This window comes from uncultured Dechloromonas sp. (assembly GCF_945957265.1).
In the GTDB taxonomy this organism is placed as follows: domain Bacteria; phylum Pseudomonadota; class Gammaproteobacteria; order Burkholderiales; family Rhodocyclaceae; genus Azonexus.
The window spans coordinates 1-45,582 of sequence record NZ_CAMFKO010000035.1 but is presented as its reverse complement, the minus strand read 5'-3'; the positions used below and the strand labels follow the sequence as shown (position 1 = coordinate 45,582).

The 45,582-nt window shown below is 67.5% G+C and carries 42 protein-coding genes; 4 read left to right on the top strand and 38 right to left on the bottom strand.

Annotated elements, in window-relative coordinates:
* The 37 genes from Q0P59_RS15990 to Q0P59_RS15810 form a co-directional block, all read right to left on the bottom strand.
* Window positions 1–1,197: GGDEF domain-containing protein (locus Q0P59_RS15990; RefSeq protein ID WP_295008087.1), on the bottom strand; the 1,197-nt coding region annotated here is incomplete at its 3' end.
* 16 nt (window positions 1,198–1,213) lie between these two features.
* Window positions 1,214–2,440 (bottom strand): FTR1 family protein, encoded by a 1,227-nt coding sequence (locus Q0P59_RS15985; RefSeq protein ID WP_295008085.1) that lies wholly within the window; start codon window positions 2,438–2,440, stop codon window positions 1,214–1,216.
* Window positions 2,441–2,443: 3 nt separating this feature from the next.
* Window positions 2,444–4,540, bottom strand: coding sequence for a transglutaminaseTgpA domain-containing protein (locus tag Q0P59_RS15980; RefSeq protein ID WP_295008083.1), 2,097 nt, complete (start codon window positions 4,538–4,540; stop codon window positions 2,444–2,446).
* A 4-nt stretch (window positions 4,541–4,544) separates the two neighbouring features.
* Entirely contained in the window at window positions 4,545–4,952 is a 408-nt protein-coding gene (locus Q0P59_RS15975; protein ID WP_295008081.1) for a type II secretion system protein GspG, read from the bottom strand.
* Complete coding sequence (locus Q0P59_RS15970) at window positions 4,949–6,556, bottom strand: multiheme c-type cytochrome (RefSeq protein WP_295008079.1); 1,608 nt, start codon at window positions 6,554–6,556, stop codon at window positions 4,949–4,951. Before Q0P59_RS15970 ends, Q0P59_RS15975 begins: the two co-directional genes overlap by 4 nt.
* The gene (locus Q0P59_RS15965; protein WP_295008077.1) at window positions 6,553–7,083 is read right to left on the bottom strand and encodes a hypothetical protein; all 531 of its coding nucleotides are present in this window, start codon (window positions 7,081–7,083) and stop codon (window positions 6,553–6,555) included. The genes Q0P59_RS15970 and Q0P59_RS15965 overlap by 4 nt, the downstream gene beginning before the upstream one ends.
* Window positions 7,080–8,036, bottom strand: a complete 957-nt coding sequence (locus Q0P59_RS15960; protein ID WP_295008075.1) for a DUF58 domain-containing protein — start codon at window positions 8,034–8,036, stop codon at window positions 7,080–7,082. Before Q0P59_RS15960 ends, Q0P59_RS15965 begins: the two co-directional genes overlap by 4 nt.
* The gene (locus tag Q0P59_RS15955; RefSeq protein ID WP_295008073.1) at window positions 8,033–8,983 is read right to left on the bottom strand and encodes an AAA family ATPase; all 951 of its coding nucleotides are present in this window, start codon (window positions 8,981–8,983) and stop codon (window positions 8,033–8,035) included. Before Q0P59_RS15955 ends, Q0P59_RS15960 begins: the two co-directional genes overlap by 4 nt.
* Window positions 8,984–9,022: 39 nt before the next feature.
* Window positions 9,023–11,155, bottom strand: a complete 2,133-nt coding sequence (locus Q0P59_RS15950; protein WP_295008071.1) for a TonB-dependent receptor — start codon at window positions 11,153–11,155, stop codon at window positions 9,023–9,025.
* A 7-nt stretch (window positions 11,156–11,162) separates the two neighbouring features.
* On the bottom strand, window positions 11,163–12,263 hold the full coding sequence (locus Q0P59_RS15945) for a hypothetical protein (RefSeq protein ID WP_295008069.1): 1,101 nt from the start codon (window positions 12,261–12,263) through the stop codon (window positions 11,163–11,165).
* The gene (locus Q0P59_RS15940) at window positions 12,260–14,554 is read right to left on the bottom strand and encodes a DUF3438 family protein (protein ID WP_295008067.1); all 2,295 of its coding nucleotides are present in this window, start codon (window positions 14,552–14,554) and stop codon (window positions 12,260–12,262) included. The genes Q0P59_RS15945 and Q0P59_RS15940 overlap by 4 nt, the downstream gene beginning before the upstream one ends.
* Window positions 14,551–15,150, bottom strand: coding sequence for a hypothetical protein (locus tag Q0P59_RS15935; RefSeq protein WP_295008065.1), 600 nt, complete (start codon window positions 15,148–15,150; stop codon window positions 14,551–14,553). The genes Q0P59_RS15940 and Q0P59_RS15935 overlap by 4 nt, the downstream gene beginning before the upstream one ends.
* Window positions 15,151–15,158: 8 nt before the next feature.
* Complete coding sequence (locus Q0P59_RS15930) at window positions 15,159–16,391, bottom strand: type II secretion system F family protein (RefSeq protein WP_295008063.1); 1,233 nt, start codon at window positions 16,389–16,391, stop codon at window positions 15,159–15,161.
* A gap of 5 nt (window positions 16,392–16,396) precedes the next feature.
* On the bottom strand, window positions 16,397–18,004 hold the full coding sequence (locus Q0P59_RS15925) for a GspE/PulE family protein (protein WP_295008062.1): 1,608 nt from the start codon (window positions 18,002–18,004) through the stop codon (window positions 16,397–16,399).
* Complete coding sequence (locus Q0P59_RS15920) at window positions 18,001–19,086, bottom strand: PilT/PilU family type 4a pilus ATPase (protein ID WP_295008060.1); 1,086 nt, start codon at window positions 19,084–19,086, stop codon at window positions 18,001–18,003. The genes Q0P59_RS15925 and Q0P59_RS15920 overlap by 4 nt, the downstream gene beginning before the upstream one ends.
* Before the next feature lie 3 nt (window positions 19,087–19,089).
* Window positions 19,090–19,812 carry a hypothetical protein gene (locus Q0P59_RS15915; RefSeq protein ID WP_295008058.1) on the bottom strand — a complete coding sequence of 241 codons (723 nt, stop codon included), beginning with the start codon at window positions 19,810–19,812 and terminating at the stop codon, window positions 19,090–19,092.
* A complete protein-coding gene (locus Q0P59_RS15910; protein ID WP_295008056.1) occupies window positions 19,809–21,695 on the bottom strand; it encodes a hypothetical protein in 1,887 nt (628 codons plus the stop codon). The genes Q0P59_RS15915 and Q0P59_RS15910 overlap by 4 nt, the downstream gene beginning before the upstream one ends.
* On the bottom strand, window positions 21,692–22,738 hold the full coding sequence (locus Q0P59_RS15905; protein ID WP_295008054.1) for a type II secretion system protein: 1,047 nt from the start codon (window positions 22,736–22,738) through the stop codon (window positions 21,692–21,694). Before Q0P59_RS15905 ends, Q0P59_RS15910 begins: the two co-directional genes overlap by 4 nt.
* Before the next feature lie 3 nt (window positions 22,739–22,741).
* Window positions 22,742–23,254: a hypothetical protein gene (locus Q0P59_RS15900; RefSeq protein WP_295008052.1), complete on the bottom strand. Its 513-nt coding sequence runs from the start codon at window positions 23,252–23,254 to the stop codon at window positions 22,742–22,744.
* A gap of 16 nt (window positions 23,255–23,270) precedes the next feature.
* Window positions 23,271–24,197 carry a prepilin-type N-terminal cleavage/methylation domain-containing protein gene (locus Q0P59_RS15895; RefSeq protein WP_295008050.1) on the bottom strand — a complete coding sequence of 309 codons (927 nt, stop codon included), beginning with the start codon at window positions 24,195–24,197 and terminating at the stop codon, window positions 23,271–23,273.
* 123 nt (window positions 24,198–24,320) lie between these two features.
* Window positions 24,321–25,271, bottom strand: coding sequence for a type II secretion system protein (locus Q0P59_RS15890; RefSeq protein WP_295008048.1), 951 nt, complete (start codon window positions 25,269–25,271; stop codon window positions 24,321–24,323).
* Window positions 25,272–25,448: 177 nt separating this feature from the next.
* On the bottom strand, window positions 25,449–25,769 hold the full coding sequence (locus tag Q0P59_RS15885) for a hypothetical protein (RefSeq protein ID WP_295008046.1): 321 nt from the start codon (window positions 25,767–25,769) through the stop codon (window positions 25,449–25,451).
* A 92-nt stretch (window positions 25,770–25,861) separates the two neighbouring features.
* Window positions 25,862–26,104: a hemin uptake protein HemP gene (locus Q0P59_RS15880; protein WP_295008044.1), complete on the bottom strand. Its 243-nt coding sequence runs from the start codon at window positions 26,102–26,104 to the stop codon at window positions 25,862–25,864.
* Window positions 26,105–26,131: 27 nt separating this feature from the next.
* The gene (gene rpsD / locus Q0P59_RS15875) at window positions 26,132–26,749 is read right to left on the bottom strand and encodes a 30S ribosomal protein S4 (protein ID WP_295008042.1); all 618 of its coding nucleotides are present in this window, start codon (window positions 26,747–26,749) and stop codon (window positions 26,132–26,134) included.
* Between the two features lie 21 nt (window positions 26,750–26,770).
* Complete coding sequence (locus tag Q0P59_RS15870) at window positions 26,771–27,049, bottom strand: hypothetical protein (RefSeq protein ID WP_295008040.1); 279 nt, start codon at window positions 27,047–27,049, stop codon at window positions 26,771–26,773.
* A gap of 3 nt (window positions 27,050–27,052) precedes the next feature.
* The gene (locus Q0P59_RS15865) at window positions 27,053–27,376 is read right to left on the bottom strand and encodes a DUF2149 domain-containing protein (RefSeq protein ID WP_226448025.1); all 324 of its coding nucleotides are present in this window, start codon (window positions 27,374–27,376) and stop codon (window positions 27,053–27,055) included.
* The gene (locus Q0P59_RS15860; RefSeq protein WP_295008036.1) at window positions 27,373–27,858 is read right to left on the bottom strand and encodes a MotA/TolQ/ExbB proton channel family protein; all 486 of its coding nucleotides are present in this window, start codon (window positions 27,856–27,858) and stop codon (window positions 27,373–27,375) included. The genes Q0P59_RS15865 and Q0P59_RS15860 overlap by 4 nt, the downstream gene beginning before the upstream one ends.
* Window positions 27,859–27,884: 26 nt before the next feature.
* Window positions 27,885–28,742 (bottom strand): DUF4019 domain-containing protein, encoded by an 858-nt coding sequence (locus Q0P59_RS15855; RefSeq protein ID WP_295008034.1) that lies wholly within the window; start codon window positions 28,740–28,742, stop codon window positions 27,885–27,887.
* A gap of 26 nt (window positions 28,743–28,768) precedes the next feature.
* Window positions 28,769–30,898, bottom strand: coding sequence for a TonB-dependent receptor (locus Q0P59_RS15850; protein WP_295008032.1), 2,130 nt, complete (start codon window positions 30,896–30,898; stop codon window positions 28,769–28,771).
* A complete protein-coding gene (gene cobN / locus Q0P59_RS15845; RefSeq protein WP_295008030.1) occupies window positions 30,895–34,854 on the bottom strand; it encodes a cobaltochelatase subunit CobN in 3,960 nt (1,319 codons plus the stop codon). The genes Q0P59_RS15850 and cobN overlap by 4 nt, the downstream gene beginning before the upstream one ends.
* The gene (locus tag Q0P59_RS15840) at window positions 34,851–35,402 is read right to left on the bottom strand and encodes a GNAT family protein (protein ID WP_295008028.1); all 552 of its coding nucleotides are present in this window, start codon (window positions 35,400–35,402) and stop codon (window positions 34,851–34,853) included. Before Q0P59_RS15840 ends, cobN begins: the two co-directional genes overlap by 4 nt.
* Before the next feature lie 36 nt (window positions 35,403–35,438).
* Window positions 35,439–35,699 (bottom strand): hypothetical protein, encoded by a 261-nt coding sequence (locus Q0P59_RS15835; protein WP_295008026.1) that lies wholly within the window; start codon window positions 35,697–35,699, stop codon window positions 35,439–35,441.
* Window positions 35,700–35,759: 60 nt separating this feature from the next.
* A complete protein-coding gene (locus Q0P59_RS15830; protein ID WP_295008024.1) occupies window positions 35,760–38,027 on the bottom strand; it encodes a TonB-dependent hemoglobin/transferrin/lactoferrin family receptor in 2,268 nt (755 codons plus the stop codon).
* A gap of 246 nt (window positions 38,028–38,273) precedes the next feature.
* Window positions 38,274–40,064 (bottom strand): DEAD/DEAH box helicase, encoded by a 1,791-nt coding sequence (locus Q0P59_RS15825; protein ID WP_295008022.1) that lies wholly within the window; start codon window positions 40,062–40,064, stop codon window positions 38,274–38,276.
* Between the two features lie 200 nt (window positions 40,065–40,264).
* Window positions 40,265–41,056 carry a ferritin-like domain-containing protein gene (locus Q0P59_RS15820; protein WP_295008020.1) on the bottom strand — a complete coding sequence of 264 codons (792 nt, stop codon included), beginning with the start codon at window positions 41,054–41,056 and terminating at the stop codon, window positions 40,265–40,267.
* A complete protein-coding gene (locus Q0P59_RS15815) occupies window positions 41,056–42,102 on the bottom strand; it encodes an aldo/keto reductase (RefSeq protein WP_295008018.1) in 1,047 nt (348 codons plus the stop codon). The genes Q0P59_RS15820 and Q0P59_RS15815 overlap by 1 nt, the downstream gene beginning before the upstream one ends.
* Window positions 42,103–42,116: 14 nt before the next feature.
* Entirely contained in the window at window positions 42,117–42,449 is a 333-nt protein-coding gene (locus tag Q0P59_RS15810) for a hypothetical protein (protein ID WP_295008016.1), read from the bottom strand.
* 105 nt (window positions 42,450–42,554) lie between these two features.
* Here Q0P59_RS15810 and Q0P59_RS15805 point away from each other — a divergent pair, with 105 nt between their 5' ends.
* The gene (locus Q0P59_RS15805; protein ID WP_295008014.1) at window positions 42,555–43,193 is read left to right on the top strand and encodes a DUF47 domain-containing protein; all 639 of its coding nucleotides are present in this window, start codon (window positions 42,555–42,557) and stop codon (window positions 43,191–43,193) included.
* Between the two features lie 14 nt (window positions 43,194–43,207).
* The gene (locus tag Q0P59_RS15800) at window positions 43,208–44,215 is read left to right on the top strand and encodes an inorganic phosphate transporter (RefSeq protein WP_295008012.1); all 1,008 of its coding nucleotides are present in this window, start codon (window positions 43,208–43,210) and stop codon (window positions 44,213–44,215) included.
* Between the two features lie 145 nt (window positions 44,216–44,360).
* Here Q0P59_RS15800 and Q0P59_RS15795 read toward each other — a convergent pair whose 3' ends face one another.
* Window positions 44,361–44,582, bottom strand: coding sequence for a DUF465 domain-containing protein (locus tag Q0P59_RS15795; protein WP_295008010.1), 222 nt, complete (start codon window positions 44,580–44,582; stop codon window positions 44,361–44,363).
* 67 nt (window positions 44,583–44,649) lie between these two features.
* Between Q0P59_RS15795 and Q0P59_RS15790 the strand changes: the two genes are divergently transcribed.
* Both Q0P59_RS15790 and greB read left to right on the top strand, forming a co-directional pair.
* On the top strand, window positions 44,650–44,958 hold the full coding sequence (locus tag Q0P59_RS15790) for a hypothetical protein (protein ID WP_295008008.1): 309 nt from the start codon (window positions 44,650–44,652) through the stop codon (window positions 44,956–44,958).
* Window positions 44,958–45,515, top strand: coding sequence for a transcription elongation factor GreB (gene greB, locus Q0P59_RS15785; RefSeq protein ID WP_295008006.1), 558 nt, complete (start codon window positions 44,958–44,960; stop codon window positions 45,513–45,515). Before Q0P59_RS15790 ends, greB begins: the two co-directional genes overlap by 1 nt.
* Window positions 45,516–45,582 lie beyond the last annotated feature (67 nt).

The following is a 45,582-nucleotide window of genomic DNA, read 5'->3' as shown; positions in this document are numbered from 1 at the left end:
GTACATGGCGCTGTCGGCCTGCTTGATCAGGCTGTCGGGGTCGGATACGGAGTTGGGATGGATGGCGATGCCCACCGAGCAACCGGTTTGCAGGCGTTGCTCGAGAATGAGCATCGGCTCCGTCAAGCGCTCGATGATCTTGCGGGCGATGGCGGCGGCGTCGCTGACGCTGCCCAGTTCGCCGGCGACGACGATAAATTCGTCGCCGCCCTGGCGGGCGACGAAATCGGTATCGCGGATGCAGGCGAGCAGTCGTGTCGCCGCTTCCTTCAGCACCAGGTCGCCGATGGCATGGCCGAGCGAGTCGTTGATCGTCTTGAAGCGGTCGAGGTCGAGGTAGAAGACGGCCAGCGGGCTGTTGTTGCGGCGGCTTTCGGCCAGCATGTGGGTCAGGCCGATGCGCAGCGCGGCGCGGTTGATCAGGCCGGTCAGTGGGTCGTGGTAGGCCATGTACTGGATGTGCTGCAGCGCCTTGTTCAGCCAGATGCCGACCGTCAGCCAGATCAGCCCGGCCAGGATGCCCCACAGGAACAGCCCGGCCAGTGCGATCTCGCCCAGCGAGAAGGGCAGCGACAGGCGTTGCTGGACGACCAGCAGGGGGCTGTCCGGCTGGTCGTTCCAGCGCATCGGCACCTGGACGAACAGGCTGCCTTGCCGTTCGACGCGGCCGACGGCATCGATCTGCAGGGCGCTGGCTTCCCCGGCGCCGGCGTCGCCGAGCGACGAGGCGATGACGCGTCCGGCGGAGGCGAGGTAAAGGCGCAGCTCGGGGCGCCCCAGGGTGGCCAGCCAGGCGTCGTCGAGCGGGAAGCGAACAATCTCCGAGGGACCGTCGGGCCGGGGCAGGACGGCAAGCCGGGTCGCCTGCCGTCCCGGCTCGACCTGCCAGGACAGCGCCGGGTTCGATGCCGCGAGCGGCTTGCCGGATGTTGCCGAACGCCGCCAGCCCAGGTCGCTGGCCTGAATGATCTGGCCGGCGTGATGGGCCAGGCTGGCCAGTTGCTGGCCGGTCATGCGTTCCATCTCGAACAGGTAGAAGGCCGTGCAGGCCAGGAGACTGAACAGGCCGGCGCCGACCATCGCCAGGAAGAGCCGCCGGCCGGCCTGGATGTCGAGCATGCCCGGCGTGCTGGCCGGCAAGGCCGCCGCCGGCGCGGTCGGGAGGGGGGGGAGTACGGCGGCCGGAGTGGATGACATGGCGAGTGTTCCCGGCTCAGGCGGCCCGTTGCTTCAGCCGGACAAAGACGAAGCCGAGCGGCAGCAGCATCGCGCATTGCGCCCCGATGCCCTGCAGCGTGGGCGAAATGCCCAGCCAGGAAATATGCGGCGCCCACGGCAGGTGCGTGGTGCTCAGGTGGCCGCTCGCCTGCAGTTCGGTGATCCCCTGGCCCATGAACACGATGGCCAGGCCGTAGAGCAGCACGGCCGTGCCGGTGAAGAAGAGGTGAAACGGCAGGCGTAGCGACAGATGGCGCAGGGCGAGGTAGATGGCGAGCAGGAGCACGGCGGCCGCACCGATGCCGGCAGCGATGGCGCCGCCGTTGCTGCCTTCGCCGGCAAGCAGGGCCTGGTAGAAAAGTACCGTCTCGGCGCCCTCGCGGTAGACCGCCAGGCAGGCGGCCCCCCCCAGGGCAAGCGTCGAGCCTTGCGTCACGGCGCTCTCGATCTGGCCGGCGATCCATGCCTGCCAGCGTTCGGCCTCGCGTTTGGAGAACAGCCAGAAACTGACGTAGAACAGCATGGCGGCGGCAAGCAGCATGGTGATGCCTTCCAGAACGCCGCGCGACGCACCGGCGACCTGCAGCGCGCCGGTCAGCGCCCAGCCGGTGAGCAGGGAGAGCACGACGGCGAGGCCGACCCCGGCATGGAGCACCCAGCTGCGGTCGGCGCCGCCGGCCCGGCGCAGGTAGGCGGCCAGCGCGCCGACGATCAGCATCGCTTCGACGCCCTCGCGCAACAGGATGACGAGCGACTTGAGGAAGGCCGGCATGAAGCCGTCGGCCTCCGTCCTGTCGTACAGGCTGGCCGCCTCCTGCAACTTGCCGCGGAGCTGCTGCCACGAGGCGCCCAGGTCGTCGGCGGGCGCGCCGCGCATCGCCTTGCTGTTGACGACCCCGAACAGGACTTCGATTTCACTCTTCAGCCCGGGCGACTTGAGGCCCAGGTCGAGTTCCATGCCGGCGCCCTCGAATACTTCGAAATACAGGCTGGAGAACTCGCCGGCCGTCGCCAGGCGGTTGGCCGGATCGTAGTCCTGGAGGGCGGCATCGCCGCGCCGGCTGATCTCCGCCACGACGGCGGCGCCGTCGGTCGCGGCCAGGGCGGGGAAGGGCGCGCTCAGCATCCACAGGCAGGCGAGCGGGGCGAGCAACAGGCGCAGCAGGGAGAGGGCGCGGAAGGAAAGGAAGGGGTGTGACGAAAGGCGTGCAATGTGCGGCATGGCTTATCCAGCAAGGATGCGGTTGATCAGCAGGCGGGCGGCGACCGCTACGCGAGGTCCGGAGACTGCGGATGCGGGGCCGTAGCGCCAGTCGGTGTAGGTGTCGGCCAGCTGCGCCATGGCGCCCGCCCAGGCCGGGCGGGCGGCGGCGACGCGCCGGGCGTAGGTGCTCGGGCATTCGGCCGGCAACGGGGCGAGACCATGGCGCGCCAGCTGGCGGCAGGCCCGCTCCCAGGCGCGCTGCGCCGGCGGGCGGCGACGGCTTTCCCGCCAGCGTGCGAAGAGCAGGCTGCCGGCCAGGGTCAGCGCGCTGGCCGCGGCGGCGATGGCGAGCAGCCAGAGCCAGGCGAAGCCGTCGCCCTTGCCGCCGAGCAGGGTTTTCTGCCGTTCGGCATCGAGCCGGAAAACCCAGCGCCCCATCCAGTCGGCCAGGTCGGGCAGTTGCCAGGCGGGTTCCGTTGCCGGGCGCGGGGCGGCCTGGGTCGCGAAGTTGCCCCCCGCGGCGGGCGGCGGCGGGGTGGCCGAATCGGCCGACTGCTGCGGCTTGGCCGGGGCGGTCTGCGGCGCGGCCTTGGGCCTGGCCTGGGTGGCGGCGAATTTCTCCGGCGCCACGAGGTCGGTCGGGTCGATCCGCCGCCAGCCCTTGCGGTCGTCCCAGACCTCGGCCCAGGCGTGGGCGTGGCTGCGCTTGACCACGACGTAGTCGGTCAGCGCCATCAGCTTGCCGCCGCGATAGCCGGTGACCAGCCGGGCCGGGACGCCAGCCGAGCGCATGAGGACCACGAAGGCGGCGGCGTAGAACTCGCTGTTGCCCACGCGCGTGTCGAACCAGAATGCGTCGAGGGCGTGTTCGCCGGTCGGGGCTTCGAAACGGTCGCGCACCTTGAAGCCGCCGTTGGCTAGCTCGACCAGGGCTTCCCGCGGAATGTCGCCGCCCTTCGTCGCGGCGCGCTGGCGCAAGTTTTCGCCAAAAGCCCGCAGGCGCGGGTTGCTGGCCGCGGGGAGGGCGAGCGCCTGGTCGCGCAGCGCGGCGGGCAGCTCGCCTCCGGCCGTCCACTCCAGCCATGAGGAGAGCTCGTAGTGGATTTCGCGATCGACCGGCGTGTGGCTGAGCACCTGCCAGTCGGGGCCGACGAAGGATTCGGCGGTCAGCCTGGAGGGCAGGTCGAGGCCGTAGAGCCACAGGCCGTGGTGCGGCGTCAGGCGAAGCTTGTAGCGGATTTCCTTGGCGGTGCTTTGCAGGGTCTTGTTGAAATCGCTCCCGCGACGCCAGCCCGCCATCATGATCCGGCGGCCGTTGCCGGCGCCGTAGTCGGCATCCAGGTGCCATTCGCGGCCATCGAAATCGTAGAACACCGGGCCGCGCCAATAAAGCTGGCTGGTCGGCGGCACCCAGTTCTCGAATTCCGCGACGAACACCGGCTGGCCGTCGCTGGCGCCGGTCTGCATTTGGTCCGGTTTGAGGCGGGTGGCGATGCCCAGCCCCTGGTTGGATTTTTCGATGCCGGCCGGCAGCGGCAAGCCGAAGGTCAGGCCGATGTCCCACAGCGGGCCGGGAATGCGGGGGAAGAAGAGGAAAAGCACGCCGGCCAGCGGCAAGGCAAACAGCAGGTGCCGGCCGCCGGCGCGCAGGGCGCTGCCGGTCTTCTGGCCGGGGTGCCAGCCGGCGCCGCCCAACAGCAGCAGCATGCTGCCCAGCACCAGGGCGAGGCCGATACCCTCGCCCCATTGCAGCAGGCCGATGGCCACGCCGACCACGGCGGCCGCGGAGACCAGCGCGAATTCCCCGGGCGTCCGGCTTTCCGCCCACTTCAGGGCGAGCACCAGCAGCAGGTTGAGGCGAAGCGTCGTCGGGTCGAGCCAGCCGAAAGCCAGTGCCGCGACGAGGTAGCCCAGGCCCAGCACGCCCAGGCGCAGGGCCGGCACCCAGCGCCGGGCCGGGAGCCGGCGGCTGGCCAGGGCCAGTGCGAAGGCGATCCAGCCAGGGGCGGGCAGCGCCGGGGCGTGGGCGAACAGCGCCAGCAGGAGCAGGCCCAGCGCCCAGCGGGCGGGCGTCATGTGCGGCGCGGGCAGCGCGATTGACGGGCGGCGGCGTGCCATGCGCTCAGCGTCCACCATAGAGGTTCCAGCTCACGATGTCGTCGGCGCTTTCCTGAACGTCGGCACCGAAGGAGTACAGCTCCCAGGCCTGGACGCTTCCCGGGTTGCGATACTGGTAGGGGCGGCCCCAGGGGTCGTCGGGGATGCGAGGCAGGATGCCGTCGGTGACCAGGGCCTGCAGCCCTTGTTCGGTGCTTGGCATGCCCTTGCCGTCATCCCGCGGGGCAAGCAGGGCGGCGCCAATGGCGCGGATGTCGTCGCGGGCCCGGGCGTTCCGGCGAATGTCGTCGGTCGTGCCGTGCGCGTTGAGCCAGTAGCCGCTGGCCACGGCGACGCCGAGCGGAACGAGCCAGCCGAGTACGCCGATCAGGCTGGTTTGCAGACGGGGCTTGCCGGTTTGCCGGGCGTTCATGGTTTTTCCTTTCCGGCGCCGCGTTTCGCGGCACCCGGGGCGCTCCGGGCCGGCACGACGAAGTCGTGCCCGGCCTCGGCAATCGCGAGGGGCGGGATGATCACATCCACCTTGCCCGGCCCCTGGCTCTCGAAATTTTTCAGGATGTCCTGGAAGGCCAGCCGATACCACAGCCGGGTGCGTACGCTGTAGCGGCCGGCGGGCAGGGCGGGCAGCGCGTAGTCGATGCGCTGGCTGGCGCCGGCCGGGATCGGCTTGCGCGGGTAATGCAGGCGTTCGGTATCGAACAGCAGGTGGCGCAGGTCGCGCCGGCCTTCGGCGTCGTACATCTCCTTGACCCAACGCACGGCCTGGGGATCTTCCTCGCCCTTCCGGCCGTCGAAAGCGCCGCTGTGGAAGACCTTGCGCCCCCGCTCGTCGGTGATCTCCACCTCCAGCCACATGTAGCGGTGGTCGAGCGGCCCGGTCGGCAGGGCATGTCCGGCCCCGACGTTGGCGACGGTGACCGACAGCCGGGGGCGGTTGTCGCGGTCAAGCCCGTTGTCCAGGCGAAGTTCGGCGGCTTCCCGGAGCAGGGCGACGATCTGCTGATGGGTCCGGCGCTGCTCGTCGGCATATTCCTGCCGCGAGAACATCCGGTTGAGGCCGCCGGGCGGGCCGCCGCGCAGGGTGGTCATCAGGTTGCCGGGGAGGTCGGGGTTGGCCAGCAGGTAATTGTTGCCGGACAGCCGGTGCGATACGCCGCGCGGGCGTTGCTCGCCGCGTTTCAAGGCGGCGACGGCGGCTGCCGGGTCGCGCGCCATGTGGCAGTCCTGGCATTGCACCCCCTGCTCGGCCCACGGCGAGCGACGCCATTCGTCGTAGGTGTCCTGGAAGTTCATCGGCTCCTGGCCATTGACCGTCGTCGGGCGGATTTCGGTATGGCAGCTGCCGCACAGTGCGCTGGAACCCATCAGGGGGGCATCGCGCCTGGCCTGCATGTCCCTGGCGTGGCGCGACGGGGCGGCCATGATCAGGGCCGGGTGCAAGTGCCGGAAAATCTGGTTCAGCTTGCTGGTCAGGGCGCCGTTGCCGGCCAGCGGCTCGGCATGCACCGCGGTGTGGCAGACGACGCAGGTGACGCCCTCCTCCATGGTCTCGGTGCGCGGCACGCTGGGGAAGTCGGTGACCGCCCCGCTCAAGGTGCCCAGCGGGTTATGGCAGGATTCGCACCAGCGTCCCTTGGCCGCGCCATGGGCAGCAGCGGCCTTGGATGCCGCGGTGTTTTCGCGCACCGTCGTGGCGTAGATCATGTCCTCGTCGGAGACGGCGTGCACCGAGGTAACCCACTCCATGAACTCCTGCTTGTGGCATTCGCCGCAACTGCGGGCCGAGGGAACGCCGCGCCAGTCGATCATCGTGCGGTCGGTGGTCCGCAGTTCGCCCGGCGCGAAGGGATTGTCGCCGAAGGGCAGGTCGTAGAAAGGCAGCCCTTTCCTGGCATCGACGGCCAGGCTGTCGGGGGCCGGCAGAAGCAGGGCGGCGGCCAGCGCGGCCACCAGCGTCGCGCCGGCAATCAGCAGCAGGTGCTGCAATGGGGGGGACAGCTTGTTCGGGAATTTCATGACCGGTCCTTCTTCGGCAGGTGCCACAACAGGCCGAGCAGCAGCGGCAGCGTCAGCCAGCGATGGGCCTGGAGCAGCCCGACATGCCCGCCGTAAGGCAGCGTCACCGGGTAGCCGGCGAGGTAGGCGACGGCCGGCAGGGCGACGATGAGGCCGGCGAGCAGCACGACGATCAGCGACCACATGAACGCGTGGCCGATCAGGCGCTTGCCGGCATAGGCATCGCGGCGGATCTCGCGGATCAGCGGGAAGGGCCAGAGCAGGTGGCGCAAGGGTTCCCTGCCGTCCTGCCAATGCACGACGATGAAGGGAACGAAGAAGAGCAGGGTCAGGACGCCGGCGGCGAGATGGGCCAGCAGCAGCACCTGGACGAGATTGGCGTGGCCGACGCGCAGCCAGAGCAGCAGGCCGGTGACGGTGGAAATGGCAAAGGCGCCGATGAAACCCTGGACCAGGTGGCGCGAGGTTTCGCGGGTGCGCCACTGGAGGCCGGCATCGGCGCCGGGGGCGGGAGAGTGATGGTTCATGGCATCGAGTTGGCAGAAGCTGGGTCGAACAGGGCCAGGCGTTGCAGGCAGCGGTCGCGATGGCTGCGGCCGCGGGCCGGCGGCAGCGACTGGCCGGGCAGGCGCAGGCCGTATTCGCGGCCGGCATGGTCGGCGGCCAGCACCCAGGCGGCCAGCTGGCCGAGGCGGGCCTCGTCGTCGCCGGCGGTCTGTTCCCAGGTGAGCCACAGCGCCTCGCCGCCGGCATCGCCGTCGAAACGATTGACCGCCAGTTCGTCGCGGCGGCCGAACACGCGCCAGTTGATGCGGCGCGGCGAGTCGCCCGGCGCATAGCCGCGCAGGCCCTGGAAATCGTCGGTGGCGGCCTGCCGGTGGGCCGGTTGCGGGTTGCCCGCCGGCAACGGCAAGGCGCCGGCCGGACGGGGATAAACGATGGCCTGCATGGCCGGCAGCGGGCGCCGGGCGCGCCACAGGCCGAGCGGCCAGGCGGAGACCAGCATCAGGTCGGCAATCACCCGCTCGCCGCGCCGTCCGCCGGGCAGCAGCAAGCCGGGCTGCGCCTCGCCGGATGGATCGAACAGGCTGTCGGCGCCGGTCAGCTTGCCGGCCTGCAAGGCAACGGCAGCCGTTGCCCGGCCGCCGTTGAGCCGGCCGTCGAGGGCGAGCGCTTCGCCGGCGAACACGGCGCCCGGCACGTTCGGGCGCCAGTCGACCCGACGCGCCAGGTGCCGGCATTGCCAGGCGCTCTGCAGCCACACGGCGAGCAACAGGAAGGCGAGCGCGAAGATCAGGTTGTTGCCATAGTTGATCGCCGTGGCGATCAGGGCGACGACGGCCACCAGCCAGAACAGGCCGGCTGCCGTCGGGCGCAGCGAGGTGTGCAGCGTGCCATCCTTGCGCCGGCCGAGGCCCGGCAAAAGGCGCTGCAGAAGGGGCGATCGGCTGGCGTCGGGCGGGCTGATCAGCGGGCTCATGGCAGCGCTACGGCCTCCAGCAAGCGGGCCGCCCCGGCTTCGGCATGGCGGGCATCGCCGAGGCCGAGACGGTGCATGGCGACCGCCGGGAAAACGCACTGGATGTCGGCCGGCAGCACATGCCCGCGCCCTTCGAGCAGCGCCCAGGCGCGGCCGGCCGCGAGCAGGGCCAGCGCGCCGCGCGGCGACAGGCCATGGGCCAGGCCGGCGCCGTGGCGGGTGTATTCGGCCAACGCCCGGACGTAGGCGAGCAGCGCATCGCTGGCGTGCACGGCGCGGGCGGCCTGCTGCAGGCCGAGCAGCCCGGCGCTGTCGAGGCTGGGGCGCAGGTCTTCCAGCAGCTCGCGCCTGTCCTCGCCGCGCAGGACGGCCAACTCGGCTTCGGCGTCCGGGTAGCCGAGCGACACGCGCATCAGGAAGCGGTCGAGCTGCGCTTCCGGCAGCGCATTGGTGGACAACTGGTCGACCGGATTCTGCGTGGCGATGACGAAGAAAGGCGATGGCAGCGGCCGGGTTGCGCCGTCGCTCGACACCTGGCGCTCCTCCATGGCTTCCAGCAGGGCCGACTGGGTCTTGGGGGAAGCGCGGTTGATTTCGTCGGCGAGCAGCAGCTGGGTGAACAGCGGGCCGGGGTGGAAGACGAACTCCCCCCGGTCCTTGACGAAAATCGCCGCCCCGGTCAGATCGCCCGGCAGCAGGTCGTTGGTGAACTGCACGCGGGTGAACGACAGGCCCAGCGTTTTGGCCAGCGCATGCGCCAGCACGGTCTTGCCCATGCCGGGCAGGTCTTCGAGCAGCAGGTGGCCGCGGGCGATCAGGCAGGCCATGGCGAGGCGGACGGTGCGGTGCTTGCCGAGCAGCACGCTGTTGACGGCGGACAGCGCGTTGTCCAGCGCGTGCCGTGGATTTCCGGCGGCGAGATCGTTCGGGTGTTGCGGGGCGTTCATGAGGGGTTCTCCGGGTTTTCTCTCGTAAATGGTCATGGCTCAGATTTCGAAGCGGACGCCGCCATAGACGAAGCGTCCGCGGTTCGGCCCCCAGATGTGCGTGACGTCGACCTTGCCGCCGGCATCGACCCACAGGTAGCCGTCATGGTCGGATTGCCTGAAGTCGAACAGGTTGTCGGCCCCGGCGAAGACCGCCCAGCGCTTGTCGATGGCGTACTGGACGCGGGCATCGAAGGTCCAGAAAGCGCGGCTCTTGTCCGGCTTGGCGCTGCCGTCGAAGTTGTAATGCGGCGTGTCGCGGTAATAGAACTTCTGCAAGTCCTGCGGCCCGGTCCAGGTGCCGCGCACGAAGACATCCCACGGGCCGCTGTCGAGCGCCAGCGTCAGGTAGGCGCGGCGGTCCGGGCGGGCGAAGGCCAGCGTGCCGACCGGGAAGTCGTAGAAAACCCGCTCCAGGCCGACGCTGCCGGAAATCGCCTTGGTGAATTGATAACCCACCTGCAGGTCGGCTCCCTTGACGCGCACTGCCTCGCCGGCGCTGCGCAGCACCGATTCGGTACCGCCGACATCCAGGTAGGCCAGGTTGTTCAGGCGGGTGGCGTGGGCGTTGGCCAGCACCTTCCAGTCTTCGTCCTGGTAGTCGAAGGTGTACATCAGGTTGGTCGATTTCTCGACGCCGCTGGTCTGGTTCCGGATCACGATGCTTTCGAGAATGCCGTGGTCCTGCTCGAAATAGCTGGTCGGGGCGCGGTAGCCGATGCCGGAGGACAGCCGGCTGCTGGCATGCTCGTTGTGCCGCCAGAGCAGGTTGGCGCGGGGGGCGAACTGGGTGCCGTACACGTTGTGGTGTTCCCAGCGCAGGTTGAGGGCGGTTTCCATGCGGTCGTCGAAGAAGGCGTAGTTGCTGCCGACGCCGAGGCCGGGAACGCGGAAGGTGGTGTTGTCGAGGCCGTTGGCCGGGGTGCCGTCGGGCAGGTTGGCCCGGGACCGCAGGTCTTCGTAGCGCCAGTCGGCAAGGGCGGTCCACACGCCGCCGGCGAGCGGCGCCTTGAGGTTGGCCCCGAGGTAGCCCTGGTTCTGCCTGGCCTTGTAAACGTTGCCTTCGTAGAACGAGTCCTGGTCGTGGCGGGCGTAGCCGGCGGCCAGGCCCAGCGTGCTGGTGCCCAGACGCCGCTCGCCGGTGACGTAGGCCGACTGGCGCTGGGTGAAGATGATCTCGGACAACCCGGTCCTGCCGTCGGTGTAATTCACCTTGCTGCCGTCGGCGGGCTTGACCCAGCCGTCGGCCCAGGGCGACGCGTTGGGGCCTTTCGAGAAGTCGAAGGGATTGCCGCTGCGGCTGCCCTTGATGCCGTCGTAGTCGCTTCCCAGCGCGCCGCCGTTACGTTTTTCGTCGATGGCGTCGACCCGCCCCTTGAGTTTGAAGCCGCCGAAATCGTCGACGAAAAAGCCGATGCCGCCCAGCTTGCGGGTGTAGCCGGTGTATTCGGAGACGCCGTTGCCGTCGCCATCGACACCGTCGTGCCTGTTGCCGTGGATGTTGGCGCTCAGCGCGCCGCCGGAAAATACCTGCGCCGCCTGGGCATCGACCCGGCGGTGGCCGTAGCTGCCGACCGCCACTTCGACCAGCACCTCGTCCTTGGCCGGGCGGCGGGTGACCAGGTTGACCGTGCCGGCCAGCGCATCGGGGTGGAGCCCGGAGGCGCCGGCGCCGCGCATCAGGTCGATGCGCTCGAGGCCGCGCAGGCCGACCGAATCCAGGCCGTAGGCTTGCGACACGGCCGAGAACAGCGGCACGCCGTCGATCAGCAGGGTGGTGTAGCGGCCGGGCAGGTTGTTGAGCGAAATGAAACGGGCGTTGCAGATCGAGCATTCCACCTGCACGGCGACGCCCGGGCGCTTGTCGATGGCCTCGGTGAGGTTGGTGGCGCCCAGCCGGATCGCCTCGTCGACGGTGCAACTTTCGACCGGCGCCACTTCGTCGCGCAGGAAGGGACGCTTGACGCCGCTGTCGCGCTTGTTGCCGACGACGACTTCGCCGAGCTCCTTTTCCTTCTCGGCGGCACCGGCCGGCAAGGCGTGGAGCAGGAAGAGCGAGGCCATGGCCAGGGCCAGGGCCAGCTGCGTTGGCCGGAAAGCCTCGGGATTGTCCTTCATGGGTTTGCCTTTCATGAAATTGCTAGAAGTCGTAGCGATAGCCGAGCTGGATGGCGCGGCTGGCGAGTACGGCTTCGCCCAGTTCGATGGTGTTGTTGTAGCCGCTGGCGAAGAAGGTCGTGTCCTTGCCATGGCGGGTCTTGAAGTCGCGCTGGATGGCGCTCAGGGTCAGCCGGTGGCCGCCCCCCAGGGCCAGGCCGGCCTCGATCTCGGCCTCCCAGCCCTTGCCGTTGCCGGTGTGCCGGAAACTGACCGGGTGGGCAAAATCGCCGCGCAGGTTCCAGTCGGCTTCGGCCTTGTACTTGAACCAGTGATGCCGGGCGCCGGCGCGCAGCGAAAACCCTTTGCCGGCCTTGATTTCCAGCTCGAGGCCTTGCCAGATGCTGCTCCACACCGGGTTGTAGCGGCTGTGCAGGCCGGGGAAGGGGCCGAGCGGCATGTTCCAGGGGATGCCGAGCAGGGCGGCGTTGGCGGCATCGGAAACCACCTGGCGGCCGTTGCTGGCGCGATAGGTGCTGTCGTAGCGCGCCAGGCCGATCAGCGGCGTCAGGCTGAAGCGGTGCCCGACGGGCAACTGCCAGCCGAAGCCGAGCAGGGCATCGAACATCTCGCTGCCGGTGGTGTCCGCATACGAACGCGAGAACTCGGCCTGGCGGTCGTTGCGGGCATAGTCGGAATCTTGCGACAGCCCCTTGGCCTCGGTGCGGGCGTAGGCCAGGAAACCCCGGACCGTCGCCCCGGAGGCGTGTGTCCAGTTGCCGTCGGCCCGTATCTGCAGGGCGGGGGCGATCCACCGCAGTTCGGACAGCACGTTCGGCCCGCCCGGCACGCCGATGGCGAAGCGCATGTCGTCGCGCCGGTAACCGGCCGACAACGCCAGCCCGCCTTCGCGGGTCGAACGGCTCGGCCAGGCGGCGGCGCCGGCCACCTCGCGCTGCCCCTCGGGGGTGAACACGGTCATCCGGCTGTCGGGGCGCAGCCGGATCTCCAGTTCGCGCGGTGCGGCACCGTCGAACACGGTCATGCTGGCGGCCGGTTCGGGGGCGGCGGCATGGGCGAACGCCGTGCCGGCACCCAGGGTGCCGGCCATGACCAGGCGGGAAAAAGCGACCAGGTGTTTCACGGCAAATCCAGCGCATCCGCGAAGGGCTGACGGGAAATGGCGTACAGCCAGGTCGATGCCTCGGCGCTGCCATCCGGCCCCAGTTCGGCATGCTCGATGACGATGGCCGACCAGCGGCCCGGCAGGGCGGCCGCTTGCAGGGTCATGTTGCGAGCCTGGGGGTTGCTGACGCGCAGGGCGGTGACGATCAGGCCGTCGCGCTGCCAACTGCCTCGCACTTCGGCCGGCATGCCGTTGTCGAGCACGAGATCGCGGCGCTGTCCCGGCGGCATGGCTTTCAGCCCGTCCGGCGGCGACCGGCCCGGGTCGCGCAGGAGCACGGCGGCGGCTGCCGACCGGGCCAGCCCGGCGTAGGCGGCATCGCCCGGCTGGCCGCTGGTGCTGTCGATGCCGGTGGGCGGCGCGACCGGCCAGCTGTTGCCCAGCTTGGGGACGGTCTTGTTGTCGGGGATGGCGGCGGTCGTCGCGTTGAAGTCCTGTGTCTTGGCGGTGGCGATGCCGTCGCCTTCTTCCGGGTTTTCGATGATGGTCGGCGTGATCAGCAGCACGATCTGCGTGCGCACCTTGGCCCGCACGTCGCGCTTGAAGAAGAAGCCGAGCACCGGCACGTCGCCGAGCACCGGCACCTTCTCTTCGTCGCGGGTCACGGTTTCCCGGATCATGCCGCCGATGGCCACCGTCATGCCGTGCTTGGCGTGGGCCGTCACCTGCAGGTTGGCGGTATTGACCGTGTCGATCGGGAAGTAGATGACGTTCCCCGCGGCGGTGGTGATGGGAATCGTCGCGTCGCCGATCCGGACGGTCGAACTGTCCTGATCGACGGTCAGGCTGATCGAACGATCGCCGTTGATGCGCGGCAGGATGGCCAGGCTCTGGCCGACATCGCGCTTTTCGGTCTCGACGGTGATCGTCGTGTTGGTCGCACCGGTGGTCCCGGTCACGCTCTGCGACGAGGCGCCGACGGTCAGCACGCGTTCGTCGCCGATGAACAGGCGGGCGATCTGGTTGTTGGCGGCGACCAGCATCGGCGAAGACAGTATCTTCAGCTTGTTCTCGTTGGCCAGCAGTTGCAGGCGCAGGCTCAGGGAACTGCTCATGATCTGCCAGATCATGTTGGCGTTCTGCTCCACTGCGAACAGTCCCGAAGCCATGCTGTTGCGGGCGTTGATCTTGGTGGCGTTGGCCGCACCCCAGCCGCTCGGCCCGCTCGTCGTCCCGCTGCCGCCGCTGCCGATATCGAAGACGGAACGGTAACCGTCGTCCAGCTTCACCTCGAGGATCTTCATTTCCAGCAAGACCTGCTTGGGCGGCTGGTCCATGTCGGCAACCAGCTTGCCGATCTCCTTGAGCGCCTGCTCGTCGCCGGTGCGCACCATCAGCAGGTTGTTCAGCTTGTTGTAGGTAACCAGGATGGGCGGCCCCTGGCGGGCGGCCATGTCCTGGATGTCCGAGCTTGACAGCAGGGGCTGGCCGTTGGCGTCCAGCCTGATCTGGCCGGCCATCCGGTCCTGGCTCATGCGGTTGAGGTCGGTCGTCGGGTCGTAGTTGGCCGCGGCGCCCTGCTGGCCGCCGCCGATGCGCCCCTGGTTGGCCAGGCCTTGCGCGGAGTCGAACAGGCCGGTGCTGCCCATGGCGTTGCCGCCCGGCATGCCGGCATTGATGTTGCCAGCCTGGTTCCCGGTGTTGGTTCCGGTCCGGCTGCCGGCGCCGCCAGCTCCGCCCCGGCCGCCGGTAGCGGTCCGGTTGCCGCTGCCCAGCGAGATGGGTGGCATTTCCTCGATCGGGTTGCTCAGGGTGACGCGCATGCCGAACAGACCCTTGATGGCGTTGGCCGTCGACACCACGTTATGGTGGCGCAGGGTAAAGACCTTGGTTTTCTCGTCGCGGACGATGGCCAGGTCTTTCTGGTATTCCTCGCCGCTCATGATGACGTAGGTTTTCGAGCTGGAGTCGAAGCGGTACCAGACGCCCGCCGCCCGGCACAGGTTGCGCACCATGTCGTCGACGCTGGCGTCGCGCAGATAGAGCGACACGAGCAGGTCGGACACCTTGTTGGTGACGACGACGTTGGCGTTGCCGATTTGCGACAGCAGTCGAGCCACTTCGTCGAGGCGGACCTGGGACAGCTGGATGTTGCCGATGGCGCCGGGCGGGAGCGGTTTTTCCGCCGTCGGCCGGGCCGGGGCTTTGTTCGGGGCGGCCGGCGGCTTGAGGTTTTCGGCGGCAAGCGCCGGCAGGGCGATCAGGCTGGCGGCGACAACGATCAGGGGAAAGGGGATTCTTGTTTTCATCGCAGGGTGATCTTGTTGCCCTGGGGCAGCCCGGGGTTGCTCAGGGTGACGCCTTCCTCGGCGCCGACATGGATGGTGAAGGTGCCGAGGTCGCCGAAGTCGACCAGGTCGCCATCCTTGACGAGAATGCTCTGGTCGCCGCGCACCAGCAGTTGCGCGCCGCGTCCCCGGGCGGTGACCAGCAGCGCCTTGACCTGGATCTGGCGCTGCACGTCCAGCTTGCTGGCGACCGGCAGGCCGCCGAAGCGGGCCGGCGAGCGGCGGCCGTCGCGCAGTTGCGGCGACACTTCGAAAGGATCGACCATCGTGTCGAGCCGGCGCGTCGCCGGGAGCTCCCGCCGGCCCGGCGATTCGGGCTGGGGCATCGGGTCGGCGGCCGGCGACTCGCCGGAGAGCTTGCCGATCTGGCGGTTTACCGATTCGGCATAGCGGCCGATGGTGGCGAGGTTCTCGCGCATCGAAGGCTGCAGGTCGATGCTCTTGTCGCGCGACAGTTCCAGCGCCTTGTTCTGTGCCCAGGCGGGGCCGCAGAGGACGATGGCGAGGAGGGCGCAGGCGCGGCGCCGCGCAGGGAGGGAGGCAATGCAATGGAGCATGGATGGACTCAGCCGCCTCCGGTCGAAACCGCCAGCACGGCCTGAAAGAAAGCGTAGTAAACAAAACCGACGATGCCGCCGATGAGCAGGGTGAGGACCGGTTCGATCATCGACGACAGGAATTTGACGCGGGCATCGAGTTCTTTCTGGTAATGCTTGCCCAGCGCTTCCATGACGTCTTCCATCTCGCCGCTGCGTTCGCCGACGGCCGCCATGTGCCGGACCAGGGCCGGGATGGGCTGGCGGTCGAGGGCGACGGCCAGCGCCCGGCCTTCGAGCACCTGTTCGCAGGCGCCCTGCAGGGCGCTGGACAGCGCGGCGTTGCCGACGATCTGGGTGATCGAGCGCAGGGCTTCGAGCACCGTCAGGCGGCTTTTCAGGAGCAGGCCGAAGGTCCAGGTCGCCTGGGCCATGGCGGCGGCCATCAGGGTGCTGCCGAGGATGGGGAGGTGCAGGAAGATTCGGTCCATACCCAGGCGTAGCACGGCGATGCGGCGCAGCACGATGAGCCCGACGACGAAGCCGGCGATGCCGATGATCAGCAAGCCGCCCCAGCGCTGCAGCCAGTCGGCGATTTCCATCATCGTCGCGGCGGCCCAGGGGATTTTCTTGCCCCGCGCCTGCAGAAAGACGGCGAAGCGCGGCACGACCGAACCGACCAGGAAGGAAATGACGCCTATCGCGGCCAGCATGACGATGCTCGGGTAGGTCAGCGCCGTCATCAGTTGCCGGCGGATGTCGGCCCGGCGCTCGGTCAGGGCGGCCAGGCGGTCGAACACCGAGTCCAGTTCGCCGGAGGCTTCGCCGGCTTCGGCCAGCTTGATCGCGATGCGCGGGAAGGTCGAGCGCTCCTGGGCCAGCGCCGCGGAAAAGCTGCTGCCGGACCGGATGCGCTCGGCGCAACGCTCGAGCTGCATGCTCAGGCGCGGCCGGCTGGCCAGCTTGCCCGCGGCCTCCAGGGCTTCGAGGATGGTATGGCCGGCGCGCAGCATCAACTGCATCTGGCGATAAAAGAGCATCAGGTCGCTGTTGCGCACCGACAGGCCGCTGCGGAACCAGCGCCCCAAGGCGCGCGCCGCATCGGTCAGCGAGCGCTTTTCGAGGTCGCCCTGCTGCAGTTCGAGGATGCGCAGGCCCTGGCCGCGCAGCAGCGTGCGCGCCTCGTTGAGGTCGGCGGCCGGCAGTTGTCCCTGCACTTCCTTGCCTTGCGCGTTGAGGCCGAGGTAACTGAATGTCGCCATGCCGCTCAGCCGTTCAGCCGCAGGTAGGGCCGGACTTCGGCCAGGCTGGTCAGGTGCTGGCGAACCTTGTCGCGGGCATCGTCGCCGAGGCGCCAGTAGTTGCCGGCGGCCTGCGTCAGTTCGCGCTCGCTGGCGTCGTTGCCGATGCGCTCGGCCAGTTCGCCATCCAGCCACAGCGACTCGAAGATGCCGATCCGGCCGCGATAGCCGGTGCCGAGGCAGCGCGGGCAGCCGACCGGCTCGGCGATGCCGCATGGTTCGCCCTCCGCCGCCTTCAACAAGGCGCGTTCCTCGGCGCTGGCCGGGCGCGTCTCGCGGCAGTGCGGGCAGAGCATGCGCACCAGGCGCTGGGCGATGACGCCATGCAGCGTGGCGCCGATCAGGAAGCGCTCGCAGCCGATGTCGGCCAGGCGGGTGATGGCGCCGACCGCCGTATTGGTATGCAGGGTCGACAGCACCATGTGGCCGGTGGTCGCCGCCTTGAGGGCGACGTCGGCGGTGTCGAAGTCGCGGATCTCGCCGACCAGGATGACGTCCGGGTCGTGGCGCAGGAAACTGCGCAAGGCGTCGGCAAAAGCGATCTTGCCGCCGACCTGGACTTGCGAGATGCCGGGAATGACCTGTTCGACCGGGTCTTCGGCGGTCAGGATGTTCAGTGCATGGGCGTCGAGTTCGCGCAGCACGGCGTAGAGCGTCGTGCTCTTGCCGCTGCCGGTCGGGCCGGTGACCAGCACGATGCCGTGCGGATGGGCCAGCGCCTCGCGCAGGCGGTCGATCATGAAGGGGGGCATGCCCAGCGAATCCAGCGTCTGGCGGCCTGGGTCGCTTTTCATGATGCGCAGTGTCAGCCGTTCGCCGAACTTGGTCGGCGCCGAGGCGACGCGCATTTCCACCGGGCTCTCGTTGATCGCGTGGTTCAGGCCGCCGTCCTGCGGCGCACGCGATTCGGCGATGTCCATGCCGGCCAGCACCTTGATGCGCGAGATCATGCCTTCGCCCAGCCCTTTGCCGAGCGGGCTGCCCCAGGCCTGCATGCGGCCGTCGACGCGCAGGCGGATCTTGACCGCCTCCTTTTCGCTTTCGATATGAATGTCGGAGGCGCGGCGCAGCACCGCGTCGCGCAGCAGGCGGTCGAACAGGGCGACCGGGTCTTCGGCCGTGCCGTCGCGGGCGTCGCTCGGGACGAAACGGGCCAGCACCGGGGCCAGCGCCTCCGGGTCGGCCACCGCCAGGCGCAGGTCGATGCCCGACAGCACGCGCTTCGCGGTTTCGATGCCGAGCTGGTCGCTGGGATCGCTCAGTACGATGACCAGGTCGCCATCCGGCGTGCGCATCGGCGCCATCGGGTGACGCTTGACCAAGGTGCCCGGCAGGCGGCCGGCCGCGGCCAGGTCGAGTTCCCAGCGCTCGAGCTGGGCGTAGGGCAGGCCGTGGATCCGGGCCAGCGCCAGGTAGAAGGCGGTGCGCGGCAGGCCGAGTTCGCGCGACAGGGCGTCGAGCAGCGTCATGCGCGTGGCCCGGGCCTGGGCGCGCAGGCGATTGACCAGGTCGCGGTCGAACAGCTCGGCCTGCAGGCCGGCGTTGATCAGCGTTGCTTCGTTCAGCGTGCTCATGCGCCGCTTCTCCCCTGGCGCATCAGGCGCTCGAAGCCGTTCGGGTCGCGCGCCAGGCGGCGCCCGTCCTCGAGGGCGATCAGGTTGTCGCGGGCGAGCGCCGCCAGTGCCTGGTCGAAGGTCTGCATGCCGGCTTCGCGCCCCGACTCGATGGCCGAATAGATCTGCGCCGTGCGTCCCGAGGCGATCAGGTTGGATACGGCCGGCGTCACTTGCAGCACCTCGACCGCCGCGACGCGCCCCGGACGGCCGTTTTGCGGCAGCAACTGCTGGGCGACGACGGCCTTGAGGACCAGGGACAGGCGATGGCGGACCACCGACTGCTCGTCGCCGGGGAAGCCGCCGATGAAGCGTTCGATGGCGCCGCTGGTGTCGGCCGTATGCAGCGTCGAGAAGACCAGGTGGCCGGTCTCGGCGGCGGTCAGTGCGGCGCGCATGGTCTCGGTGTCGCGCAATTCGCCGACCAGGATGACGTCCGGATCTTCGCGCAGCGATGCCTTCACCGCGCTGGCGAAGTCCGGCACGTCGGTATACAGCTCGCGGTGGCTGATGATCGCCTGGTTGGGCGTATGCACGAACTCCACCGGGTCTTCGATGCTCAGGATGTGCACCGGCAGGCTGGCGTTGATCTCGTTGATGATGGTTGCCAGCGTCGTGCTCTTGCCGCTGCCGGTAATGCCGGTGACCAGCACCAGGCCGTCGGACAGCGAGGCCAGCTGGCGGACGCTTTCCGGCAGGCGCAGTTCGTTGAAGCTGAGGAAGCGCGAGGGCAGGTGGCGGGCGACCAGCGCCGGGCGGCCCAGCGAACGAAAGACGTTGATCCGGAAGCGCTCGCCGCTCCTCGCCGTAAACCCGAGGTCGACGGTGCCCTTTTCGGCCAGGTCGCGCCCTTGCTGCGCCCCGAGCAGTTCGCCGAGGAGTTCGTCGAGCCTGGTCTGCGTCCAGGCGACGTCGTCCATTGCCGCGAGGTTGCCGTGCAGCCGCCAGCAGGCGGCGCGCCCTTCGGCCAGGTGCAGGTCGGATGCCTGGTGGGCGACGACCCGCTCAAGCAATGTGCAGAAATTTTGAAAGGCTTCGGACATCGTTCACACCGCGAACTTGATGCGCACATCCAGCCACTGGCGAACGGGTGCGTTGGTTTGGGGATTGCGTTCGACTTCGACCTTGATGTCGCTGCCGACCGGCGCCGCCACGTAGGGCAGCTGGTTCAGGCCGTCGAGGAACTGCATCAGGCCGCGAAAGCTCGCCCGGGCATGGACGACGATCAGCGGGCGCTTGAAGGGGTTGCCTTTGGCCGCTTCCTGCAGCATCTGCGGGGTGGGCGGCTTGTCCTTGTCCTCGCTGCGGGCATAGACGTGTTCGATGGCCATCACTTCCATGTCGCCGGCTTCGGCCAGGCTGGTCAGGCCGCTTTTCAGGGCATTCATCGCCAGGCTGTCGTCGAGCGGCACGAAACGGGCATTCAGGCCGCGCAGTTCGAGGGTGACTTCCTCGAGCTGGGTCTTGAGGGCCTGCAATTCGAGTTCGGCATCGCGCTGGTTGCGGCCGCCGAGGCTGGGCGGCGGCGCCTGCGGCTTGGCCTCGGCTTTCGCCGCGCTCTTTTCGCGCACCGCCATTTTCTCGAGGTCGTACTCGAGCTTGGCGATGCGCTTGCCGGCTTGCGGCCAGAGCAGCAGCGCATAGAGGCCGATCAGCGCGCAGGCCACGGCGGCGGTGCGCAGGTTGCGATCCCTGGCCGGCAGCTTTTCCCAACTGCGGCGCCATGCATGCCAGCGGGAAAGCCATTGTTCGCTCAGGCGGGCAGTCATGGGTTTGGCCTCCGGACCGGGGTTTGCGACGAAATGCCGGTGCCGGCGGGGGCAGGCGGCGTCGCGGCATTCCCGCCGGCGGCCGGGTGCTCGTTGCCCTCCAGGTCGCCGTCTTCGAGGAGCAGCCAGAACTTCACTTCATGGCCGCGCCGGTTGTTGCGCCCCTTGCGTTCCTTGATTTCCATCTGCGACACGCCGTAGCCCTTTTCGCGGGCCAGTACCGCCATCCGGTTCACGAAATCCTGGGCACCGGTATAGCTCGGTGACCAGGCGATGACCTGGATCGCCGAGCCGTCGCTGTTGGTGTTGTCGTTATGGATCTCTTCCATCACGGCATCGCTGCCCACCGCCTGGGCCAGCAGGTAAAGCAGGTCGGGCAGGTCGACGCGCATGGCGACGATGCGGTTCAGGCGCGAGCGGTCGTTGAGCAGGGGTTCGAGCTGGCGCCGCGTGGCATCCAGTCCCTTGCCCAGTTCGAGCAGTTTCTGGTTGACCTGGGCTTCGCGCTGGGCATTGCTGCTGTGCTGCCTTTCCTTGATCTGATGCTCGGCCATCCTGGCTTCGAGGCCGTGCAGACGGTATTGCTGCACCCCTTCGGTCGCCGCCAGGCCGAGCAGCACCCCGCCCAGCGCCAGCAAGCGGCGCATGTCGGGATCTTTCCAGGCGGAACCGCGCAGCTCACCCGCCACCATGCGGGGCAGTTGCGACACCGGCATGCTCGCTTCGCGAAGCAGGTTGCGCCACAGCGCCTGCCGGCTTGCCGCCGCCAGCCGCACGGTGCACGGGTGGCCGGTGGTCAGGTTCAGGGCGTCGGCCAGCGCTTCGCCGAATTCGTCGTCGGCCGCATCCATGAAATGAATGGCGATCTGGGCGCGCGACTCCGCCGTCCAGTCGGCGATGATGCGGTTCACCCAGTCGGCCGCCGGGGCGCGCTCGATGCGCCCCTCGCTGCGCGTGGCGACGACGCGACCGTGGCGGCGCAGGACGGCGACTACCTCTTCGGCGTGGATTTCCAGGTCGATGCAGGGCACGGCTTGCTCGCGCCGGGCTTCCGGCGGGGTTGGCCCGGCCGGCTCCGGATCGCCGACCAGCCAGGCAAGCGGCAGCGTGGCGACCAGTTGCAGGCCGCGCCGGGAGAGGGCTTCGCGCCACTCGTCGTAGGTGGCCTGGCCAACGCCGCAAACCAGCCACAACGGCTGCTTGTCCTCGATCCGGCCGCGCCAGCCGGCCATCACCGAGGCCTCCAGGTTTTGCAGGGCGACTTGCTGGTCGAGGCATTCGTCCAGCGCGTCGCGCGCGATCAGTTCCAGTTCGATGGCGATTTCGCCGTAGCGCAGCTGGTTGCTCCGGCTTTGCCGGCGCACCGCCTCTTCCATCGTGATGCGTTCGCGGTCGGCCGGCGACAGGTAGCCGCGCGCCTGGAGCAGGGCACCCATCGACCACAGGCTGCCGAACTCGGCGAGCACCGGCTCGAGGTCGGCCTGGATCAGTTCGCGCATCTGCTCCGGTCGTCGGGGCTTGTCGGGCTGCACCGGCAAGTCGATGACCGCCGGCAGGACATGGCGGGCGGCCAGCGCCACCCGCCTGGGGCGCACCGGGCTGGCGGCCGCCAGCTGCGCCATGACCTCGTCGAGCGCCGCGGCAAAGCGTCCCTGGCGCGACGCGGCGTTGCCCAGCACGCTTGCCTCGCCCTTGCCGGCCTGCATCAGCACCGCGTCCATGCCGCGCACATCCCAGGTCAGCAGCAGCCAGGTGGCGGTGCCGGTGCCGAACCTGTCGCGCAGGGCATCGACGGCCGTGCGCCAGAATGGGGGCGTTGCCGATGAACCCGCCGGCTCCTGGAATTCACCGCGCTTGCGCAAGCCGCTGAACAGACGTTTCATCGAATATCCAGGGCAAGGGCCGGCAGGTTGCGGCCGGCGACGGCATCGACCTGGGTGCTCACGACGGCGGGCAGCAGGGCTGTGCCCGAGACCTTGTCGTCGGTTGTCCACGGCAGGCCGTCCGCGCCGTTATCGGTGAGCACCAGCAGATGCCGCCCTTGCGGGATGCGCCCCTTGTTGCCCACGTTCTCGCCGGGCTTGCAGCCGTCGGTGAAGGCGACGGCGGCGTCGGTCGCGCACCCGCTGCCGCTGCCCAGGCAGGGCAGCGACACGGTGGCGTAGCGCAGCCACTGGCCGCCGCCGGCGTTGTTCAGGAAGACCAGCAGGCTCAGCGACAGCTTGTTGGCGGGAATGTCGGTGCCGCGGGTGTTCCTGACCGTGACCGTCCACCCGCTGATGGGCAGCAGCCAGTCGTTGGCGGCCACGGTCAGCCCGACGTCGGCGGCAAAATCGGTACTGCCGGCCGGGCCGCTGGCGTTGTCGAGGCCCAGGCTGGCGATGGCGAGTGTCTTGGCCGTGCCGTCGAATACCGTGCTCCAGCCGAAATTGCCGGCGTCGTCGGTAGTGGCGACATTGCCCCAGCCATCGCGGAAGCGCCCGTTGACGGCCAGCCCGCCCAGGTAGTCGCCGCCATGACCCTTGACCAGCTGGGCGGCGGGGTCGGTCAGCGCGATGTCGTCCGCGCTGCCATCGTTGGCGCAGGTGCTGTCGTCGGGCTTGGGATCGAAAATCGGCGAGCGGACCGCGCGCGCCGACAGCGAGCCCGGCTGCAGCAGCGTGACCAGGTCGGTCGGCAGTGCGCCGTTGTCGGCGACGAAGCCGGCGCTCGCCTCGCCTGCGGCGGCCGGCCCGTTCTGCCCGAGGATCGCCCGACGCAGTATTTGCAGGCGCTGGCGCGTATCGTCGTAGCGAATCTGCGTGCGATCTTCCGAGAAAACGCCGAAGGCGAGCAGCGAGGCGGCCGACAGCACGGCCACGACGACCAGCAGTTCGATCAGCGTGAATCCGCGTGGCAGGGCGGGAGATGCCGTCGGCAGGCTCATGGTTCAGTTGCCGAACGAGGTAATCAGCAGCGCCGGGCCGCGATTGTTGTTGTAGACGTGGAAAGCGTAGAAAGTCAGCGTCTGGCCGAGCTTGGCCGTGGCGGCCAGGCGTGCCGCGGCGGTGTCGTCGATGTATGCCGCCAGGGCCTTGTCGCCGCCGAAATCGAGACCGATGCGCTGGCTGACCTTGGGCGGGGCGGACACCTTCATCATCGACAGCGCGCTCATCAGGTATTCCGCCTTCTGCGGTGCCGGCATCGCGGCAAGCGCGGCCTGGAACTTGACCGGCGATGGGGCAAAGATGATGCGCTGGCCGGGAATGTCGGTGCGCGACTTGCTCACCAGTTCCTTGAGATTGACCTCCTTGTAGGCCGGCGGATTTTCCTGGGCGCCGGCCTTGGCCGGCTCGGCGGAGCCGTCGGCGGCGACGCTGAGCGGCGACAGGCCGAGCAGTGCGAGCCCCAAGGCCATGCCGGCCAGGGTCATGAGGGGAGAGAAGGATGCGGTCGGTAGCATTGAAATTCCTTGAGGGTCAGCGGGCCAGGCAGAGCACCACGTCGTCGTCGCCGGTGCTGGCGGCGACATTGGGCAGGCAGGGGTCGCTTGCGTTGCGGCCGCCGTATTGGCCGTCGCGCCCGAAATAGACGACGCGCGGGTAATCGTTGTTGGCCAGGCCGAACACGGCAAAGGGGCGGGCGTGGGCCGGCAGTTCGTGTTTGGCGGCGTCGTAGCCGACGGTTTCGCGGGGAATCTCGCGCCAGCCCAGCATACAGCTGCCGGTGCCCAGCGCCTGGCCGTTGCAAACGGTGCCGCCCGGGCCGGCGGCGCGATAGCGGGGGCCGGCGCCAAAGGCGGGAATGTCGAGAATCTTGGTGCCGGCCAGCGGGTCACCCGCGCCGTAAGGCGGGTTGGCCCCGGGGCCGGTATTGTTGGCGGCGTCGGCATTGAAATCGGTGCCGTGATCGACCCATTTGCGGGAGGCGACGTCGAGGTAGGGGCCATGCCAGCCACGGCGGGTATCCGGGTTCCAGCGGCTCAGATGGGCGAGCGGATGGTTGGCGCACAGGGCGGGCGCTGTGAAGAGCAGGGCGAGATTGGCCGGCGATGAAAACCACGGGTCGCGGTCGGCGTCGATATTGGGGGCCGCCCAACTGCGCAGGATGCCGCCCAGCGGCGTGCAGTCGAAGCCCGAACCGTTCGCCGTCTCGGTCGTGCCGGGCGCCGCAAGAGCGAACGGTCCCTGTCCGGGGTAATAGCCGGTATCTGCCCTGAAGCGCTTCAGGCCATCGGCCAGGCGCTGCATTTCGGCGCGGGCGATGTCGTCCTCGGCGCCTTCCTGGATGCCGACATAGCCGCCCCAGGCGGTATAGGCCAGCGCGGCGAGGATGCCGCACACCACCAGCAATTCGACCAACGTAAAACCGCGGTCGCGCAGATCACCTGCCTTGGACAGCGCCATGGAAATTCTCGATTCGTGATTCGGGGGAGGTGGAGGGCGCCGGCGTATGATCGGCGCCCTCCGGGTGGAGCGAACGGGGTCAGTCGCCCGCTCCGGTGAAACTCAGGTCAGACTGGTCCGCGATTAGGTCTTGCGGATGTTGTCGACTTCACCCAGTTCTTCGTCCTTGGTGTCGCCGGCACCGTCGACGATGGCCTGGAAGACGGCCTGGCCCAGCGGCGAGGTGCCGGTGCCGGTGTTGAAGAGAACCACGAAGCGGTTGTATTCGCCCGGTGCGGTATGGCGATAGACCGGCACGTTGGACAGTGCGCCGATCAGCTCCGGATTGAACAGGGAGCTGTCCGGGCCGACGCCGTAAGCGACCAGGCGAGAGCCGGCGGTCGCGTTGACCCGGGTTTCGCCACCAGTCCACAGATAGACGGCATCAGCCGCTGCAATCGGGGCGCCGGCCGCGAAGCCGCAACCGTTGCCGGTAACGGAGTCCTTGAAGATGTTCTGCGGCGTTGCGTTGCTGGTCTTGCTCTTGAGCATGGTGAGAATGTTGGCACCAGTCGAGCAATCGCCGGGGTTGGCGGCGGTGTTGGCGTCGGCAGTCGTATTGATCACCTTGGCGGTGGTGATGCCGGCAGCCGCCAGCGAGGCCACGTCAGCCGCGGAGTAGGTGCTCGCCGTCAGGTTGGCAAGCAGTGCGGAATTGACGAAACCACTCAAATCGCTTGCGCCGGTCAGCACGTTGGTACCGTTCTTGAGCAGCGAGTCGAAGTTGTTCGGGTACACGCCCTGATTCAGCACGCGGAAGGTCTGAATACCCTTCGACAGCTCATCCATCATCGCCACGTGGGCAGCGGCGGCGCCCTTGCGGTCGGTATCCTGCAGCATGATGGTGGCGGTGCCGGCGATGGCGGCCAGGATGGCGACGACAACCAGCAGTTCGAGCAGCGTGAAGCCGCCTTCCTTGCGCTTCATCGCCGACAGCTGGCGACGCATGGCGCGGCCCTTGACGGCCTTTTCATCGATGGATTGAACGAGGGCGGTGAGTTTGGCCTTGGGCATGGCCATCAGCTTTTGCAACATTTGTGCATTTCCTTTAAATGAAATGGTCTCGGACCCCGGCCCCAGGGGCTCCTGCACCTGATCTACTAGAAGTTTCCGGTTACCCGGTTTGGTTACCGCAGCCCCAAGCTGCCGGTTAGTTACTGGTCGCTGCCGCCGTTTTTCCCAACGCCGACAACGGTCCGGCTTGAGCGCCGGCTAGCTTTTGTGCGCCTTGCGGCGATCCGAAAAGCTGATCGCTTCCTGGTGCTTGCGTCGTTCGGCCCTGGGGGGCGTCCCGCTTTTCTCCCGCCGCAGTTCCCAGTCCAGCGGATTTCCGGGGCGGTAGTCGATCACGTAGCGGTATTGCTTGCCGCAGTGCAGGATGACTTCCTTCTGGCCGCGCCGAAGAATCCTGAATTCCACCTTCAGCTCGGCAAACCCGTCATGGGCGAAGGCTTCACGATAAAGCTCATTCAGCTTCGACAAAACGGTCGCATTCGATGCTTCCATTGCTGCTGAACGATCGATGGCTTCCACGCTGTAGTTCCCCTTGGTTGATTTATGCGAATAGTAACGATTCGCATTTAGGACGTCAACATTAATTTGATCTGAAACCGCAGTTTTTTTTGTCACTTGGTCAGAATCAGGCGGCCGAGCGAGGTAATGCGCAGGGAATAGCGCTCGCCCCGGTGCATGATGGTCAAGTCGCGAGACCTGCCAAACAGCGCTTCGCTGCTATAGACCTTGCTGTGGGCCCCGGGCGCCGGGGGAGCTCCTTCCCTGCCGCCTGGCGCGATGGTGCCGGTGGGCTCATCGGCTGGGACGCGCTTGCCGAGGTGGGGAATGCGCAAGGTTTGCAGGGAGGTTTCCATGTTGTGACAGCTCCAGAAAATTGATGTTTACATCCGTGTCGCGTAATACTCGACCACCCGCTGCAGGTCGAGCGGGAAGGGCGCTGCGTCGGCACCCGGCAGGTGGCTGAGGCGGGCGGTTTGTGTCTGGGCATCGAAGGCGATCCACTCGGCGCGTTCCAGGGCCGGTTCGGCCAGCGTGGCCCGGACGAGGTCGATCTTCTTGCCGGCTTCGGTCGGGCCGAAGCTGTCGCCGATGCGCAGGCGGATCGACGGGATGGTGACGCGCTTGCCGTTGAGCGCGAACTTGCCGTGGCTGACCAGCTGGCGGGCGGCCGGGATGGTCGGCGCGAAGCCGGCGCGGAAGACGAGGTTGTCGAGGCGGCGTTCGAGCAGCTCGACCAGCTTGTCGCCGGTGGCGCCGCGATCCTTCTTGGCGTCGGCGACGACGCGGCGGAGCTGGGTTTCGGTCAGGCCGTAGTTGAAGCGCAGCTTCTGCTTTTCCATCAATTGCAGGCCGTAGCCGGATTTCTTGCCGGCGATCTTGCGCGCGCCGTGCTGGCCGGGCGGCTGGTTGCGCTCCTGCATGGATTTGCGGGACAGGCCGGGCAGATCGACGCCGAGGGCGCGCAGGACTTTGAGGCGGGGGCCGGTGTAACGGGACATGGGTTCTCCTTGTTAAAAAAATCAGTGCAGGGATTGACCGGGAGCGGTCAGTGGGCAGAGCGGTACGCTGACCGATGCCGGGTGGCATTCGACGGCGCGCCAGCCGGCCAGGGCTTGTTCGAGCGCGTCGCGCAGTTCCGGCGCCAGTGCCGCATCGGCCAGGGCGGCGCCGAGATGGGCGCGCAGCGCGGCGGTCTTGGCGACGGTCGGGCCGCGCAGGGCGGAGGCCGAGAGCAGGGTGACGATGGCGGCCAGGCGCAGTTCGGGCGGCATGGCGTCGGTATCGAGACGGTCGTCCATCGCCTACTCCTTGCCTTCGGGGACGTAGACCATCGAGCCGTCCTTCATGCGGTAGGCGACGCCGGCCTTCTCGCCGTCGCCGCTGCCGATGTTGCCGTTGGCCTTGTAGTGCTCGATCTTCTCGCCCTTCTTGATGGTCACTTCCATGGTCGGCTTGCCGGGGTCGGTGATCACCGTCACGTCCTGCTTGTTGAAGGGGTTGATCAGCGGGTTCTGCGCCACGGTGATGAGCAGCGCGGCGATGATGACCAGGAAGATGTCGATCAGGTTGACCACCGACAGGATCGGGTCCTCGGTTTCCGGTTCGTGCAGCAGTTTCAGGCTCATGCTTGCCGGCTCCGCAGGGCTTCGATCTCGAGCAGCTCCTCGGCCAGCCAGCGGCGGCGCACATTGACCACCCAGTAAGTGATCGAGGCGGCGATCAGCGCCAGGATGACGGCCGAGAAGGCGACGGTCAGGTTGTCGGAAACCTTCGCCAGATTGCCGTCGGACAGCGATTTGAGGGCGGGGCCCATGGGAATCATGGTGGCGACCAGGCCGAGCATCGGTGTCACGCGGCTGGCGATGCGCGGCGCCTCGAGCGCTTTGTGGGCGATGACGTCGAGTTGGTCGGCGCTCAGCGTCGATTCCCTGCGGAATCGCGACACCAGCGGGCGGCCCTTGCCTTGCCGACGGTAGAAGGCGAGCAGCACGAATTCGCCGAGCACCCAGAAGGCGTAGAGGAAGAGGGCAGCGATCAGGGCCAGCGTCGGGATCAGGAAGAGCTGGGATAGCTGGTACATCGACAGTTCGATCAGGTTGGCTTGCATGAAGTCTCCGGTTGCGGAAAAAGGATTCAGGATCGTGGGGAGGCGGCGGCCAGTTCGCGTTCGAGCGCCTGGCGCAGAGTGCCGATGGCCGGTTGGCGGGCGTAATCGGCGACCATCTGGTACGGATCGATGCGCCGACCGCCGGCCATCAGCACCCAGGGCGGCACCTCGCGGCCGGGTCTCGGGGTATGGCTCCAATAGCCGCCGTGGTGGCGAACCAGTATTTCGCCGACGTATTGGCCGAGGAAATGAACGAAAGCGCGGTAATCCGCACCCTTGGTCTGTTTGGCGCGGGGTTCGCCGCCGGGGGCGTGCTCCATCAGCATGCGTTCGATTTCGATCACGCTGTTGGTGCTGTAGTCGAGGTGCCCGCCGGCCTTGTTGAGATTGCCGACGAAAGCGTCGAGCAGCCGGGTCAGCGCCATGCGCCGAATGTCGACCTGGTAGCGCACGACGCCGCATTCCTCTTCCGGCAAGGCGCCGATCGTCAGCCGCTCGCCGTGGCGGGAGCCGTCGGGACGCGTCACCAGGTAGTCGAAGGTAGCCACCGGGCTTCCCTCGTGCGGTGCCTCCGCCCGGGCCTGGCGGAAAGCCTGCAGCTCCCGTCCCAGCGGTTTGCCGGCCGGTTGCAGTATGTCCTTGCCCAGCCTCAGCCAGGCTTCCCGCTGCTCCTGGGCGCGGTAGTGCGATGTGCCGCTTTCCCAGGCCGCCTCGTAGAGACCGTCGTCGACCAGCGCAAGAAAGGCGCGGGCATGGTCCTGGGCGCGCTGGAGGTCGGTGCAGGCCGGTTCCGTGGGCTGCCTGGCCGGGCCTTCCGCGGCGAGCGTCGTGCCGCCGAGGGCAGAGAGCAAAAGGACGGCGAGAAGGCGGTTCATTTTGGGCATGGGGTTCTTGCGGGGTAGTGAGGGGATTACCATTTTCCCTCCAATGACAACAGCACACTGCGCTGGCCACGCTCGCCGCTGGCCAGCGACCAGCTGTCGTTGCCGGCCCAGGCGCTGGCGATCCGGCGGGTATCAGTGCCCAGCACGTTCTGCGCTTCCAGCCGCAGGTTGAGTTGCGGCGTCAGGCGGCGGGCGATGTAGAGGTCGAGCAGCGTGCGCGCCTTTTGCTGGCCGGCCAGTTCGCCGGGGATGTCGGTCTGCGTCCGGCCGTACTGGTTGAGTTGCAGGCCGGCGCTGGCCTGCCACCAGGGCAGGGCCTGGTCGATGCCGAGGCTCCACTGGTAGCGCGGCAGGTCGCGGGCGTCGCGGGTGATGCCGAGGCGCTCGTCGTCCACCCGCGCCCGGGGCAGGGTCAGGTGGCTGCGCAGCGCGGTGCCCTTCCAGCCGAAGACCTCGCCCTTCAGCCTGGCGTCGAGTTCCAGCCCCCAGTGGCGGGCCGTGCCTTCGTTGCTCGGTCGGTCCACCCAGCGGCTGCCCTCCAGCGCCGTGCGGCGTTCGATGAAATCCTCGGTGCGCCGGACATAGACATTGGCGCCGAGCGTGCCGGCCTCGTTCGGCAGGTGCTTGTCGAGCGCCAGTTCCCAGTTGATGTTGCGCTCGGCCCGCAGCGTGGGGTTGCCGCCGCGGTCGGCTTCGAGCGGGCTGTTGGCGCCGGCGCCGCGTACGGTCAGCCCGGAGATTTCCTCCAGCTTCGGCGCTTTCAGCCCGGCCCCCAGCGACGAGCGCAGGATCAGGTCGGGCGCCAGTTCGTAGCGTCCGGCGAGCGAAGGCGCCAGTTGGCTGGCGCTGCGTTGGCGCCCCTCGGCTTCCAGCGCGACGTGTTCGCCGCGCAGGCCGTAGGTCAGCGTCAGCGCCCTGGCCAGCGGCCATTCGTGTTGCAGCCAGGCCGTCCATTGCCTGGCCCGGGCGTCGAAATCACCGCTATAGGCGCTGGCGCCGGTGGCGCGCTGGCTTTCGTCGCGGCGATGCCAGCTCTGCTCGATGCCGGCCGACAGCAGGCCGTCGCCGGCCGGGCGGTCGAGGCGCAGGGCGGAGGACAGTTCGCGCTCGTCGCGGTCGATCGCTTCGCGGCCCGTCGTGCGGTTGCCGGCGGCGTCGATCCAGGTCCGGTCGGTATCCTGCTCGCGGCGCGCGCCCATCATGGTGACCCGGCCGGAGAGCTTGCCGGGGCCGGTCTTGCGTTCGCCCTCGGCGCGCAGCCGGGCGATGGTGAGCTGGCTTGCCTCGCGCTCGTGGCGGCTGCCGTCGGCGGCCAGGCCGGTGCCGGCAGCCGGGTTGGCGTAGGCCGAGCGGCCGATCTCGCCCGAGCGCTCGCCGCGGTTGTGATACAGGCTCGGCCACAGCGACAGGCTGCCCTCGCCGTCGCGCCAGGTCAGGCGCGGCGAGACGATGAATTCATCGAGCCGGTAGGGGCTGCTTTCCGTTTCCTCCTGCCACAGCGTGCGCGTGCCGCCGCTCGTCTGCTGGCGGCGGGTGGTTTTTTCCAGCGGCATGCCGTGGTGGTTGATGGTCAGCGGCACGATCCACGAAAAAGCCTTGTCGCCGCCGCCCTGGCTGAGCGTGAACTGGCCGTTCGGTTCGTCGCCGCGCAGGCCGACGGCGGCCTTGAGCGCGGTGGATGCGGTCGGCCTGGCCTTGCGCATGATCAGGTTGACCGTCACCGGCGTGCTGCCGCCGTGTTCGGCCGAGGCGCCGCGCAGGATTTCGACGCGTTCCAGCTCGCCCGAGGGCAGGCGGCCGACCGTGGTCAGCGCGTAACGGGCATTGGCCGACGGGCGTTCGCCATCGACCAGGAATTGCACGCTGTCGCGCCCCATGCCGCGCGCGTTGGCGCTCGGGCCGCCGTCGCCGGTGTGGGCGCCGGCCTCGATGCCGGGCAGCTTGCGTATCACCTCGCCGACCGTCAAACCGCCCAGCGCCTCGATTTCCTTGCGGTCGACGACGGTTTTCTGGGTGACGGCGGACTGGCGTTCGGCATCGGCTTCGCTGCTCGCCGTGACGACCACCTCCTTGAGCGTGGTGCCCGGCTCGGCCTTGGCCGGCGTGGCGAAGGCCGCTGCCAGCAGGATGGCGGCGGGTTTCAGGCGTGGCCTCATGCCGCCCTCCGCTGCCGGCGAACGGCGCTCAGCGCGCCGCCGGCGGTGGCGAGCAGCAGCAGGCCGCCGCCGGCCAGGGCCAGGGGAGGGGCTTCCAGCGGGCGCTTGTCGACCTTTTCCAGCTTCATGCCGGTGATTTGCGGCGGGGCCGGCGGCGGAGGCGGCGCCACCAGGTCGGCGGCGCTCTGCGGCCGGGTCGGCGACGGGGCCGGCAGCGGCGCGACGAGACCGAAGCCCTCGGCGGCGAATTTCTCGAAGGTGGCGTTGTCGCTCTTCACGTCGTAGCGCCTGGCCAGCTCGCGGTAACGCTGTTTCAGCTCGGCCACGGTTTTGGCGTCGGCCTGCCAGTAGCCGTGGCGCGCCATTTCGAGCATTTTCTCGATGCTCTGGGCCAGCGCATGCGGGTTGTTCTTCTCGAACCAGTCCTTGAGGCCGAGCTTATGCTTGTCGCGGACGTAGACATCGACGAACTCCTGCCACTGGTCGTCGCGCACGATTTCGCGCGCCACCGTGGTCCATCCGGTGAAATTGTTGATGCCGTCGAGCACCTGCAGCGTGCCGGCGTAGCCTTCGGCCATCAGGCCCTGGATGTAGCCGGGGTGGAAGTTGCGGGTGGCGAGTTCCTTGGCCAGGAACTGGTCGGCGCCTTCGATCTTGCCTCCCTTGCCGTCGCCGCCGCTGTGGCGCAGGTTGGTGATGTAGAGCTCGGGCGCCTTGCCGTCGAGCGCCCGCACCGCCGCGCCGATGCCGCCGAGATACTGGAAGGGATCGTCGGTGGTCAGCATGCCGTAGAGGTTGGAGGTGCGCGACAGCACGGCGCCCTCGGTGCCCTTGAGGTGCTCGGCGTAGAGATTTACCTTGGCCCCGGCCGCTTCTCCGCCGGCGATGCCCTTGCTGCCCCAGGCCGATTCGTCGGTGCCGTAGGCGTGCTGCATGCGCGACAGGTAGAGGCCGGCCAGCTTCCTGTCGGCTTCGCCCTTGCTCTTCCAGGTGTCGGTGGCCAGCGCCGCATCGTCCAGCCCGGTGCCGTAGCGGCCGGATTCGTTGGAGAAGATGCGCGTCTCGGCGGCCCGCTGCGCGGCCTTGTCCGGCACGCCCTGCCTGACCAGGCGTTCGGCGATGGCGCGGCTGTTGGCGTAGACCGGGTTGTCGGCTTCGTTGGCGCGGGCGGCGAGCTCGACCGCCTTGGCCAGTTGCTTCATGGCGTTCGGGAAGTGGTCGCGGTACAGGCCGGTGGCCGACAGCACGACATCGACGCGCGGCCGCTTCAGCTGCTCGCGCGGCACCAGTCTGACGTCGATGACCCGCCCGCCGGCATCCCACACCGGCTCGACGCCCATCGTCCACAAGGCCTGCGCTTCGAGGATGCCCTGGTGGCGCATGGTTTCGACCGACCACAGCGAGAAGGCCAGCTTCCTAGGGGCGCGGCCGGTCTTGGCGGCCTGCGCGGCGATCAGCGCGTCGGCGGCTTCCTTGCCGGCTTCCCAGGCCTGTTTGGTCGGCACCCGCGACGGGTCGAAGCCGTACAGGTTGCGGCCGGTGGGCAGGGCGTCCGGGTTCTTGATCGGGTCGCCGCCGTAGGAGGTCGGGCGGTGCTGTCCGGCCAGCGCGGAAAGCAGGCCGGCGATCTCGCCCTGGGCGCCGAGGTCGGCGTACCAGCGGCGGCCCTGCTCCAGTTTTTCGGCCAGTGCCTTGTCGGCGGGCAGGGGCGTTTTGTCGGAAATGGCGTCGGCCAGCATCCTGAACGGCGGCGTGCCGGTCAGCTTGGCGTAGTCGCCGACGAAGATCTCGTCGAGATCGTCTTCCTTGACGCCCATGATGCGGGCGGCGGTTTCGTGGAAGCCCTTGCCGAGCATCAGCAAGACCGTGCCCAGCCGGTGCTTTTCCTGCGGCGGCGTGCCAAAGGTGTGCAGGCCGAGCGGCTGGGCGGTCTGCGCCAGTTCGTGCAGGTGGTTGTGCAGTTCGTCGATGAAGGCGCGGAAATCGGCGTCGATGCGGGCCTCGCTCCAGCCCATGTCGCGTTCGATGCGTTCCTTCCTGACCCGCTTTTTCAGGTCGAGCGCCAGCTTGTCCTTCACCGCGCCGTCGTCCTGGGCCAGCCACTGGTGCAGCAGGTCGTGGATCTGGGTCAGGGCGTCGTGCAGCCCGGCCGGCGCGAAGGGGGGCGTCTGGTGGGTGACGATCACCGCCCGGCCGCGCCGCTTGGCCTGCAAGGCCTCGCCGATGTTGTCGACGATGTAGGGGTAGATGACCGGCACGTCGCCGACGGCGAGCATCGGGTAGTCGGTGACCGGCAGGCCGCGCTCCTTGCCGGGCAGCCATTCCTGCGAGCCGTGCGTGCCGTAGTGCACCAGCGCGTCGGCCTTGAAATGCTCGCGCAGCCACAGGTAGTGGGCCAGGTAGAAATGCGAGGGGGCGGCCTTGGACGAGTGGTAGAGCGCCTTTTCCTTCTCTTCCCAGCGTTCGCCGCGCGGCGCCTGCGGGCTGAAGATGACCTTGCCGACGGCCAGGCGCGGCATCACGAAGACCGCTTCGCCGCGGTCGACGATGACCATCGCCGATTTCTCGGGATTGCCCCAGCGTTCCTGGATTTCGTCACGGATGGCTGGCGGCTGGCCTTGCAACCAGGCGCGATAGGTGGCCACCGGCAGGCGTTCGGCCAGGCCGTCGCGGAGCAGGCCGGCCAGTTCCCCGTCGCGGTAGAAGGGGGCGAGCAGGCGCTGCAGGCTCCTGATCAGGCTGTCTTCCGTTTCGCCGTGGGTGTCGTAGCCGGCGTCGCGCAGGGCCTTGAGCGTGGTCTCGAAACTGCGCGGCACGTTCATGAACGAGGCCGACAGGTTCTTTTCGCCCGGCGGATAGTTCCAGAACAGCATGGCCACCTTCTTGTCGGCATTCTGCAGGCGTTGCAGGCGGACCAGCCTGAGCGCCTTGTTCACGATGGCCGCCGTCTGCCCGGGCAGGACGACCACGTCGCCGCTGGCCTTGTCGCTGGTATTGGCGACGATGGCGTCGACGATGCCGGCGTATTCGCCCTGCGCCAGGTAGAAGGGCACGTCGATCAGCGGCACGCCCTGCGGGTCGGCGCGCCAGGCGGCTTCGTCGCCCTTGCGGTAGGCCAGCGCCTGGATGACCGGGATGCCCAGCTCGGCCAGTTCCTTGCGGCGGCCTTCCGGGTCGAGAATGATTTGCGTGTTGATCACCGCGTCGGCGACGGGTTTGCCGTCGACAGTCAGCATCTTCCGGTGCGGGCCCATGACCCCGGCGTAGTAGGGCAGGGCGATGGCGCCGCCGGCTTCGACGCGGGCGACCATATCGTCGATGAAAGTGGTCTGCTCGGCGCCGATGTAGATCTGGTGGAAGGCGATGGCGACGGTCGGCGGCCGTTTCTCCGGGGCTATGCCGCGCCATCTGAAATACTCGGCTGGCGTCGCGAAAACGCGATGCGGCGCCTTGGGGTGGTAAATGGCCTCCTCGGGGAAGACGAAGGGTGCCGCCACCCTGGGCAGCGGCTGGCCGCGCAACTGGGCGGCCAGCGTGGCGAAGAAGCCGTCGTAGTTGCTCCGCCCGCCGTTGGTGTAATAGGCGTGCAGCCGGGCGGCGACGTCCGCGGGCAGGCCGGTGCCGCCCGGGCCGTCGTCCTTCATCCAGATATGCGGCGTCTTCAGCTGCTCGAGCGCCTTGCCGAGTTTGCCCTTGACCGCATCCTGCATGTGGCTGCGGGCGGCATCGAAGATGATCAGGTCGCGTTTCTCGAGCAGCTTGGCGGCCTGTTCGGCGGACAGCCGTTCGGCAAAGTGCGCCTCGACCGACAGGCCGTGCTGGCGGGCGGCGTCGACGACGGTGCGGAATTTCCCGGTGGGCACCGGCGACGTGGCGACGATCAGGATGCTTTCGGCAAGAACGTTGTGCCACAGGCACAGGGCGCCGAGCAGGCTGGCAAAGCGGAGTAGGGTCATGGCGAGAAGGAGCTTTCCTGCGGCGTCAGGGAGTAGATGGCGGCTGCCTGCTGGCGACCCTGGATGCACAGCCGGTTGGCGGCCATGCCTTCGAAGCGGGCGGCGAGTTTCTCGGCAACGCGGCGGCTGGCGATGTTGTGTTCACCGACGACCAGTTCGAGGCGCCGCAGCGCGTGCGTGGAGAAGGCCTCGCGGGAGAGCTGGAAGGCGGCTTGCGTGGCGATGCCGCGCCATTGATGGGTGCGGCGTATCCAGAAAGCGAGCGCGGCGCAGCGATGCTGCCGGTCGATGGCGTGGATGCCCGCGCCGCCCAGCAAACGGCCGCTGCCTTGTTCGAAGATGCCGTATTCGTCGGCCGTGCCGGCTTGCCGGGCCTGATCGCAGGCGGCAAACCAGGCCCGGGCGTCGTCCGCCGCGTAGTGCGCGTGTGGCCAGTGCAGCCACTCGCTCAACGAGTGGACCGAGTCGCGGACCGCTTCGGCAAATGCCTCGGCGTCGTCGGCCTGGAAGGGACGAATCCGGAAGGTGATGGCGGGTGAGTGGGTCACGGCTGGCGGAGTTCCGGCTGGCTGATGCGCAACGCTTCAGTGCAGCGCAGCGGTGTGCGTCACGTTCGCGGCGGGTTCGTCGGAAATGGCGAAATGCAGCTGCGCCCATTCCTGCTCGAGGCGTTGGCCGACCTGCTTGAGCACGGGCGGCATCAAGGCGTCGGGATAGCTCTGGAACAGCGCGAGTTCGCGACGGATCAGGGCGGCCTGGTTCGGACAGCCCAGGCACGAGAAGCGGGTCATCAGGTTGAGCAGCGAGGCGACGAGGGCGGCTGGGTCAGGCAGGGTGGCGGACATGGCGGTGGACCAGAAAAAGAGCGCCGGCGGCCTTATCCCGAGGTCGCCGGCGCAAGGGGGTCAAAAGTCGGCCTGGAAGGAAACGCGCAGGTTGCGTCCGGGCTGGGAGTAGAAATCGACCGCGGTCAGGCTGGTGTCGGCCTGGCGAATGTCGGACCAGTACCAGTATTTCTGGTCGAATACGTTGTTGACCGCGACCACCAGGCGGGTGTTGGGGGTCGGCCGGTACCAGGCGGCCAGGTCGTTGACGCCGTAGCCCGGGGTGCGGAAGAAGGCGCCGCCGCTGTCGTCGACGCGGTTCTTGCCCTTGGCGGCGCGCAGGCGCCACTCGCCGCCCCACTGGCCGACGTCGTAGGCCAGGCCGAAGCTGGCGCGCAGGGGTTCGACCGAGTTGATCGCAAGGCCGGTGTCGCTGTTCTCGCCATGGGCGACGGCGATCGCGCCATCCACCCGCCAGTTGCGTGCAAAGGCCCAGCTGGCCCGCGATTCGGCACCATAGATGCGGACGTTCGACAGGTTGCGGTACATGTAGGTGGTGTAGTTGGTGCCGCCCACACTGACGCAGTTGGGGTCGGCCGGGCAGTTCAGGCGGACGTTGTCGATGAAGTCCTTGTAGCGGTTGTCGTAGGCGGTGATCTGGGCGCGCACGTTGCCGACGTTCGCCCGCAGTCCGATCTCGACCCCGACGCTGGTCTCGGCCTTGAGCTCCGGGTTGGGGGCGGAGGCGTAGATCTGGGCCGAGTTGCGGAAGGCGCCATTGACTTCGTTGTAGTTCGGGGCGCGGAAGCCGCTCGCCACCTGGCCGAACAGGCTAAGCGCCTCGGTGAAGCGCCATTGCCCGCCGAGCTTCGGCGAAAGGTGGCTGAACTCCTTGTCCACCGCCTGGCGGTTGATGATGCTGAGCACCTGCTGGGCCAGGGCATCGACGTCCGGCTTCAGGCGCGTCCGGTCGTAGCGCAGGCCGGGGGTCAGCGCCAGGCGGTTGCCGAGCAGCGAGATCTCGTCCTGCACGTAGAGCCCGAGGGTGTCGGTCACGCCGTTGGCGAAGTCGCGCAGCGGGTAGCTTTCGCCGGCCAGGCCGTAGGTGACGGCGCCGGTGTTGACGTTGAGCACCTGGCCGTCGCGCTTGGTCTCGACGCGCTGGCGCATGAGGTCGATGCCGTAGGTCAGCAGGTTGCTCGCCCCGCCCAGCTGGAACATCGACTCCAGCTGCAGGCCGAGGCCCGTCGTCTGCTGTTCGAAATGGAAGTTTTGCCTGATCTGGCAGGTGGCCTGCGGCGCGGCGCTGCTCGACGCCGAGCAGCCACTGGCCGTTGAATAGCGCGCGTTGCTGCGGGTCTGGTCGTTGATGTTGTGCGTTTCCGCATCCTGGTGATAGGCGCGGGCGATCAGGCGGTCGTAGAACAGGCCGTCCTTGTGCTCGTATTCCAGGCCGAAGCGGGTGCGCTTGCTTTCGTCGTCGCCGGTCATCCGCGAAATGCGCGCCAGCGATGCGGGAATCCGCATGATGGTCGTCTGCGTGCTCTGCTCGCGTCCTTCCAGCGATGCCGTGAGCTTGTGGCCGGTCAGCGGGCGGAAGACGAACTTGCCGAGCAGGCCGCGGTCTTCCGTAGCCGCCGGATTGGCCTCGCTGCGCGCCGGGCCGAAGGCGGGGTTGTTGCCCCGGTTTTTCGTTTCCTCACCGTTGGTTTGCGCATAACCGAGCAGGACATCGAAGCGTTCGCTGCGCAGCGCGCCGATCACGCTGCCGGACAGCGCGTCGCTGGCGCCGAAGTAGGCACCCCGAACGCGGGCGCCCTGGGTCTTGTCGCCCCTGGCGATATCTTCGGGATTCAGGGTCAGGTAACCGACGACGCCGCCGATCGCATCCGAACCGTACAGGCTGGAAGCCGGGCCGCGCACGATCTCGACCTGGCGCAGGAAGTCGAGCATCGGGCCGGAAGGCGCGTTCATCGTGTAGTTGGTCGGTCCGCCGCCGTTGAAAAAGTCCGGCAGGCGCACGCCGTCCACCATCTGCACCACGCGGTTGTCTTCGATGCCGCGGATATTGACGCGGGTTGCGCCGTGGCGCCGCATGTCGCGCGCCATCGCGATGTCGGGATCGTCGCGGAAGAGGTCGGCGTCGTCGACCGGCAGGCGGCGCTCGATGTCTTCGCGGCGGACGCTGGTGACCGTGGCGCTGACCTGGTCGATGTCGGTCAGGTGGCGATTGGCGGTGATGACGGTATCGCGCAGCGCTTTTTCCTCGGCGGAGAAAGTCGCGCCGGACAGCGACAACAGGGCAAGCGGAATAGCCCGCAAGGCAAGGCGGGCGTGAGGGCGCAGCATGAAAGGCCTCCAGTCAGAACAATGAATGGCTGGCTGCCTGCATGCGCTAGGTGGCTGGCGATAATTAAAGACGAATAAGAATAATTATCATTAAAAAATAGGATGCTGTCAATATTTCTCCGGCCGGTGCGCCATCGCGGGCTCAGGCATCACGGGCGGGATGGCATGGGCCGCTGCTTGCGGGCGCGCCCCGGAAAAGAAAAAAGCCACGGCATGCCGTGGCTTTCGGGGATTGCTGGCGGGTGCTCAGCGATCGAATTTCTTTTTCTTGAAGCTGCGCTCGCCGTCGAATTTCCGTTCGCCGCCGAAGCTGCCGCCCGGGCGGCCTTCGTCCTGGCGCAGGTTGATCGGCACGCCGCGGATGCGGGTGCGCTTCAGCGCATTGGCGGCTTCGGCCGGCATGCCGGCGGGCAGCTCGACGGTGCTCGACTCTTCGTACAGGCCGATGCGGCCGATGAAGCGGCTTTCGATGCCGGCTTCGTTGGCGATGGCGCCGACGATGTCGCGCACTTCGACGCCATGCTCGCGACCCACGTCGATGCGGTAGCGCACCATGTCGCCGGCCGGTGCCGGACGCGGCGGACGCTCGCTGCGCGGCGGACGGTCTTCGAAACGCGGACGCTCGCCGCGATCCTCGAAACGCGGCTTGCGCTGTTCGCGTTCGCCGAAGACGCCCGGGCGGCTGTCGCGCGGAGCCGGCGCCGGGCGCGGGTCTTCGCCGGCGATCTGCAGCGGCTTGCTTTCCTGGGCCATCATGGCCAGGGCGGCGGCGACTTCCTCGGCTCCGACGTTCTGCTCCTCGGCGATCTGCGACACGATGTTGGCGAAGAAATCCAGGCCTTCGGCATTGAGCACCTCGGCGACCTTGGCCTTGAAATCGCCAACGCGCTTGTTGGTGACGTCGGCGCGGGACGGCAGGGTCAGCGGCGCGATCGGCTGCCGGGTGGCACGCTCGATGGTGCGCAGCATGCGGATTTCGCGCGGTGCGACGAACAGGATGGCGTTGCCGTTGCGACCGGCGCGGCCGGTGCGGCCGATACGGTGCACGTAGGCTTCGGTGTCGTACGGGATGTCGTAGTTGACGACGTGGCTGACGCGCGGCACGTCGATGCCGCGGGCGGCGACGTCGGTGGCGATGACGATGTCCAGGGCGCCGGACTTCAGCTGCTCGATGACGCGTTCGCGCATCTGCTGGTTGAGGTCGCCGTTCAGGGCTGCGGCTGCGTAACCGCGGGCGTTCAGCTTGTCGGCCAGTTCGACGGTGGCGGTCTTGGTGCGCACGAAGATGATGGCGGCGTCGAAATCGTCCTCGACTTCCAGGATGCGGGTCAGCGCATCGAGCTTGTGCATGCCGCTGACCTGCCAGTAGACCTGGCGGATCGCCGCAACGGTGGCGGTGGCCGACTTGATCTTGATCTCGCGCGGCTCGACCAGGTATTTCTGGGCAACGCGGCGGATCTGTTCCGGCATGGTCGCCGAGAACAGCGCGGTCTGGTGCTGTTCCGGGGTGCGCTCGAGAATCCACTCGACGTCGTCGATGAAGCCCATGCGCAGCATTTCGTCGGCTTCGTCGAGGACCATGGTCTTCAGGTTGTCGAGGTTGAGCGTCTTGCGCTCCAGGTGGTCCATGACGCGACCCGGCGTGCCGACGATGACGTGGGCGCCGCGGGCCAGCTGCTTCAACTGGATGGTGTAGCTCTGGCCGCCGTAGATCGGCAGCACGTGGAAGCCCGGCAGGTTCTTGGCGTAGCTTTGCAGCGCCTCGGCAACCTGGATGGCCAGTTCGCGCGTCGGCGTCAGGATCAGGGCCTGCGGCTTGGTCAGCTTGATATCGATCTGTTCCATCAGCGGCAGCGCGAAGGCGGCGGTCTTGCCGGTGCCGGTCTGCGCCATGCCGATCATGTCATGCCCGTCGAGCAGGATGGGGATGCACTGGGCCTGGATGGGGGAGGGGGTTTCGTAACCGATTTCGCTGAGCGTCTTGAGCAGCGATTCGCTCAAGCCGAGCTCGGCAAAGTTTTCGACGGAAGTCGACATAATGCTGTTTCCTTTCATCGTCGCCCTTGACGTTGTTCTGAGTGGCGACGGATTGGCCCGATGGTCGGGCGGCCTGGGTGACCCCGACGCAGCCATGCCGGGGAATGAATCAATGGGGTGAATCCTGCACAAGAACCTACAAAACCGGGGGCTGCTCGGAATGACTGCGGGCGAAACATCAACGCATTGAACTGATTATTCTACACTTTTTCTGCGAGAGCCGCCAGTTCGGCGGCGCTGAAGCCGGCTTGCAGGCGCGCCGATTCGTTCATCGGCAGGATGGGGCGGGGTGCCTTGAAGTGCTTGAGCAGTTCGCGATAGGTGCTTTCCGGCTCGATGCCGCGCTGCCCGCAGAGTCGGCGGAACCAGCGGTCGCCGAGGCCGACGTGGCCGATTTCGTCGCGCAGGATGATGTCCAGCACGCGGGCGCTGGCGTCGTCGCCGGCCTGCTCCAGGCGGCGCTGGATGGGCGGCGTGGCGTCCAGCCCGCGCGCTTCGAGCAGGCGGGGCACCAGGGCCATGCGGGCGAGCGGGTCGTCGGCCGTCTTCATGGCCATTTCCCACAGGCCGGCATGCGCCGGAAAGTCGCCGTAGTCGTAGCCCAGGCTGTTCAGGCGTTCGCGCAGGATGGCGAAGTGGTAGGCCTCCTCGGCGGCAACGCCGATCCAGTCGGCGTAGTATTCCTCGGGCAGTCCATGGAAGCGGGCCGCGTGATCGAGGGCCAGGTTGATGGCCGAGAACTCGATATGCACGATGGCGTGCAACAGCCGGGCACGGCCTTCTTCGGTCTGCGGGCTGCGCTGCGGAACGAGCTTGGGCGGGACGAGTTCCGGCTTGTCCGGAATGCCGCAATGCAATTCGATTTCGCTGCTGTCGCGCCAGTCGAGGCGAGCCTTGGCCCAGTCGTCGGCCAGTGCGGCGGTGAGCGCGAGTTTGCGCTCGATGTCGGTGGCGGCCAGCGCTTCGGCCAGTCGCGGGAACAGGGATTCCATCAGGGCGCGGGGTTGGTGTATTGCAGGTGGATGGCGTCGATGGCCGCCAGGATCTCGTCGGAAAGCGGCGTCAGCGTGGCGGGCAGGGTTTCCTGCAGCTGTGCCAGCGACGAGGCGCCGATGATGGTGCTGGCCACGAACCAGCGGGAGCGCACGAAACCGAGCGCCAATTGGGTCGGCGTCAGCTGGTGCTGGCGGGCCAGCGCGGCGTAGGCGGCCACGGCGGGGGCGACGTTGGGCTTGGCGTAGCGCTGGCCGAAGAAGGGCCATTGCGTCAGGCGACCGGGTGCCGCCGGGTCGGCGAGGTATTTACCGGTCAGGTGGCCGAAGGCGAGCGGCGAGTAGGCGAGCAGGCCGATTTGCTCGCGATGGGAGATCTCGGCCAGTCCGCTCTCGAAAGTCCGGTTGAGCAGGTGGTAGGCGTTCTGCGTCGATGCGATGCGCGGCAAGCCCAACTCGTCGGCAAGGCGCACGAACTGCATCAGGCCCCAGGCGTGTTCGTTCGAAACGCCGATATGGCGTACCTTGCCTTCGCGCACCAGTTCGGCCAGCGCTTCGAGTTGTTCGCGTATCGGCGTGCCGCCGCGCTCGGCTGTCGGGTCGAACTGCCATTGCCCGAACATCGGCTGGTTGCGTTCCGGCCAGTGGAGCTGGTAGAGGTCGATGTAGTCGGTCTGCAGGCGGCGCAGCGAACCTTCGATGGCGGCGCGGATGTTGGCCCGGTTCATGGCCTGGGGGCCGTTGCGGATCCAGGTCAGGCTGCGCGCCGGGCCGGCGATCTTGGTGGCGAGGATGATCTTGTCGCGTTGCTGGCGCTTGAGCCAGTTGCCGACGATGCTTTCGCTCGCTCCGCTGGTTTCGGCGCGCGACGGCACCGCATACATCTCGGCGGTGTCGATGAAATTGACTCCCTGCGCCAGGGCGAGGTCGAGCTGGGCATGGGCATCGGCCTCGGCGGTTTGCTCGCCGAAGGTCATCGTGCCCAGGCAGATTTCCGGAACGATCAGGTCGGAGCCGCCGAGAGTGCGGTGCTGAAGCGTGGTCATGAGTGTCTCCAAAATCAGGGGTGGCCGCAGAGGACGCCGTATATCAGGATGGGCCGTTCGAAAACCGGATCGTAGCCGGCCGGGACGATCGCCAGGCGGTGCTCGGCCGGGTCGTCGCAATGCCGGAGCACCCACTGGCCGGCCTCGGAGAAGGCTTCGTCGAAGCTGCCGAACAGCGCATCGAGGCCTTTCGTCCGTATGGGCAGCAGGTTGCCCGAACGGCGGTCGAGCAGCAGGTCGGAGTCAAGCTGCTGGACCGCGTAGCCGGCCGGGGGGCGAGGCAGCGGCAGCGCCGACAATTCGAAGCGGTCGCCAAACGTGTCGGCGGATAGGCGGTTTCCGGGCATGCTTCATTTTATATCCACCAATCGGCCTTAGTCAGTGTTCGTCAAGGAAGGTTCAGGCGGGCATGCTAGAATGACGGACTGTAACAATCACTTAACGGAACCGTCATGTTCGGTCGCTTGATGCCCAAAGAGGGCAAGTATTTCGATCTTTTCAATGCCCACGCAGTGCTGATCACGCAAGGTGGCAAAGCCTTGTCGAACCTGATCGGTGCGCTGGTCGACCAGCCGGATCAGGCCGGTCGCTACGCCGAAGAAATCGATTACCTGGAGCGCAAGGCCGACGACATCACCCACGACACCCTGTCGCAGTTGCACACCTCGTTCATCACGCCGTTCGACCGCGACGAGATTCATCAACTGATCAGCGGCATGGACGATATCCTGGACATCATCCAGGATGTGGCCGAATCGATGTCCCTGTACGACATCCGCCGGGTGCCGCCGGAAGCCAAGGAGATGGCCGAGGTGACCGAAAAGTGCTGCCGTGCGGTCGAATCGGTCGTCAAGTTGCTGCACAGCATGGACAACGCACCGGCCATCCTCAAGTTCTGCCACGAAATCGCCGAACTCGAGTCCGAGGCCGACCGTGGCTTGCGCAGCCTGATGTCCAAGCTTTTCCGCGACGAGCCGGATGTCCGCGAAGTCATCAAGCTCAAGCAGATTTACGAGATCCTCGAATCGGTTACCGATCGCTGCAAGGACGTGGCCGGCACCGTCGAAGCCATCGTCCTCGAAAACTCCTGAGCGGGTAGCGCGGCATGGATACCGTGCAAGTCAGTATCTGGGTTGTCGGAACCCTGGTTTTCGTTGCCCTGCTGTTCGATTTCATGAACGGCTTTCACGATGCGGCCAATTCGATTGCGACCATCGTCTCGACCCGGGTTCTCAAGCCGCATCATGCCGTCATCTGGGCTGCGGCATTCAATTTCCTGGCCTATTTCCTGTTCCAGCTGAAGGTCGCCTCGACCATCGGCAAGGGCACCATCGATCCGGCGATCGTCGACTATTACGTCGTCTTCGGCGCCCTGATCGGGGCCATCATCTGGAACATCATCACCTGGTACTACGGCATTCCCTCGTCCTCGTCGCATGCGCTGGTCGGCGGCCTGGTCGGTGCCGCGGTTTCGAAAGCCGGTCTCGATGGCCTGATTACGGCCGGCGTGCTGAAAATCGTTGCCTTCATCTTCGTCGCGCCGTTCCTGGGCTTCGTCATGGGGGGGCTGTTGATGGTCATCGTGTCATGGATCTGCCGGAAAATGGCGCCGCGCAAGGTGGACAAGCATTTCCGCCGGTTCCAGCTGATTTCCGCGGCCGCCTACAGCCTGGGCCATGGCGGCAACGATGCGCAGAAAACCATCGGCATCATCTGGATGCTGCTGATTGCGACCGGTTACTCCCATACCTCCGATCACATTCCCGGCTGGATCGTTCTGGCCTGCTATTCGGCCATGGGCCTGGGCACGATGTTCGGTGGCTGGCGTATCGTCAAGACCATGGGCAACCGCATTACCAAGCTCAATCAGGCGCGCGGTTTCTGCGCCAACAGCGGTGGCGCGTTCACCCTGTTCCTGGCGACCGCCTTCGGCATCCCGGTTTCCACCACGCACACCATTACCGGCGCCATTGCCGGCGTGGGCTCGACGCGCGGCGCCCGCCGCGTGCGCTGGGGCGTTGCCGGCGGCATCGTCTGGGCGTGGATCCTGACCATCCCGTGCAGCGCCGCCATGGCAGCGGTCGCCTGGTATCTCGGCACCCTGCTTCTTTGATTCTTCGTTGGGTTTTGTTTTCGGCCCTGCTTGCATTGCAGGCAGGGCTGATCCGGCGGTTTCCTATGCTCTGGGAGCTTGCCCTGGTGGCACTGATCGGCGGCGTCTACTGGATCTTTTTCCGCACCCCGCCGCGCAACGGCGACTAGGCCGGGATGTCCGGAACCAGCATCTGCTCCAGTTGCAGGATGCGGTCTTTCAGCAACAGCTTTCTTTTCTTCAGGCGGCGGACGAGCAACTCGTCCGGAGGCGGGCTGTCGATCAGGTGGGTAATCACCAGGTCGAGGTCGCGATGCTCGACCTGTAGCTCATGCAGCTGATTTCGAAGGTCGCTGATTTCGGCTTCGTTCAGCGGATGAAGGGACATATTCGGCTCCTGGCGGCTTCCTTTGTTTTGCTAGAATACCCTGAACAAATCAACGGAGGAGAGAGAGATGCAGCACCATGTAATTGTGTCGTTCGGAAAAGACAGCGAGTTCGAATTCAAGTTTTCCGGCGGTGCGGCACCGGATGACGCACGCAAGTGGTTCGACCATGAATTTCGCGTTCTCGAATGCGATGTCGCCACGCCGACCGGCAAGATTCTGGCGGTCGACCGCATTCTCAGCGTCGCCAAGTATGCCGGTGAAAATCGTTTCCAACAGCAAAGCGCCTGGGCCGATCAGTTTGCCAAATACACCGCCGCCTTGCTCGGACGCGACCTGATCCGCGTCGATGTCGAGCACTACAGCATCGGGTATTGATGAACAAGGCGTTTGTGCGGGAAAGCGACGGCGATGATGAGGAGCAGCTTGAACCGTCGCTGAAGCTCCCGCCTGGTACCCGCAACTACATTACCCCGGCCGGCCACGCCCGGCTCAGGGATGAACTGGAAAACCTCGTCAAGCGCGAGCGTCCCCATATTGTCGAAATTGTCGCGTGGGCCGCATCCAATGGCGACCGTTCGGAAAACGGCGACTATATATATGGCAAGCGTCGCCTCAGGGAAATCGACCGCCGCATTCGTTTCCTGAGCAAGCGCCTCGATATCGCCGAGATCGTCGACCCGCTCCGCCAGGGCGACAATGACCAGATATTCTTCGGCGCTCGCGTCACCGTCGCCGATCAAGAGGGGCAGGAGAACACCTACACCATCGTCGGTGTCGACGAAGCCGAAGTGTCGCGCGGGCGTATCAGCTGGGTATCGCCCCTGGCCCGTGCGCTGCTGAAGGCGAGGGAAGGGGATTCGATCCGCTTCCAGAGCCCCGTCGGCATACGCGAGCTGGAGATTCTGGAAGTGATGTATCTGTCCATAGATTAGATACATTGGCAGGGCTTTTGAAAAACTTTTGTGAGGCTGTTGACGGCGGTTTTTTAATCTATATAAT

Coding starts and splice junctions, on each gene's coding strand:
- Q0P59_RS15815 (WP_295008018.1), bottom strand. CDS start 42,102: ATGACCACGCTTCAGCACCGCACTCTCGGCGGCTCCGACCTGATCGTT.
- Q0P59_RS15975 (WP_295008081.1), bottom strand. CDS start 4,952: ATGAACGCCCGGCAAACCGGCAAGCCCCGTCTGCAAACCAGCCTGATC.
- Q0P59_RS15835 (WP_295008026.1), bottom strand. CDS start 35,699: ATGTCCGCCACCCTGCCTGACCCAGCCGCCCTCGTCGCCTCGCTGCTC.
- greB (WP_295008006.1), top strand. CDS start 44,958: ATGAACAAGGCGTTTGTGCGGGAAAGCGACGGCGATGATGAGGAGCAG.
- Q0P59_RS15790 (WP_295008008.1), top strand. CDS start 44,650: ATGCAGCACCATGTAATTGTGTCGTTCGGAAAAGACAGCGAGTTCGAA.
- Q0P59_RS15850 (WP_295008032.1), bottom strand. CDS start 30,898: ATGAGGCCACGCCTGAAACCCGCCGCCATCCTGCTGGCAGCGGCCTTC.
- Q0P59_RS15895 (WP_295008050.1), bottom strand. CDS start 24,197: ATGGCGCTGTCCAAGGCAGGTGATCTGCGCGACCGCGGTTTTACGTTG.
- Q0P59_RS15795 (WP_295008010.1), bottom strand. CDS start 44,582: ATGTCCCTTCATCCGCTGAACGAAGCCGAAATCAGCGACCTTCGAAAT.
- Q0P59_RS15930 (WP_295008063.1), bottom strand. CDS start 16,391: ATGGCGACATTCAGTTACCTCGGCCTCAACGCGCAAGGCAAGGAAGTG.
- Q0P59_RS15865 (WP_226448025.1), bottom strand. CDS start 27,376: ATGAGCCTGAAACTGCTGCACGAACCGGAAACCGAGGACCCGATCCTG.
- Q0P59_RS15905 (WP_295008054.1), bottom strand. CDS start 22,738: ATGAGCCTGCCGACGGCATCTCCCGCCCTGCCACGCGGATTCACGCTG.
- Q0P59_RS15925 (WP_295008062.1), bottom strand. CDS start 18,004: ATGAGCACGCTGAACGAAGCAACGCTGATCAACGCCGGCCTGCAGGCC.
- Q0P59_RS15910 (WP_295008056.1), bottom strand. CDS start 21,695: ATGAAACGTCTGTTCAGCGGCTTGCGCAAGCGCGGTGAATTCCAGGAG.
- Q0P59_RS15900 (WP_295008052.1), bottom strand. CDS start 23,254: ATGCTACCGACCGCATCCTTCTCTCCCCTCATGACCCTGGCCGGCATG.
- Q0P59_RS15870 (WP_295008040.1), bottom strand. CDS start 27,049: ATGGACGACCGTCTCGATACCGACGCCATGCCGCCCGAACTGCGCCTG.
- Q0P59_RS15915 (WP_295008058.1), bottom strand. CDS start 19,812: ATGACTGCCCGCCTGAGCGAACAATGGCTTTCCCGCTGGCATGCATGG.
- Q0P59_RS15970 (WP_295008079.1), bottom strand. CDS start 6,556: ATGAAATTCCCGAACAAGCTGTCCCCCCCATTGCAGCACCTGCTGCTG.
- Q0P59_RS15955 (WP_295008073.1), bottom strand. CDS start 8,983: ATGAACGCCCCGCAACACCCGAACGATCTCGCCGCCGGAAATCCACGG.
- Q0P59_RS15860 (WP_295008036.1), bottom strand. CDS start 27,858: ATGCAAGCCAACCTGATCGAACTGTCGATGTACCAGCTATCCCAGCTC.
- Q0P59_RS15960 (WP_295008075.1), bottom strand. CDS start 8,036: ATGAGCCCGCTGATCAGCCCGCCCGACGCCAGCCGATCGCCCCTTCTG.
- Q0P59_RS15965 (WP_295008077.1), bottom strand. CDS start 7,083: ATGAACCATCACTCTCCCGCCCCCGGCGCCGATGCCGGCCTCCAGTGG.
- Q0P59_RS15855 (WP_295008034.1), bottom strand. CDS start 28,742: ATGCCCAAAATGAACCGCCTTCTCGCCGTCCTTTTGCTCTCTGCCCTC.
- Q0P59_RS15935 (WP_295008065.1), bottom strand. CDS start 15,150: ATGCTCCATTGCATTGCCTCCCTCCCTGCGCGGCGCCGCGCCTGCGCC.
- cobN (WP_295008030.1), bottom strand. CDS start 34,854: ATGACCCTACTCCGCTTTGCCAGCCTGCTCGGCGCCCTGTGCCTGTGG.
- Q0P59_RS15810 (WP_295008016.1), bottom strand. CDS start 42,449: ATGCCCGGAAACCGCCTATCCGCCGACACGTTTGGCGACCGCTTCGAA.
- Q0P59_RS15825 (WP_295008022.1), bottom strand. CDS start 40,064: ATGTCGACTTCCGTCGAAAACTTTGCCGAGCTCGGCTTGAGCGAATCG.
- Q0P59_RS15830 (WP_295008024.1), bottom strand. CDS start 38,027: ATGCTGCGCCCTCACGCCCGCCTTGCCTTGCGGGCTATTCCGCTTGCC.
- Q0P59_RS15880 (WP_295008044.1), bottom strand. CDS start 26,104: ATGGAAACCTCCCTGCAAACCTTGCGCATTCCCCACCTCGGCAAGCGC.
- Q0P59_RS15940 (WP_295008067.1), bottom strand. CDS start 14,554: ATGAAAACAAGAATCCCCTTTCCCCTGATCGTTGTCGCCGCCAGCCTG.
- rpsD (WP_295008042.1), bottom strand. CDS start 26,749: ATGTCCCGTTACACCGGCCCCCGCCTCAAAGTCCTGCGCGCCCTCGGC.
- Q0P59_RS15950 (WP_295008071.1), bottom strand. CDS start 11,155: ATGAAAGGCAAACCCATGAAGGACAATCCCGAGGCTTTCCGGCCAACG.
- Q0P59_RS15820 (WP_295008020.1), bottom strand. CDS start 41,056: ATGGAATCCCTGTTCCCGCGACTGGCCGAAGCGCTGGCCGCCACCGAC.
- Q0P59_RS15890 (WP_295008048.1), bottom strand. CDS start 25,271: ATGTTGCAAAAGCTGATGGCCATGCCCAAGGCCAAACTCACCGCCCTC.
- Q0P59_RS15805 (WP_295008014.1), top strand. CDS start 42,555: ATGTTCGGTCGCTTGATGCCCAAAGAGGGCAAGTATTTCGATCTTTTC.
- Q0P59_RS15985 (WP_295008085.1), bottom strand. CDS start 2,440: ATGCCGCACATTGCACGCCTTTCGTCACACCCCTTCCTTTCCTTCCGC.
- Q0P59_RS15980 (WP_295008083.1), bottom strand. CDS start 4,540: ATGGCACGCCGCCGCCCGTCAATCGCGCTGCCCGCGCCGCACATGACG.
- Q0P59_RS15920 (WP_295008060.1), bottom strand. CDS start 19,086: ATGTCCGAAGCCTTTCAAAATTTCTGCACATTGCTTGAGCGGGTCGTC.
- Q0P59_RS15800 (WP_295008012.1), top strand. CDS start 43,208: ATGGATACCGTGCAAGTCAGTATCTGGGTTGTCGGAACCCTGGTTTTC.